General features: G+C 63.2%; 39 protein-coding genes. 14 read left to right on the top strand and 25 right to left on the bottom strand.

What is annotated here, in order from left to right; translation table 11 throughout:
- From VIE67_RS01100 to VIE67_RS01090, 3 genes are all read right to left on the bottom strand, one after another.
- Nucleotides 1-258: ParA family protein (locus tag VIE67_RS01100; RefSeq protein WP_332022421.1), on the bottom strand; the 258-nt coding region annotated here is incomplete at its 3' end.
- Entirely contained in the window at nt 255-965 is a 711-nt protein-coding gene (gene rsmG / locus VIE67_RS01095) for a 16S rRNA (guanine(527)-N(7))-methyltransferase RsmG (RefSeq protein ID WP_332022419.1), read from the bottom strand. The genes VIE67_RS01100 and rsmG, both read right to left, overlap by 4 nt.
- A gap of 88 nt (nt 966-1,053) precedes the next feature.
- Nucleotides 1,054-1,446, bottom strand: coding sequence for an SPFH domain-containing protein (locus VIE67_RS01090; RefSeq protein ID WP_332022417.1), 393 nt, complete (start codon nt 1,444-1,446; stop codon nt 1,054-1,056).
- A 437-nt stretch (nt 1,447-1,883) separates the two neighbouring features.
- Between VIE67_RS01090 and hemB the strand changes: the two genes are divergently transcribed.
- From hemB to VIE67_RS01075, 3 genes are all read left to right on the top strand, one after another.
- A complete protein-coding gene (gene hemB, locus VIE67_RS01085) occupies nt 1,884-2,873 on the top strand; it encodes a porphobilinogen synthase (protein WP_332022415.1) in 990 nt (329 codons plus the stop codon).
- 119 nt (nt 2,874-2,992) lie between these two features.
- The gene (aroE, locus tag VIE67_RS01080) at nt 2,993-3,832 is read left to right on the top strand and encodes a shikimate dehydrogenase (protein ID WP_332022413.1); all 840 of its coding nucleotides are present in this window, start codon (nt 2,993-2,995) and stop codon (nt 3,830-3,832) included.
- Nucleotides 3,833-3,837: 5 nt separating this feature from the next.
- Nucleotides 3,838-4,095, top strand: coding sequence for a YkgJ family cysteine cluster protein (locus VIE67_RS01075; RefSeq protein ID WP_332022411.1), 258 nt, complete (start codon nt 3,838-3,840; stop codon nt 4,093-4,095).
- Here VIE67_RS01075 and VIE67_RS01070 read toward each other — a convergent pair.
- Nucleotides 4,092-4,637, bottom strand: coding sequence for a gamma carbonic anhydrase family protein (locus VIE67_RS01070; protein ID WP_332022409.1), 546 nt, complete (start codon nt 4,635-4,637; stop codon nt 4,092-4,094). The two genes, VIE67_RS01075 and VIE67_RS01070, sit on opposite strands and share 4 nt — an antisense overlap.
- Nucleotides 4,638-4,738: 101 nt before the next feature.
- Here VIE67_RS01070 and VIE67_RS01065 point away from each other — a divergent pair, with 101 nt between their 5' ends.
- Nucleotides 4,739-6,142, top strand: coding sequence for a coniferyl aldehyde dehydrogenase (locus tag VIE67_RS01065; protein WP_332022407.1), 1,404 nt, complete (start codon nt 4,739-4,741; stop codon nt 6,140-6,142).
- Nucleotides 6,143-6,151: 9 nt separating this feature from the next.
- Here VIE67_RS01065 and hrpB read toward each other — a convergent pair whose 3' ends face one another.
- The 4 genes from hrpB to puuE all read right to left on the bottom strand — a co-directional run bounded on the left by hrpB (nt 6,152) and on the right by puuE (nt 13,138).
- Nucleotides 6,152-8,821 carry an ATP-dependent helicase HrpB gene (hrpB, locus tag VIE67_RS01060; RefSeq protein WP_332022405.1) on the bottom strand — a complete coding sequence of 890 codons (2,670 nt, stop codon included), beginning with the start codon at nt 8,819-8,821 and terminating at the stop codon, nt 6,152-6,154.
- A 132-nt stretch (nt 8,822-8,953) separates the two neighbouring features.
- Entirely contained in the window at nt 8,954-10,216 is a 1,263-nt protein-coding gene (locus VIE67_RS01055; protein WP_332022403.1) for a M20/M25/M40 family metallo-hydrolase, read from the bottom strand.
- A gap of 109 nt (nt 10,217-10,325) precedes the next feature.
- The gene (gene uraD, locus VIE67_RS01050) at nt 10,326-12,062 is read right to left on the bottom strand and encodes a 2-oxo-4-hydroxy-4-carboxy-5-ureidoimidazoline decarboxylase (protein ID WP_332022402.1); all 1,737 of its coding nucleotides are present in this window, start codon (nt 12,060-12,062) and stop codon (nt 10,326-10,328) included.
- A 113-nt stretch (nt 12,063-12,175) separates the two neighbouring features.
- On the bottom strand, nt 12,176-13,138 hold the full coding sequence (gene puuE / locus VIE67_RS01045; protein ID WP_332022400.1) for an allantoinase PuuE: 963 nt from the start codon (nt 13,136-13,138) through the stop codon (nt 12,176-12,178).
- Between the two features lie 79 nt (nt 13,139-13,217).
- On the opposite strand from puuE, the gene VIE67_RS01040 reads away from it, so the two are divergent.
- Entirely contained in the window at nt 13,218-14,261 is a 1,044-nt protein-coding gene (locus tag VIE67_RS01040; RefSeq protein ID WP_332022398.1) for an aminopeptidase, read from the top strand.
- Between the two features lie 73 nt (nt 14,262-14,334).
- On the opposite strand, the gene VIE67_RS01035 is transcribed toward VIE67_RS01040, so the two are convergent.
- The 6 genes from VIE67_RS01035 to uraH all read right to left on the bottom strand — a co-directional run bounded on the left by VIE67_RS01035 (nt 14,335) and on the right by uraH (nt 21,199).
- Nucleotides 14,335-15,450 (bottom strand): hypothetical protein, encoded by a 1,116-nt coding sequence (locus VIE67_RS01035; RefSeq protein ID WP_332022396.1) that lies wholly within the window; start codon nt 15,448-15,450, stop codon nt 14,335-14,337.
- A 91-nt stretch (nt 15,451-15,541) separates the two neighbouring features.
- Nucleotides 15,542-16,756 carry a urate hydroxylase PuuD gene (locus VIE67_RS01030; RefSeq protein ID WP_332022394.1) on the bottom strand — a complete coding sequence of 405 codons (1,215 nt, stop codon included), beginning with the start codon at nt 16,754-16,756 and terminating at the stop codon, nt 15,542-15,544.
- Nucleotides 16,757-16,877: 121 nt separating this feature from the next.
- Nucleotides 16,878-19,217 (bottom strand): xanthine dehydrogenase molybdopterin binding subunit, encoded by a 2,340-nt coding sequence (xdhB, locus tag VIE67_RS01025; protein WP_332022392.1) that lies wholly within the window; start codon nt 19,215-19,217, stop codon nt 16,878-16,880.
- Entirely contained in the window at nt 19,214-19,360 is a 147-nt protein-coding gene (locus VIE67_RS01020) for a hypothetical protein (protein WP_332022390.1), read from the bottom strand. The genes xdhB and VIE67_RS01020 overlap by 4 nt, the downstream gene beginning before the upstream one ends.
- Nucleotides 19,357-20,841, bottom strand: coding sequence for a xanthine dehydrogenase small subunit (xdhA, locus tag VIE67_RS01015; protein ID WP_332022388.1), 1,485 nt, complete (start codon nt 20,839-20,841; stop codon nt 19,357-19,359). The genes VIE67_RS01020 and xdhA overlap by 4 nt, the downstream gene beginning before the upstream one ends.
- 4 nt (nt 20,842-20,845) lie before the next feature.
- Nucleotides 20,846-21,199: a hydroxyisourate hydrolase gene (uraH, locus tag VIE67_RS01010; RefSeq protein ID WP_332022387.1), complete on the bottom strand. Its 354-nt coding sequence runs from the start codon at nt 21,197-21,199 to the stop codon at nt 20,846-20,848.
- Between the two features lie 156 nt (nt 21,200-21,355).
- Here uraH and VIE67_RS01005 point away from each other — a divergent pair, with 156 nt between their 5' ends.
- Complete coding sequence (locus VIE67_RS01005; protein ID WP_332022385.1) at nt 21,356-22,369, top strand: adenosine deaminase; 1,014 nt, start codon at nt 21,356-21,358, stop codon at nt 22,367-22,369.
- A gap of 103 nt (nt 22,370-22,472) precedes the next feature.
- Here the strand turns inward: VIE67_RS01005 and VIE67_RS01000 are convergent, their stop codons facing one another.
- Nucleotides 22,473-23,663 (bottom strand): hypothetical protein, encoded by a 1,191-nt coding sequence (locus VIE67_RS01000; protein WP_332022383.1) that lies wholly within the window; start codon nt 23,661-23,663, stop codon nt 22,473-22,475.
- 139 nt (nt 23,664-23,802) lie between these two features.
- Here VIE67_RS01000 and VIE67_RS00995 point away from each other — a divergent pair, with 139 nt between their 5' ends.
- Nucleotides 23,803-24,639, top strand: coding sequence for a TatD family hydrolase (locus VIE67_RS00995; protein ID WP_332022381.1), 837 nt, complete (start codon nt 23,803-23,805; stop codon nt 24,637-24,639).
- A gap of 43 nt (nt 24,640-24,682) precedes the next feature.
- Here the strand turns inward: VIE67_RS00995 and VIE67_RS00990 are convergent, their stop codons facing one another.
- Together VIE67_RS00990 and VIE67_RS00985 are read right to left on the bottom strand one after the other, a co-directional pair.
- Nucleotides 24,683-25,291: a hypothetical protein gene (locus tag VIE67_RS00990; protein WP_332022380.1), complete on the bottom strand. Its 609-nt coding sequence runs from the start codon at nt 25,289-25,291 to the stop codon at nt 24,683-24,685.
- A gap of 316 nt (nt 25,292-25,607) precedes the next feature.
- Nucleotides 25,608-25,940 (bottom strand): hypothetical protein, encoded by a 333-nt coding sequence (locus VIE67_RS00985; protein ID WP_332022378.1) that lies wholly within the window; start codon nt 25,938-25,940, stop codon nt 25,608-25,610.
- A gap of 347 nt (nt 25,941-26,287) precedes the next feature.
- On the opposite strand from VIE67_RS00985, the gene VIE67_RS00980 reads away from it, so the two are divergent.
- Nucleotides 26,288-28,336, top strand: a complete 2,049-nt coding sequence (locus VIE67_RS00980) for a winged helix-turn-helix domain-containing protein (protein ID WP_332022376.1) — start codon at nt 26,288-26,290, stop codon at nt 28,334-28,336.
- A gap of 67 nt (nt 28,337-28,403) precedes the next feature.
- On the opposite strand, the gene VIE67_RS00975 is transcribed toward VIE67_RS00980, so the two are convergent.
- Nucleotides 28,404-28,745 (bottom strand): hypothetical protein, encoded by a 342-nt coding sequence (locus VIE67_RS00975; protein ID WP_332022374.1) that lies wholly within the window; start codon nt 28,743-28,745, stop codon nt 28,404-28,406.
- 91 nt (nt 28,746-28,836) lie between these two features.
- Here VIE67_RS00975 and VIE67_RS00970 point away from each other — a divergent pair, with 91 nt between their 5' ends.
- Nucleotides 28,837-28,974 (top strand): hypothetical protein, encoded by a 138-nt coding sequence (locus VIE67_RS00970; protein WP_332022372.1) that lies wholly within the window; start codon nt 28,837-28,839, stop codon nt 28,972-28,974.
- A 148-nt stretch (nt 28,975-29,122) separates the two neighbouring features.
- Here VIE67_RS00970 and VIE67_RS00965 read toward each other — a convergent pair whose 3' ends face one another.
- Both VIE67_RS00965 and VIE67_RS00960 read right to left on the bottom strand, forming a co-directional pair.
- The gene (locus tag VIE67_RS00965) at nt 29,123-31,606 is read right to left on the bottom strand and encodes an Ig-like domain repeat protein (RefSeq protein WP_332022370.1); all 2,484 of its coding nucleotides are present in this window, start codon (nt 31,604-31,606) and stop codon (nt 29,123-29,125) included.
- Nucleotides 31,607-31,651: 45 nt separating this feature from the next.
- On the bottom strand, nt 31,652-32,770 hold the full coding sequence (locus VIE67_RS00960; protein ID WP_332022368.1) for a hypothetical protein: 1,119 nt from the start codon (nt 32,768-32,770) through the stop codon (nt 31,652-31,654).
- Nucleotides 32,771-33,136: 366 nt separating this feature from the next.
- On the opposite strand from VIE67_RS00960, the gene VIE67_RS00955 reads away from it, so the two are divergent.
- Nucleotides 33,137-35,179, top strand: a complete 2,043-nt coding sequence (locus VIE67_RS00955) for a winged helix-turn-helix domain-containing tetratricopeptide repeat protein (RefSeq protein WP_332022366.1) — start codon at nt 33,137-33,139, stop codon at nt 35,177-35,179.
- A 61-nt stretch (nt 35,180-35,240) separates the two neighbouring features.
- Here the strand turns inward: VIE67_RS00955 and VIE67_RS00950 are convergent, their stop codons facing one another.
- The 5 genes from VIE67_RS00950 to VIE67_RS00930 form a co-directional block, all read right to left on the bottom strand.
- Nucleotides 35,241-35,549 carry a hypothetical protein gene (locus tag VIE67_RS00950; protein WP_332022364.1) on the bottom strand — a complete coding sequence of 103 codons (309 nt, stop codon included), beginning with the start codon at nt 35,547-35,549 and terminating at the stop codon, nt 35,241-35,243.
- A gap of 65 nt (nt 35,550-35,614) precedes the next feature.
- Nucleotides 35,615-35,926 (bottom strand): hypothetical protein, encoded by a 312-nt coding sequence (locus VIE67_RS00945; RefSeq protein ID WP_332022362.1) that lies wholly within the window; start codon nt 35,924-35,926, stop codon nt 35,615-35,617.
- A 123-nt stretch (nt 35,927-36,049) separates the two neighbouring features.
- Complete coding sequence (locus VIE67_RS00940) at nt 36,050-37,426, bottom strand: M28 family peptidase (protein ID WP_332022360.1); 1,377 nt, start codon at nt 37,424-37,426, stop codon at nt 36,050-36,052.
- 28 nt (nt 37,427-37,454) lie between these two features.
- Entirely contained in the window at nt 37,455-38,246 is a 792-nt protein-coding gene (locus VIE67_RS00935; protein ID WP_332022358.1) for an ABC transporter permease, read from the bottom strand.
- The gene (locus tag VIE67_RS00930; protein WP_332022356.1) at nt 38,243-39,199 is read right to left on the bottom strand and encodes an ABC transporter ATP-binding protein; all 957 of its coding nucleotides are present in this window, start codon (nt 39,197-39,199) and stop codon (nt 38,243-38,245) included. The genes VIE67_RS00935 and VIE67_RS00930 overlap by 4 nt, the downstream gene beginning before the upstream one ends.
- A 66-nt stretch (nt 39,200-39,265) precedes the next feature.
- Between VIE67_RS00930 and VIE67_RS00925 the strand changes: the two genes are divergently transcribed.
- From VIE67_RS00925 to VIE67_RS00910, 4 genes are all read left to right on the top strand, one after another.
- Nucleotides 39,266-40,015 carry a ferredoxin--NADP reductase gene (locus VIE67_RS00925; protein ID WP_332022425.1) on the top strand — a complete coding sequence of 250 codons (750 nt, stop codon included), beginning with the start codon at nt 39,266-39,268 and terminating at the stop codon, nt 40,013-40,015.
- Between the two features lie 111 nt (nt 40,016-40,126).
- The gene (locus VIE67_RS00920; RefSeq protein ID WP_332022354.1) at nt 40,127-40,534 is read left to right on the top strand and encodes a hypothetical protein; all 408 of its coding nucleotides are present in this window, start codon (nt 40,127-40,129) and stop codon (nt 40,532-40,534) included.
- Entirely contained in the window at nt 40,531-40,728 is a 198-nt protein-coding gene (locus tag VIE67_RS00915; protein ID WP_332022352.1) for a helix-turn-helix transcriptional regulator, read from the top strand. Before VIE67_RS00920 ends, VIE67_RS00915 begins: the two co-directional genes overlap by 4 nt.
- A 9-nt stretch (nt 40,729-40,737) precedes the next feature.
- Nucleotides 40,738-42,291, top strand: a complete 1,554-nt coding sequence (locus VIE67_RS00910) for an alpha/beta hydrolase (RefSeq protein ID WP_332022423.1) — start codon at nt 40,738-40,740, stop codon at nt 42,289-42,291.
- Nucleotides 42,292-42,328 lie beyond the last annotated feature (37 nt).

Here is a 42,328-nt window from a genome sequence, read left to right as displayed (position 1 = left end):
GCCGGGTAACAGATCGAAACCGGCCTGGGTCGGCACGATCGTGGTTTCGATGGGCGCCTCGTCGAGCAGCACTTCGCAACCGGTGGGACGCGCCGTACGCTTGTCGATACCCGACGCCATCGTCGCGTTGCCCTGCGGATCTAGATCGACGAGCAGCACGCGGCGCCTCGCCTCGGCCAGCGCCGCGGCGAGGTTCACCGCCGTCGTGGTCTTGCCCACGCCGCCCTTCTGGTTGACCACTGCGATGATGCGCGTCATGTCCGCTTTTGGTGAGAAGTGCGGCCATGGATGGCCGCTTCTTGATCTTCGCGATCGGGGATGATCGCACGAATAATTACGACATGCCGCGCCGCACCCAGGCCCGGCACGCTGAGTGGCAACACCTCGGCGACCTCGAATCCCGGCGGCAGCGCGGTGATTTCCTCGAATTTCACCAAGCCCTTCATTGCCAGACACACGCCGTCGCGCGCGAGCAGATGGCCACCGACCGCGAGCAATTCCGCGATCGAGGCGAAAGCGCGTGCGACCACACAATCGAATGTGCCCACGACGTCTTCCGCGCGCGCCTGCACGATGCGCACATTGCGCAGGCGCAGCGCGCGCACGGCCTCGCGCAGGAAGCGCGTCTTCTTGCCGTTGCTGTCGACCAGGGTGACTGCGCGTTCTTCATCGAAGATCGCCAGCGGAATGCCGGGCAGGCCGGCGCCAGTGCCCAGATCGACCAGCGTTGCGCCGCGCACATGCGGCGCAAGCGCAAGCGAGTCGAGCAGATGGCGCGTGACCATGCCCGCAGGCACACGCACGGCGGTGAGGTTGTAGGTTGCGTTCCAGCGCGCGAGCAGCTCGACGTAATCAAGCAGATGCTCGCTTGCCTCGACCGACAGCGCCAGACCGAGCTCGCTCGCACCCGCGCGCAGCTGCGCGTAAAGCGCGGCGCGATCGGTGAGTGGTGTGGCGGAATGCATGCGCTGAGGTCCCGCGGCGCAGGGCGCGCCGCTCAAGGGCCGTCAGTATCTTTGTGCGCGCGGCGAAAATCCAGCGCGCCGGCGGACTTCAGATCAACTGTACGCGCGTGACCAGCAGGCCGCGTTCGCGCAGGCTGCGGTTGAGTTCGGTTTTCAGATGCAGATTGCGCGCGTCGGCGTCCTGCGAGGGCGCACTCGCGATCAGCTCGGGCAGGCGCTCGCACACGCGCGGGCCAACCTCGTCGATGATCGCATCGGCGCGCTGCGCGTCGAGCACCTGGTAGTAAACCTGGCCGTGCAACGTCACATTCTGACCGGGCGCCGCAATGTCACCGACATCCACGACGTTGCCGAGCAAACGGATTCTGTGCGCGACGCGTTCGACCACGGGCAGTACCAGATGCGTGCCGGCGCCGAGCGTGCGCATATGACCGCCGATTCGGCGCAGGGTATAGGCATGGCCTTCCGGAATGCGCTTCACGGAGGCAACGAAAAGAACGGCAGCGGCGCATAGCAGCGCCATCACAAGCATCGGGGTTAGCACTTTTATTCCCTCTTCCAAGAGGTTATGTGAAGCTGATAATTTGGATTCTAGCAAAAAAACGTAGCACAATGAATATGCTTGCATTTTGTGGAGTATGCCCGTCGGCCACGGAATAGGCGCTGAATACTCAAACCGCGCTTTTCTCCCCCACACCCAAAGTAATAAGCAAACAACGCGCCGAATTACCTTAGCGGCTCGATCACGCGCGACGAAGGTCTCGAAATTGATGTCGCCGAGTCGTCATGGTTCGCCCGGACAACAGGCTTTGCCCAGCGTTGGCATCACCGTTTCCGATCGCCAAGGACCCGCGTCGCGGGTTTCGCAATGCGGCCGGCATGGATTATCGTGTGAGCCGACTATCAGGAGTTCGTTGCATGCCCTACCCCGCCACCCGCTTGCGTCGCATGCGCCGCGATGCGTTTTCGCGCGCACTCATGCGCGAGCACACCCTACTGCCCAGCGACCTCATCATGGTCGCGTTCGTGATCGAAGGCGAAGGCCAACGCGAGCCGGTCGCGTCGATGCCCGGCGTCGCGCGCCTGTCGATCGACGAAGTGCTCAAACTCGCGGCCGAGTGCGTGCAGCTGGGGATCCCCGCGCTGGCGCTGTTTCCGTCGCCACCGGCTGCAGTGAAAACGCTGGACGCGAGCGAAGCCTGGAATCCGCAAGGACTTTTCCAGCGCGCGGCGCGTGCGCTGAAGGCGCGCTTTCCCGAACTCGGCTTGATCGGCGATGTTGCGCTCGATCCCTACACCACGCACGGCCAGGATGGTCTGATCGACGAAACCGGTTACGTGATGAACGAACCGACGATCGCCGCCTTGATCAAACAAGCGCTCGCCCAGGCCGAAGCCGGCTTCGACTTCGTCGCCCCATCGGACATGATGGACGGCCGTATCGGCGCGATCCGCAGCGCGCTCGAAAGCGCCGGCCATATGCATACGCGCATCCTCGCCTACTCGGCCAAGTACGCGTCGAGCTTCTACGGCCCGTTCCGCGACGCGGTCGGCTCGGCAGCAAACCTCGGCAAGGGCGACAAGCACACCTACCAGATGGACGTCGGCAACAGCGACGAGGCACTGCGCGAAATCGAACTCGATCTGGCCGAAGGCGCCGACGCGGTCATGGTCAAACCGGGCCTGCCGTATCTGGACGTCGTGCGCCGGGTGAAGGACCGCTTCGGCGCGCCGACCTTCGTCTATCAGGTGTCGGGCGAATACGCGATGCTCAAGGCCGCGGCATTGAACGGCTGGCTGGATGAAAAAGCCGCGGTGCTCGAAGCGTTGACCTGCATCAAGCGCGCCGGCGCGGATGCGATACTGACCTACTTCGCGCTCGATGCGGCGCGTTGGCTCAAGGAATAGGGACGGTTGGCCGCAAAGAGCGCAAAAGACGCGAAGGAAAGCTGAGCAAATTCTTGTTTTGCGTCCTTTGCGCTCTTTGCGGCCAAATACTTTTGCTCGCCTATAACGGTCCTCCCGACATGTCAGACTATGCTGTCTTCGGCCACCCGATCGCGCATTCGCTGTCGCCGCGTATCCACGCATTGTTCGGCCTGCAATCCGGTATACCTTTAAACTATGCGGCAATCGACGCGCCGCCCGGGGCGCTGGCCGCAAGCCTTGCCAAATTCGCCGCCGACGGCGGCCGTGGCGCGAACATCACCCTGCCACTCAAGCAGGACGCATTCGCGCTGAGCGCGGAACTGTCCGACTTCGCGCGCCGCGCCGGCGCGGTCAACACCCTGTCGTGGCGTGACGACGGCAGCTGGCGCGGCGACAACACCGACGGCACCGGCCTCACGCGCGATCTGACCGAACGCCACCAGCTCGATCTGCGCGAACGCCGCAGCCTGCTGCTCGGTGCGGGCGGCGCCGCGCGCGCAGCCGCACATGCGTTGCTCGATGCCGGCATCGGCGAACTGGTCATCGTCAATCGCAGCCCCGAGCGCGCCGACGCATTGATGGACTCGATCGGCAATCCGGCACGCGTGCGCACGCGCTACTGGGCCGATCTGGCGAACTGCGGCAACTTCAGCCTTGTCGTCAACGCCACCTCGGCCGGCATCGCGCGCGAAAAACTCGCGCTGCCGTTCAATATCGTCGCGCCGCGCGCGCTGTGCTACGACCTGTCCTACGGCACCGCCGCGTTCGGTTTTCTCGCCTGGGCACGCGCCGCACGCGCCGGGCGGGCGCTCGACGGCCTCGGCATGCTGATCGAACAGGCCGCGGAGTCGTTTCAGATCTGGCATGGCGTGCGCCCGCAGACCGACCCTGTCTACGCCGAACTACGCAGCGAACTGCCGTTGCTGGCGTCGGACTGACGACGATGGACTGCCGCAGCGGCTGTGGCGCCTGCTGCATCGCGCCGTCGATCTCCTCCGCGATTCCCGGCATGCCGAACGGCAAGCCCGCGGGCATGCGTTGTATACAATTGGACGCGAGCAATCGCTGCCTGCTGTTCGGCAGACCCGAGCGCCCCGCCGTGTGCCGTAATCTTCGACCCGAAGCCGCGATGTGCGGGGCGAATCGCGATGAGGCGATGCGGGTACTCGCCGCCTGGGAAATCGCCAGCTCACCGGGCTAGCTGGTGCGTGCAGCGTCGAGATACTCGTTTTTCAAGCGCACATAATGCTGCGCCGAGTAATACAACTGCTCGATCTGCGCCGTGCTGAGCTTGCGCACGCAGCGCGCCGGATTGCCGAGCCACAACTCGCCTTCGCCGACGATTTTTCCGGGCGTCACCAGCGCACCCGCACCGACCATCGCGTGCCGGCTCACGCGCGCGCCGTCGAGCACGGTTGCGTGCATGCCGATCAGGCAGGCGTCTTCGAGCGTGCACGCATGCAGGATCGCGCCATGGCCGACGGTGACGTCGGCGCCGATCACGAGCGGAAAGCCGCCCGGGGTGTACGGTCCGTCGTGGGTGACATGCAGCACGCTGCCATCCTGGATATTCGTGCGCGCGCCGATACGGATGAAATTCACGTCGCCGCGCGCGACGACGAACGGCCAGAGCGACGCATCCTCGCCGAGTTCGACATCGCCGACCGCAACAGCAGCCGGATCGATGTATACATTTTCACCGAGGCGCGGCATCTGGCCGCGATAGGGGCGAATATTCTGCATGGGTGTCCCGGGTTTCGGCGTCAACGCGCATTATTGCGTTGTGACTGCCTGCGCCACCAGCGCTAGACTGGCGACATACCGCAGCAGTGCCCGAGACAACCATGGATATGCCCGTTACCGCGCAAGATTTGCACGCCACGCTCACTCGCCTGCGCACGGCGCAACAGAGGTCGACGCCCGACTACCGCCAGCGCATGGACGACCTCGCGCGCCTGCGCGCCGCGTTCAAGGCACGCATCGAGGATTTCGCCGCCGCGATGAGCGCCGACTTCGGTCGCCGCTCGCGGCACGAGTCGTTGCTCAGCGACGGCATGACCGTGTTGCACGATATCGACTTCATCCGTGGACGCCTGCGCGGCTGGATGCGCAGCAAGCGCGCGCTGGCCGACTGGCTGTTCTGGCCGGCGCGCACCGAGGTGCGTTATCAGCCGGTCGGCGTGGTCGGCATCATCGCGCCGTGGAACTATCCGGTGAATCTCGCGCTGATACCACTCGCCGCGGCGATTGCCGCGGGCAATCACGTGATGCTCAAACCATCCGAGCACACGCCGCGAACGTCCGATCTGCTCAAGGCCCTGCTCGATGAGGTATTCCCGGCCGAGCGCGTCGCCAGCGTACTCGGCGGTCCCGAAGTCGCGGCCGCGTTCGCCGCGCTGCCGTTCGATCATCTGTTCTTCACCGGCTCGACCGCGGTCGGACGCAAGGTGATGGCCGCAGCGGCGCAGAACCTCACTCCGGTTACGCTCGAACTTGGCGGCAAGTCGCCGGTGATCATTGCGCCCGGCTATCCGATCGCGACTGCGGTCGGCCGTATCGCCGCGGGCAAATTTCTCAACGCGGGCCAAACCTGCATCGCACCCGACTACGTGTTGCTGCCGCAGACGTCGATTGCACCATTCGCAGCGGAAATGAAAAAGTATATTTCACAGCGTTACGTCGATCTCGCCGCGAATGCCGACTATTCGAGCATCGTCAACGAAGGCCAGTACCAGCGCCTCGCCGGCTATGTCGATGAAGCATGTGCAGCCGGCGCCGAAGTAATCGAGCTCGCGGCGGGCGACGCGGCAAAGCGCGTGTTTGCACCGACCCTGGTGATCGGCGCTGACGATAAACTTGCGGTGATGCAGGAAGAAATTTTCGGCCCAATCCTGCCGCTTGTTGCCGTCGAGTCCGTCGATGCGGCGATCGACTACATCAATGCACGGCCACGGCCGCTCGCGCTCTATCATTTCGACAACGACAGCGCGCGCACCGAGCGCGTACTCGAACGCACGATCGCCGGCGGCGCCGCGGTCAACGACACCGTGCTGCAATTCGTGCAAAGCAAGCTGCCGTTCGGCGGCATCGGCCCGTCGGGCATGGGCCACTATCACGGCCACGAGGGATTTCTGACTTTCAGCAAGCAGAAACCGGTGTTGTACCAAGCGCGCTTTTCGAGCATGAAGTTCATGCGCCCGCCGTATCGCAGGATCGCGGATTTTCTGGTGAAGTTCCTGACGCGCTGATCAGCGCAGTCAGCGCGGACGTGGCTTCGCGCGCGCGGTTGGAGCAGCGGTCCACGGATCATCTGGCCAAGGATGTCGAGGGTAGCGCCCCTTCAACTCCTTCTTCACTTCGGGATACGTGCGCTCCCAGAAGCCACGCAGGTCCTGGGTGACCTGGATCGGTCGCTGCGCGGGCGAGAGCAGATGCAGGGTGACGCCGACGCGGCCCTTGGCGATGCGCGGCGTGTCGGCAAGGCCGAACAATTCCTGCAACTTGACCGCAAGCACGGGCGGTTTGCCGAATTCGTAATGCAATGGGCGCTCGTTGCCGCTCGGCACGCGCAGCGATTCGGGTGCGTGTTCGTCGAGCGCGCGACGTTGCGCGTACTCGATCCGGGTCGCGAGCACTTCGCTTAACGATTGCGCGGACAGCGAATCGAGCCGCGTCTTGCCAGCCAGCGCAGGCGCCAGCCAATCGTCAAGGGAAGCTAACAGCGCAGGATCGGACAAGTCAGGTAGTTCCAACTCAGGGCAGGCTTCGCGCAAGAATGCGACACGTGCGCGCAGCGCTTGCGCATGATCGCTCCACGGCAAACTGTCGAGGCCCGCCTCGCGCACGGCGGCGAGCAAGGCGGGCAACGCGTCTTCAGGTTTCGCCGGCGCAGTGCGGCGTTCAAGCACGAGCGCGGTGAAACGCCGCTCCTCAAACGCCTCGACCGCGCGCGTGTCGCGATTCCAGCGCACGACACGTTCGCGCACGCAGCGCGCGGCGAAATCGCGTTCGAGCAGATCGGCGTCGAACGGCGCCGCGGCGAGAATCAGGCTGTCGCGTTCCTCGAAACGCAGATCGAGCGCGATCAACCAGGGCTCGCCGTATAAAAGTGTATTTTGATGCAAGGTAGCACCGCGCCCATTGCTCAGGCTGTAGCGGCGCGGATTATTCGCATCCTGCTTGGCGACGCGATCAGGAAAGGCGTGCACGAGCAGATCGCCGATCGCGGTCAAGCCCTCCCCTTCAAGGAGAGCGCTTGTGTGGGGATGGTGGCGACCGTGGGGTGTCTCGTGCACACCAAAACGCCGCCGCCAGCCCGCCGTGGCCTGGTCGATCGTCGAAAGTCCCGCGGGATCGGCACTGTTTTCGCGCGCGCCGCGCGCACCATCGCGTCGATACGCAAGCAAAGCGGCATGACGCTGGCGGAAGTCGTCGCTGCGTCCAGCTTCACCACGCAGCGGACTGCGCGCCTCGATCAACGCGATCAGATCGCAGGCAAGCGAGCGCTGCGTTTTGTCTGCGCGCAATGCCGCGGCGGCGAGACGCGGATGCGCGCCCGTCGCGAGCAGTGCGCGACCCAATTCCGTCGGTCGGCCCTGATCGTCGAGCGCACCAAGCAGGATCAGCAGTTCGCGCGCGCTTGCGAGCGCACCCGCAGGCGGCGCATCGAGCCAACGCAAGTTCCCGGCGCCCCAAACGGCGAGTTCCAGCGCGAGCGCGCTCAATTCGACTTGCGCAATTTCTGCGCGGCGCGAAGGTTCGAGGCGTTGGCTTTGCGGCCACAGCCGGTAGGCGACGCCTGCGGCGACGCGCCCCGCGCGGCCCGCGCGCTGATCGGCCGAGGCCTGCGAGATATTGACCGTTTCGAGCCGGGTAAATCCGGAGTTCGGATCGAAACGCGGTTCGCGCGCAAGGCCGGTATCGATGACCGCGCGAATACCCGGCAAGGTTACGCTCGATTCGGCGACATTGGTCGCGAGCACAATGCGTCGCATGCCTGCGCGCGCTGGCGCGAGCGCGGCGTGCTGCTCGGCAAGAGAAAGCTCGCCGTGCAAAGAAACGAGTTCGATGTCCGCTCTTCCTTCTCCCATCGGGAGAAGGTGGCCCGAAGGGCCGGACGCCCCGAAGGAAGTGCCCTCGGGGCATGAGGGTTCGGTGTGGTGCGGGCCGCGCATGTCCTCCGGACCCTCACCCCTGCCCCTCTCCCGGTGGGAGAGGGGTTCAAGAGTGCTGCGCGCGCGCTCGATCTCGCGCCGCCCCGGCAGAAACACCAGCATATCGCCTTCGGTTTCGCCCAATGCCTTTTCCACGACGCGGCGCAGATGAAACGGCCAGTCTTCTTTCGCCTTCACCGGCGGATATTCAATGCGTACCGGAAAACTGCGCCCGGCGCTGGTCAAACGCGGCGCATCGAACCAGCGCGCGACGCGTTCGCCATCGAGCGTCGCCGACATGATCAGCAGACGCAGATCGGGACGCAGCGAGGCCTGCACATCGAGCGCCAGCGCGGCACCGAGATCACCGGCAAGGTGACGTTCGTGGAATTCGTCGAACAGGATCGCGCCGACCCCGGCAAGTTCGGAGTCGCTCTGGATCAGGCGAGTGAGAATGCCTTCGGTGACGACCTCTACGCGCGTGCGCGCCGACACTTTCGCCTCGAAACGGATGCGATAGCCGACCGTGTCACCGACTTTTTCGCCCAACTGCGCCGACATGAACTCCGCCGCGGCGCGCGCAGCGATACGGCGCGGTTCGAGCACCAGAATCTTGCGGCCTTCGAGCCATGGCGCATCGAGCAACGCCAATGGAACCTGGGTAGTCTTGCCTGCTCCGGGCGGCGCTTCGAGGACGAGGCGCGGATGCTCAGCCAGCTGGGCAAGCACCTTGGGCAAGATTTCCACAATCGGGAAAACTAAGTTTTGTGCCATTAGCTATTGCTTGTCATTCCGGCGAAGGCCGGAATCCAGCGACTTTTGCTCTTCTATTGCGACGATCACAAGCAGAGGCTCTGGATTCCGGCCTTCGCCGGAATGACGGGACTCAGGCTTGACGTACCGCTGTCAACCCGCACCCAACAAATCCGCCATCGCCGCAGCCACCGTCTTGGTCGCACGACGCAAATCTTCCAGACGCAAGTTTTCGTCGGCTCCATGCCCATTGGCCTCAGCCAGTGTGCGCGGACCGGCGCCATAGAGCACGGTCGGGATGCCCGCTGCGGTGTAGTGGCGCGCATCGGTATACAAAGGCACGCCATGCTCGATGATGTCGACGCCAAAAAACTGCTTGCCGCGCTTTTGCAGCGCCTCGGTCAATCGTTCCGCGCCGGGCAGTTTTACCAGCGGCAGCGACAGCATGATGCGGCGGATCTCGATCGTGATTCCCGGAATTTTCGCCGCTGCGGCTTCGATCAGTGCGCGCAATTCGGCTTCGGCGGTAGCCGGCGACTCTTCAGGGATCATGCGCCGGTCGACGCGGAAGCTCACGCGATCCGGCACGACATTGGTATTGATACCGCCTTCGATCAGGCCGACATTGAGAGTCGGATGGGTGATGCCCGGCGTCTTCGACAGGCGCGACTTGAGCGCCTCGCGCGAGACGTAGATCGCGGTCAGGATCTGCGTCGCAGCGGCGAGCGCATCGACGCCACGCTCGGGCATCGCAGCATGGCCCTGCTTGCCGTGCACGATCACTTCCAGATGCAGGCAGCCGTTGTGCGCGGTGGTCACCGCGTAGGAAAAGCCCGCGCTCAGAGCGTAGTCGGCTTTGGTCAATCCCTGCCTGACGATCCAGCCCGGACCGATTTCGCCGCCAGCTTCCTCGTCGTAGGTCAAATGCAGTTCAATCGCACCATTGAGCTTTACTCCGGATGCGACGAGTTCGCGCAGGGCCAGAAGTGAAAAAGTATACGTGGCGAAATCCGACTTGCTCACCGCGACGCCGCGACCGAACATCGCCGGCCCGTGTTCACTAACGGTTGCCACTTCGGCGCCATAAGGATCATGTGTCCAGCCAGCGCCCGGTGGCACGACGTCGCCGTGTGCATTGAGCGCGATGGTCGGGCCGCCGCTGCCGAAACTCTGGCGCACGATCAGGTTGGTCGCGGAGATCATGCCGTTGGCGCGCACCAGTTCCCCGGCTATCGGATGCGCTTCGACGTCGAGACCGAGCGCTTCGATCAATTGCTGCGCGCGCCGTGCGTGCGCGATGCAATCGCCGGGCGGATTGTCGCTGGGCACCTTGACAAGTTCAGCGAGAAAACCGCACTCCTCGGCGAAACGGCGATCGACGAAGACGCTGATGAATTCTGAGTTTGTCTGGGTCATTGGGAAGTTGTCTTGGAGCCAGAAAAAGATGGTTTGGCCGCAAAGAGCGCAAAGTACGCAAAGGAGAAAAGATATTTCTCTAATTTTGCGTCTTTTGCGCCCTTTGCGGCTAACTGCTCTTGAAGTGCAATAGAAAATCGGCGAAGACGCGCGCAGCGATATCCGCATCGGCGGTGGTCATCGTTTCAGCGGGATTGTGACTGATGCCGCCGTTGCCGCAGCGCACGAACAGCATGCCGATCGGCGTGACCGTGGCCATCTTCATCGCGTCGTGCCCGGCGCCGCTCGGCAGATGCAGCGGCGAAGCGTCACCACCCACGCGCGTGATCGCATCGGCGAATTGCTGCTGCAACGCCGGCGCACACGGCGCGCCAGCAGCCTGCAGCACGCGCTGCACGTCGATCTTCGCCTTGCGCCGCGAGGCGATTTGCTCGATCTCTGTCATTACCCTAGTCACCGCCGCATCGCGCACGCGATCATCACCTGCGCGGATATCGATCGACAATTCACAGCGCCCGGGAATCACATTGATCGCGCCGTGCGGCACGTCGAGTTTGCCGACCGTGCCAACCAGACCAGGTGCGGTCGAGCAATGCTTCTCCACCGCGAGTACGATTTCCGCGGCGGCGGCGGCCGCGTCGCGGCGCAGTCCCATCGGCACCGTACCGGAGTGTCCGGCGAGACCCACAATCGTCACCACACTGCGCACGCTGCCGGCGATGGCCGTGACGATGCCGAGCGCGCGGCCTGCGTCGAGTAGCACCGGTCCCTGTTCGATATGCACTTCGACATAGCCGGCGAGTTTCTTCGGGTCGCGCGCGATTTCGCCGATGCGCGCGGGATCATGCCCGGCGACGCGCATCGCGTCGCGCATGCTGATGCCGTCGCCGTCGAGATTGTCGAGCACAGAAAAGTCGAAACTGCCCGCAATCGCGCTGCTGCCGAGAAACGTCGATTTGAAGCGCACGCCTTCTTCCTCGGCGAACGCGACGATCTCCAAATCGCAGTGCAACGTCGCCCCCGTCTGGCGCAAGTGCTGCGCGACTGCGATCGGCAAGAGGATGCCGAGGCGGCCATCGTACTTGCCGCCGTCGATCACGGTGTCGTAGTGCGAGCCCGTGATCAGGGTCTTCGCGTGCGCGTCGCCGCAGCGCCAGCGGCCAATGACATTTCCGATCGCGTCGATCTCGACGTCGAGGCTGGCAGCAAGCATGAAGTCGCGGATCTGCTGCGCGGTCGCAATATGCGCAGGCCGCAGGTAGGTGCACGTCAGCGCATCGCGCTCGTCGCTATGTTTGGCAAGACCCTCGTGCATTGCCATGATCTGGGCGCCGAGCGGCACGTCGACGGTCTCGTTGATGCGGAAGAATGCGATGCGACCGATCTGCGCGAGCGCGACACGGCGTTCGTCGTCGACCGTGTTGTTCACGCGCGCCGCGAACGCGCCGATGATGCCTGCGCGATCGTAGCCGCGCACCGCGAGGATGAAAGGAAAGCCGAACTTCTCGTTGTAGCGGCGGTTGAGCTCCTGTAGCTGCGCAAACTCCTCCGGCGTGCACGCGTCGAGGCCCGCGCCGTGCTGTTCGCGCGTCGAGTCGGCGGTCAGTTCCTTGCGCACGGCCGCGCGTCCGGCGAGCTCGGGATGCGCGCGGATCAACCCCATCTGTTCGGCGGCAGTCGCGTGCTCGACGACATCCGTCATCGCCGCGAGCAGCGCGAGGCGCGAGTCGAACGGACGCCGCGGCGCGGCGCGCTCGGCGACCCATGGCGAGTGCTCGAAAATACCGCCCAGCGCCACGACGAATTGCACCGCGGGCATCGCATTCAATTGTTGCAATGAAATCATCATTCCCGTCCGAAAGTCATTGGCCGCAAAGAGCGCAAAAGACGCAAAGTAAAGTGGGATTGGCACTTGCCATTTTGCGTACTTTGCGCTCTTTGCGGCCAACCGTTCTCCGCTTAGTCGACGAACGGATGCGTCGCGATCCAATGCCGCGCGATATCGACACGCCGGCAAATCCATACCTTGTCGTGCGATTGCACGTAATCGAGGAAACGATCGAGCGCAGCCATGCGTCCGGGCCGACCGACGATGCGCGCGTGCAGGCCGATCGACAGCATCTTCGGCGCATCGAGTCCGTTCGGATCGCCTTCGCGATAGAGCACATCAAACGCGTCTTTCAAATAGTCGAAGAACTGCGTGCTGGAGTTGAAGCCCTGCGCGGCTGCGAAGCGCATATCGTTGCTGTCGAGCGTGTACGGCACGATCAGGCGCGCCACCGTCTGTGTGGCGCCATCGCGCTGAATTTCAACGGACGTCCAATATGGTAGGTCATCGGCATACGAATCTGCGTCGTAGAGATAACCGCCCTGCTCGGCGACGAGACGGCGCGTATTCGGGCTGTCGCGGCCCGTGTACCAACCGAGCGGTGCCTGTCCGCAGAGTTCGGTCAGGATTCGTGTCGCCTCGGCGATGTGCGCACGTTCGGTCGCGACGCCGACGTCCTGATAGCTGATCCAGCGCAGGCCGTGACTGGCGATTTCGTGACCGAGATCCTTGTACGCAGCGAGCGCTTCGGGATGGCGCTGCAAGGCCATCGCCACCGCAAAGATCGTCAGCGGCAGCTTGCGCGTCTCGAATGCACGCAGCACGCGCCACAGACCTGCACGCGAGCCGTATTCGTACAGCGACTCCATGCTCATATGGCGCGCCTTGAAGGCTTGCGCGCCGATGATCTCGGACAGAAACGTTTCCGAGGCCGCGTCGCCATGCAGCACGCAATTCTCCGCGCCTTCCTCGTGATTGAGCACGAACTGCAACGCGATGCGCGCGCCATTCGGCCAGCGCGGATGCGGCGCGGCGCGGCCGTAGCCGACAAGGTCGCGGGGATAGACGGACTGCCCGGTTGGCGTGGAAGGCATCGTGGACTTTTCTTGTTCTGATCTCCCACAATCATACGTCACAATGCCGGCATGTCTTCCACTCGCCCGTCTTCCACTCGTGCCCGCCCCCTGGTACCGCTCAACGCTGCTCACCGTGCTGAGCATCCTCATCTCTGCCTGCGCCGACGTGCGCTACCTGGCCCACGTGACGCATGGCCAAGCCCAGCTTGTCCGCGAACGCCGTCCGCTCGACCAGATCATTGCCGCGCCGGACACCGACACCCAACTCGCCGCGCGCCTCGCTCTTGCGCGCGATGCGAGACGCTTCGCCTCGCAGCATCTCGATCTGCCCGACAACCGCAGCTACACGAGCTATGTCGATCTGCATCGACCCTACGTGGTGTGGAACGTGTTCGCTGCGCCGCGCTATTCGGTCGAACCCGTGCTGCACTGTTTTCCGATTGCCGGCTGCGTGCCGTATCGCGGCTATTTTGACGAGACCAGGGCGAAGGCCGAAGCCGCCCGCCTGCAAGCCAGGGGAGATGATGTCTTTGTCGGCGGCGTCGCCGCGTACTCGACTCTGGGCTGGTTCGCCGACCCGATCTTGTCGAGCATGCTGCGCTGGGACGACGACGAACTCGCCGGCACGATCTTCCACGAACTCGCGCACCAGCTGATCTACGTCAAGGACGACACGGCGTTCAACGAATCCTTCGCCAGCTTCGTGCAACAGCAGGGCCTGCGTGAATGGCGCGCATCGCGCGGATTGTCATCTGCCGACGAGCAACGTCAGCGCAGCGACGACGAGTTCGTCAAACTCGTGCTCGATCTGCGCGAACGCCTGCGCCAGCTTTATGCAAGTGGCGGCGACAAGGCAGCGATGGAAGCCGGCAAGCAAGGTGAGTTCGAGGACTTCCGCGCGCGCTACCGGCAGTGGCGCGATGCGCGCTCACCCAACGACCACGCGCATGACGACTTCGTCGCCGCGTCGCTCAACAACGCTTGGCTGCTGCCATTCGGACTTTACGATCGGTGGGTTCCAGCGTTTGCCGCATTGTTCGCGCAGAGCGATTCGCAGTGGCCAGCGTTCTATGCGCGCGTGCGCGCGTTAGCGAAGCTCACCCCAGCACGGCGCGGTGCTGAGATGAAGGCTTTGAAGTAGCGAGCGCATCGATGTTGATGTTTTGCCGTTTGAGCGCCGGCCCTAGTCGACCCGAAACGCGAGTGCGAGTTCCTCAGCCATAGGCTGCCTTCAACCAAGCATCGTGGTCTTTCGGTTTGTTCTTTTCGACGTTCTCGAGAAATGCGTGAAACTCGTCAAAGTTTGCGACAGAAAATGCTCGGAACCCATATTGGTTAGGCAAACCGCATTCCTTGTCAGTGATCCAGCGGTGCATTGCTCGGTCCATAAACACAGCATCGGTGTAGGGAGCAAACACGGATATCATTTCCATGTCTTGTCCAAACCCAAACATTGCTTCCTCGGCCCTTTCGGCTGTTGGAAGCTCGCCGCGGCGAACGGCCTTCCGAAGACTCGCAAAGATGCGACATGAGGCGTCGACGTAAGGAATGGCGCTGAACGAATCCGAGCGTAGAAAATCCCGGACCTTCGCTAAGCGATCATCAAAAGACAGCCGCATGTCTTGCTCTACCATCAGGTGATTGAATACTTGCGCATTCCAAGAGCCGAGGAATCCCTGAATAGTCGCCATGTTGGGCGACACCATGTACTCGATGTAATCGGTCTCGATCGTCTTGACGTATCCGGAGCATTCATCCTGCACATCTTTGGCAAACGACTGTGGATGAGCGCGCCACGCATCAAAGAGGCCAGCTATTCCTTTCGCGACTGTGGTCTTCCCTCGTCTAACCGCTTCTGCATCATCGATCCGCGAGCGAATATCTATCCACACATGGTTGTCCCACCCATGAATATCGGAGTGAAAAACATCTTCCTTTTCGACAAAGTTTTTGGACGGATCACGATCCACGAACGACCAAAATCCCCTCGATATCTGTGCCGACTTAATTGACGCGCTGTGGGAAAACCTGTGGCCGCTAGCTGTCTTCTTTACGAAATCCCACAGCTCTTGTTGCTTGCTGTCAGGCCACTGGTGGGTTTCCGTTTCGTGCAAGTCGGACCAAGGACAAACAAGTAACTGTTGGGCCGCAAGGCTTCGGATCCGGTCGATGGCATCGACAAACCTCTGCTGATTCTCCCTGAACGCCGCTGATAAGAAGAATTGGTCGAGGTAGAGAATGGTCTTTTTCAGCTCGGGCAGTGGAATTGTTTCTGTCGTTCCGCACTTCGAGCAACCCCGAATCAACTGATCGTTGCTGATGAAAAGCACACCGAAGTGTCCTATGACAGAGCACTTTGGACACGGGCAATCGAGCTTTCGCGAATGGATCATTTTTCAAAACAGGTGTCAGAACAGACTTTCAATGCGGCGCGCCGTCAGTGAGCCACGTAAGCACCTGCGCACGCTCGGCATCGGTCATCTGCGTGAGATTGCCGATCGGCATCACCTTGGTGCTGAGCTGGATCTGCATCTGCGCGGTGCGCGCGAGGATCGCCTCGGGTGTGTCGAGCAGCACGCCGTTTGGCGCAGCGGGGAAGCCGTTGAAGGTTGGCTTCGCGGCATGACAGGGAACGCAGCGCTGATTGACGATCGCCCGCACTTCGGCGAAACGTTGCGCCGCCGGGACTGCCGTGGTCTTCGCGGTTTCGCCAAGCGGCGGCGCTAGCGCGATGATCACGCCGGCGAGTGCGACCAAACCCAATGCGAGCGGCAGCAGCGGCGTCTTGCCGCCGCGCTCGTGCGCCTTGTGGCGCGCGACGAACCAGGCGCGGATCGCCGCGCCGGCAAACGCCATCGCGATCAGCACGAGCCAGTTGTACTTCGCGCCGTAGGTCAGTGCGTAGTGGTTGCTGATCATCACGAACAGCACCGGCAAGGTGAAATACGTGTTGTGCACCGAGCGTTGCTTGCCACGCTGGCCGTAGATCGGATCGAGCGGCCGGTCGTCGCGCTTGGCACTCACCATCTCGCGCTGGCCCGGAATGATCACGAACAACACATTCGCGACCATGATCGTGCCGATCACCGCGCCGAACAAAATGTACGCACCGCGCCCCGAGTAAAGATGGCACAGCGCGTACGCGGCGGCGCCGAGCAGGACGAAGATCACCGCGCCCAGCGCACGATCATCGCGGCCGAGAGGCGAGCGGCACAGCAGGTCGTAGATCAGCCAGCCGACCGCAAGAAACGCGAGCGCGATGCCGATCGCCATCGGCTTGGACAACGGCATCACCTGCGCATCGATCAGATAGACCTCGGCCTGGCCGAAGTACAGCAGGCAGAGCAGGAAAAATCCCGACAGCCAGGTCGTGTACGCCTCCCAATAGAACCAGTGCAGCGATTCGGGTAGCGTCGCCGGCGCGGTTTTATACTTTTGCGCATTGTAGAAACCGCCGCCATGCACGGCCCAGACTTCGCCACCGACACCCGCGTCGATCAACTCCTGACGCTTGGGCGGCAGCAGATGATTGTCGAGCCAGACGAAGTAGAACGAGGCGCCGATCCAGGCGATGCCGGTGATCAGGTGTAGCCAGCGGCCGAGCAGGCTTAGCCACTCGAAGAGATATGCGCTCATGAGGTTGTTGAACTGGAGCTGCAAAAGAAATTTTCGCCGCAAAGGACGCAAAAATCGCACGAGAAGCAAACATAAATCGGACGCATCTTTCTTTGTGTCTTTTGCGTCCTTCGCGGCGAAATCATGCCTCTGGTCTCTTGCATCGCACCCGCTCAATCGCGCATAGGACCGCTTCCGGCGTCGCCGGCGCCGGCAAATCCGGCAGCACGCCCAGCGGCCCGCACGCAGCGACTGCATCGCGGATCGCGTGCAGGGTCGACATCGCGAGCATCAGCGGTGGTTCGCCGACCGCTTTGGAGCGATGGATCGTGTCCTCGGGATTGGGCTGCTGTTCGAGGATGCGGATATCGGTGTGCAGCGGCCAATCGCGCACGCTCGGAATCTTGTAGGTCGACGGCGCATGCGTTTTCAACTCGCCGCGCTCGTTCCACCACAACTCTTCGGTGGTCAACCAGCCCACGCCTTGCAGAAAACCACCCTCGATCTGACCACGGTCGATCGCCGGATTCAGCGAGGTCCCGACATCGTGCAGGATATCGAGCCGGGTCAGTTGCGTCTCTCCACTGAGCGTATCGATCGCGACTTCTGACACCGCAACGCCGTAGGCGAAATAGAAAAACGGCCGGCCGTTGAGCTTGCTGCGATCCCAGTGGATTTTCGGCGTCGCATAGTAGCCCGCCGCCGACAGCGAAATGCGCGCCTGATATGCCGATTGCACGAGCGTGGCGAACGCAATGCGCTGCGCGCCGACCTCGACCTCGCCGCCGACGAAACGCACTTGATCGGTCTTGACATTGTATACTTTGCATGCGTGCTCGACGAGCCGCGCGCACAGGATCTGGCATGCTGCCTGCGCGGCCTTGCCGTTCAGATCGGCGCCGCTCGATGCCGCCGTCGCCGAGGTGTTCGGCACCTTGCTGGTATCGGTTGCCGACGTGCGCACGCGCTCAAGCGGCAAGCCGAATTCGGCGACGACGACTTGCGCCACCTTGGTGTACAGACCCTGGCCCATCTCGGTGCCGCCGTGATTGAGCAGCACGCTGCCGTCGGTATAAATATGTACCAGCGCGCCGGCCTGGTTGTACACGGTTGCGTTGAACGAGATACCGAACTTGACCGGGGTGAATGCGATACCACGCTTGATGGTCGTATTCGCCGCATTCCACGCCGCAATCTGCTTGCGCCGCTTGCGATAGTCGCTGCTCGCTTCAAGCCGATCGGTCAGCAGGTCGAGAATATTGTCGTCGACGATCTGGCCGTAATGGGTGACATCGCGCGGTGCGGCGCCGTAGTAATTGCGCCGGCGCACATCGAGTGGATCCAGATGCAGGCTACGTGCGATCTCGTCAATGATCTGTTCGATTACCAGCATGCCCTGCGGCCCGCCGAAACCGCGGAACGCAGTGTTCGACACGGTGTGCGTCTTGCAGCGATGCGAGACGAGCTCGATGTGTTCGATGAAATAGGCGTTATCGACGTGGCAGATCGCGCGATCGTTGACCGGTCCGGACAGGTCCGCCGAATAGCCGCAGCGCGAGGCGAGCATCAGCGCCAGCGCGATGATGCGCCCATCGGCATCGAAACCGACGTCGTAATCGGCGACGAAATCGTGGCGCTTGCCGGTGATAAGCATGTCGGCGTCGCGATCCAGACGCAGCTTTACCGGTCGCTGCGTCTTGCGCGCCAGCACGGCTGCGGCCGCGGCGATCAGCGCCGGCTGGCTTTCCTTGCCGCCGAAGCCACCGCCCATGCGCCGGCACTGCACGACGATCGCATGCGCGGCCACGCCTAGCGCGTGCGCGACGATGTTCTGCACCTCGGTCGGATGCTGGGTGGATGACAGTACATGCATCGCGCCGTCGTCCTGCGGCAGCGCGATCGCGATCTGGCCTTCGAGATAGAAATGATCCTGGCCACCGACTTCCATCGTGCCTTGCAGGCGATGCGGCGCCTGCGGCAACTGCGTGCGTGCTTCGCCACGCACGACGAGCTGGCTTGGGATCACGAAACTGTGCGCCGTGAGCGCACTGCGAATGTCGAGGATCGGTGGCAGTTCCTCGTATTCGACGCGCGCCTTCGCCGCCGCGCGTCGTGCCGCGTTGTAGCTCGTCGCTGCGACCGCGAACAGGGTTTGGCCCGCGTACTGCACGAGTCCGTCGGCAAAAATCGGGTCATCGTGCACGATACCGCCGTAGTTGTTCTCGCCGGGCACATCGCCCGCACGTACGACCGCGACCACACCGGGCGCGGCCAGCACGGCAGACAAGTCCATCGACTTGATCCGGCCGTGGGCGATGCGGCTGATGCCGAACGCCGCGTGCAAGGTGTTCGGCGGCAACGCCACATCGTCGGCGTACTCCGCACGCCCGCTCACGTGCAGATGCGCGCTTTCGTGGCGAATCGGTTCGCCGACGACGGCAGCGCCGGCCGGCAGTTCGGTGTTGGCGGAAAGATCGTTCATGTTTTCGCCACCGGCAAAAAACAAGACAGAATTTCCACCGCGAAAGACGCAAAGAGCGCAAAGTAAGAAAATTCATCTCCAAGGCTTTTCTTTGCGTCTTTTGCGTCTTTCGCGGCGAATGCTTTGGCTAGTCTTGCTTTCATGCCGACACCTCGGCGGCATGCGTGCGCAGCGCAGACTGGTGTGCGGACTGTTCGAGGAAAAACCGACGCAGCAGATTCTGCGCACCGGTCAGGCGATACGCGGCGCTCGCGCGCATATCGGTCAGCGGCTTGAAGTCCTCGGCGAGTTCTGCGCAGGCGCGTTCAACCGTCGCGGACTCCCAGGCGTGGCCCCGCAACACGGCTTCGGTGCGCGGCGCGCGCGCGGGAATCGCCGCCATGCCGCCGTAGGCGATGCACACTTCAGCGACGCGATCACCGTCGAGTTCGAGCACGAAGGCGGCGCAAACCGCAGAAATATCCTGATCGATGCGCTTGGAGAGTTTGTAACTCGCGATGCCCTGCTGCGTGCGCGGTGCGGGTATCGTCACGGCGACAACGAATTCGCCGCGTGCCAGATCCTTTTTCATGTAGCCCTGATAGAACGCTTCGAGCGGCAATGTGCGCGTGCGCGCGCCGTGGCGCAATTCGATCTGCGCGCCGAGCGCGATCAGCGCCGGCATCGCGTCGCCGATCGGCGAGCCGTTGGCGATATTGCCGACCAGGGTGCCCGAATTGCGCACCGGCGGCGAAGCAAAACGTTGTGCAAGCTCGGCGAGCGCCGGATATTTCGCGACGATCGCCTGCCAGCCATCGGTAAGTGAAACGCCGGCGCCGATGCGCAATGCACCTTTGTCGACGTCAATGCGCTGCAGCTCGGCGACTTCGCCGATATAGACGATCGGCGGCAGCTCGCGCAGATGCTTGGTCACCCACAAACCGACATCGGTGCCGCCGGCGAGCAGCAGCGAATCGGGCGCGGCATCGAGCGTCGCGGCGAGTTCGTCGACGCTGTGCGGTGCGCGGAATCCCGGCAACGCAAGCGACGCATCGCGACGCAGGTTGCGCAAGGCATCCACATGCGGCTTCGACTGCGCCTCGCTGCGCGACCAGCGCGCGGGCGAGGCGTAGCCGTCCATGGTGCAGCCCGCATCGATGATCGGCCGATAGCCGGTGCAGCGGCACAGATTGCCGGCAAGCGCTTCGACCACCGCATCGCGGCCCGGTTTTTCGTTGTGCTGGTACAGGGCTTCGTTTTGATACAAAGCAAATAGGCTCATCACAAAACCCGGCGTGCAGAACCCGCACTGCGAGGCGTGCTGATCGACCATCGCCTGCTGCACCGGATGCAGGCGTTCGCCGTCGGCAAGACTCTCGACCGTGACCAGTTCCTTGCCGTCGAGCGTGGGCAGGAAGCGGATACAGGAATTGATCGCGCGGTAGCGCACGCCATCGCCGTCGAGCTCGCCGAGCACCACGGTGCAGGCGCCGCAATCGCCTTCCGCGCAACCTTCCTTGGTGCCGGTGCGGTGCGCGTGCTCGCGCAAGTACTCAAGCACGGTTGTGGTCGGCGACAGGCCGGAGACTCCGACGACTTCGCCGTCGAGCACAAAGCGGATCGCCTGGTCGGCGGTGGCGTTCATCGATTCAACTGCCACGGTAGGTGGAATAACTCCACGGCGACACCAGCAGCGGCACGTGGTAGTGCTGATCCGCATGCGCGATGCCGAAACGGATCACCACCTCGTCGAGAAACGCAGGTTCGGGCAGGCTCAAGCCCGCCGCGCGGAAATATTCGCCGACATAGAACGTCAACGTGTAGCGTCCAACGCGTAGCGCCTCGCCTTCGAGCAGCGGCGAAGGCGCGCGGCCGTCGGCATTGGTGCGAAAACTCGCGAGCGGTTGCGCGGATGCGGCGTCGAGCGCATGCAATTCCACGCGCAATCCGCGCGCCGGTGTTCCCGTCGCGGTGTCGAGCACGTGTGTGGTGAGTTTGCCCATACCCTCATTCCGACGACCCAGCCGTCGCTTCCTGCCGGCGGCCCATCCGCCGGTAGCTTTCATTTCTGCTGCAAGCTGCCATTGTGTACAAAACATTATCGTTCAGTGCAAGCACTTCATGTTGAGCGCGGTCGCGGCATCGTCTACATTCGGCGCATGAACTCCATCGAAAACTTCATCCGCGGCATCCCCAAAGCCGAGCTGCATCTGCATATCGAAGGCACGCTCGAACCCGAATTGATGTTCGCGCTCGCGCACAAACACGGCGTCAAGCTCGCGCACGCCTCGGTCGAGGAGCTGCGTGCGGCGTACCAGTTCGACGACCTGCAGTCGTTCCTCGACCTGTACTATGCCGGCGCCGCGGTGCTGCGCGACGAGGACGATTTCCATGCACTCACGCTGGCCTACCTGCGCCGTGCACATGCCGATGGCGTCGTGCATGTGGAAATCTTTTTCGATCCGCAGACGCACACCGAGCGCGGTATTGCATTCGAGACCGCCCTCAACGGCATCCGTCGCGCGCTGGCCGACGGCGAACGCGAGTTCGGCATCACGCATCGATTGATCCTGTGCTTCCTGCGCCATCTGAGCGCCGATGACGCAATGCGCACCCTGGAACAGGCGCTGCCGTACAAGGACATGATCGCCGCCGTGGGCCTGGATTCCTCCGAGCGCGGCCATCCGCCGTCGAAATTCACTGCGGTGTTCGAGCGCGCACGCCGCGAAGGTTTTCTCAGCGTCGCGCATGCGGGCGAGGAAGGGCCGCCCGCGTATATATATGAAGCGCTCGATCTGCTCAGGGTGTCGCGCATCGATCACGGCGTGCGTTGCGAGGAAGACCCGGTGCTGGTCGAACGCCTCGCGCGCGAAGGCATGCCGTTGACCGTATGCCCGTTGTCCAACGTGAAGTTGCGCGTCTACCAGCGCATCGAGGATCACAACCTCAAGCGCCTGCTCGATCGCGGCCTGCGCGTGACCGTGAACTCGGACGACCCGGCCTATTTCGGTGGTTATGTCGCCGACAACTATCTGGCGCTGCAGCGCGGGCTGAACCTGTCGCGCGACGACATCGCCCAACTCGCGCGAAATTCGATCGATGCCTCGTTCATCAGCGCGGACGCCAAGCGTAAGTGGCTTGGCGAAATAAACTGCTTTGTTTCCGCGTATTGAATCGATGGGCTGAGCTGGCCGGGATAGTCTTGATCCTCGAAAAACGAAAACACCGGCGCCGTCATGCAGCGGCGCCGGTATGCTTGGCGAACAGCGCTTTGGACTACTGGCAAACCAGCCCGTTGATATTCGCCAGGCGCGTCCATTGCCGCGTGTTGGTACCGGCAGGGCCATTGATGCCGACACCGGTTGCGCCGTTGTAGCTGAAGTTCAGCGTGTTGCAATTAGCGAAGCTGAAACTCATCGTGCCCCAGGGGTTCGGCGTGATGGGCGGGGTGAAGTTGCCGGCAAAACCGCCGCCCGTGAAGTATCGAACCGGTGCATTGATGACCTGATAGCCGTTGGTGACTCCGACGGTCTTCCCCTGAATCGGTATCGTCGTTTGCGCTGCCAGCCAAAACGGCAAGCCGAGATTGTCGAATGTGTACCACGTCGCGGCAAAGACGCGGTTGGCCTGGTCGCCGATGTCGTAGACCTCGATCAGCATGCCCTCGCCGCCGTGCGCGTTGTCGTACCAGGGACCGCTCACGTAGCCGCTGATTTCCAGGGGATTGGAAGCGGAAGGATAATTATTGAAGTTCGCCGGATTGTAGGCCGGGATATTAAGCGCGCCGATAATTTCGTGGCCGCCGCTGTCTTTGGTCAGCGTATCGATGCTGAGCGTGAACGCCTGGTTGAAGTTGGGTGCGTTGGCATTGGTGTCGCCGTAGAAATAGTCGAGTACGTAAACGCTCGAGAAGCTCAACTGACCGGCCGGCGGCGTATCCGAATACACGGTGTTCGGATCCTGCGGCAGGCGCGGCGGGTATTGCACGCTGCTCGCGTTGGTCAGCACGATGCTCGGGAAAAACATGTAGCTGTTCGATAGCGCCGGCCGGTCGATTTCGAGCAAGGTTGCCGATACGCCGCCGCTGCACGGCACGCGCCATACAATGAACGTATCGGTTTCGGAAATGGGATGGCCGCCGTTGTCGTAGCCCGCCAGAGTCAACGTCGTCTGCCGCGCATTCGGGTCGCTGTTCGCCTGACCGTATGGCAGGCCATCGGCGAGACAACTCGGCGGATAGGCGCGATATGGGTTCACGTAGCCGCCGCTCAGCACGCTGGATGCAGCGACCGCACTGCCGGTCGCCGCAGCGGCGACGTGCAACCGTGCAGCGCTGGCTTGTGCCTGATGTGCGGCGACCGCCGCCTGCACCGCCGCCGTATTGAGTGTGGGTGCTTTGGCATTGTCGGCGGCGCCGGCACTAAAGACCGTAGCGAAGGCGAAGGCGCCGATACTGGCGCGTAGCATGATAACAAGCGTGGATTTCGGCATGAGAGAATTCCTCGACTCAAAGCGGTGGTACGACGACTGTGCACTACGCGCAACTTACCCAGCGTGAACAGGATGTCAATGCCAGCCGCACGTCCACCAGTACCAGGGCAAACGTATGACCCTCCAGCTTGTTGACATCGGCGCCAATCTTACCCACGAATCGTTCATGCACGATCTCGATGGTGTGCTCGCACGCGCGCAGGCGCACGGCGTTGCCCAACTCGTGGTCACGGGCGCCAGCGCGCAAGGTTCACGCGATGCGCTCGCGCTCGCACAGGCACATGCGGGCGTGATGTACGCAACCGCCGGCGTGCATCCGCATCACGCCAGCGATTTCGACGCCGAAACCGAAGCCCTGCTGCGTGAGTTGCATGCCAGGCCCGAAGTCGTTGCGGTCGGCGAAACCGGTCTCGACTACAACCGCAACTTCTCGCCGCGCGCAGCCCAGTTGTTCGCGTTCGAGCGGCAGCTGCAACTGGCGATCGACTGCGGCAAGCCGCTGTTCCTGCATCAGCGCGACGCGCATGCGGATTTGATCGCCTGCATGGACGGCATGCTCAATCAGAGCGGGCGCGGCCGCGTTGGTCGCGCTGTGGTGCATTGCTTCACCGGCGACAAAGCCGAACTGTTCGGCTACCTCGACCGCGATTTTTATATCGGCGTCACCGGCTGGATCTGCGACGAACGCCGCGGCCTGCATCTGCGTGAACTGGTAAAAAGTATACCGGCCGACCGCCTGATGCTGGAAACCGATGCGCCCTACCTGCTGCCGCGCGATGTGAAACCGATGCCTGCACATCGACGCAACGAGCCGATGTATCTGGCGCATATCTGCGCCGAAGTCGCGCGCGACCGCGGCGAGGACATGGCCGTTACCGCGGCGAATGCGACGGCAGCGGCGCGGGCATTTTTCGACTTGCCGAGGTATCCGGCAGCGATCCACAAGGAGTGAATCGCGGCGGCAACAGCGCCGCCGCGATTACGCTCAGAAAAACTCACGCGTTCGGTGAGACCAACGGGCAGATCAGCACACTTCCGGTGACGATTTCGTACGGGTTGTCCGCACCGGGATTGATCTGCTCAAACATGCCGGCGGCCTCGCCGGCATCCAGATCGGTCGCACTCTTGATCGGTGTGAAATTTAGGCTCTCTATAACGTTGAATTTGTACACGACCAAAATAATCTTCCACGGCCCCTTGAACTCGCCAGCCGTGCCGTTTTTCCCCAGCCCGGGTGCGCCGGGCAGTATGTGATCGTGATAGACAAACGGTGGCGGAAGGCCCGGGTGATAGCAGGGATCGCACTGGGGTTTATAGCCGGATGGCAAGACGCGCTCACCCTGGCCCAAGGTGCCATCACCAATCGGGTAGACGACCAGATACAACTCCTGCGCGTGCGCGAGCAGATTCGGATTCGGGTTGGTGATCATGTGCGGCCCGATCATGTAGTAGGTCTGTCCGTCGACATACGTCGGGTCGATAGAGGGCTTGGCGGCGCTCGCGATACCTGCGCTGCCAAGATAGGAAATCACGAGCACGAACATTAGTGCGGCGCGGGATAGCAGGCGCCGGCCAGTGGACTTGTCGAACAAGATGTCAAACATGGCGTGATCCTCAAGTGGATAGGTTCGGCAGCAGACTGCCGTACGCAGCTCCCGGATACGGACGAACGCCATGCTTGAGAGCGACGGCACGGAATTCGTATTGCGTGTCGTAGTTCAACTTCTGCTGTTGGCGATTACACGAAGTTGGATTTCCGATAGCGGTTTCCGTGGAACGCGCTTCGCTGCTGGCGGAATCTACCGCCGGTACACCGGCGCAACGAACCGATGTATCTAGCGCACATCTGCGCCAAGTCGCGCGCGACCGCCGCGGTAGGGCCATCCTTGGCCTTGTTGCTCCAACCCGTTGTGATTTGCCTCATTGGCGCGCGGGCGTATCGACCATGGCCAGCGCCGGCGTGCTAGCCGACGTATCGCGCACGAAGGTGACGCTCGGCGCGCCGCGCATGCACTCGCGGTGGGCGTAGTGCAGGATCATTTCGCGGCCCGCATTGATGCTGTTGGCGTTATTGGTTTCGAGCACTTCGCCGACGGCGGCGTGGCTGGGCAATTGTTCGTTGCTGCAATTGACGACGAGCGCGGCGTTGTTGCGCACGGCAACGACGGGCAGCGAAGTTTCGCCGGCTTGAACGATGGCGCTGGTGCTGATCGCGGCGAAGCTGACGACGATGGCAAGTAGTTTGGCGTTCATGGCAGTTCCTTGGGTTGGATGGGGTAGGTGGTGGTCTTTGTCGCACTACGACATTTGGGCACTGACTCAATTCGTTCTCTGCTGGATGACGGAAGCCGCAGGTGAATTGAGGGGTAGAATCGTCACAACGGTTGTCTCGGGTTGGTGATGCCGGGGCGGTCTTGCTCCGGTGGTTGCAATGTCGCGCAGGCTCGGCGGCAATGCTTGAGGACGTCGCGTTGAAGTCGTGTTGAATGCGTTGGAGCAGCGCGAGCGAAAGCTTGGGAAAAGCTTAGGGGCTCTCGCTGGAAATCCAACATATTGATTTTGTTATACTTGTTTCACTGGCTCGGCGAGAGGGATAACGCTTGACGGACGAGGAAAACAACGCCGCACAGAGCTGGATCGTGTTCGATCAGGTCGAAATCGACCTGTCCGGACGACGCCTGTTCGTGGCCGGGGCCGACATGCCGCTGGAACCCAAGGCGTTTGCCGTACTTGCCTTGCTCGCGCGCCACCCCGGCCGCGCGTTTGGCCGCGACGAGATCCTCGATGCGGTGTGGGGCCATCGCCATGTGACGCCGGGCGTGCTCAATCGCGTGATCACCCTGCTGCGTCAAGCGCTTGGCGAAAGCGCGCAGCGGCATCAATATCTGCACACCTTGCATGGCGTCGGCTATCGCTTCGATGCGCAGGTGCGCTTTGCCGCGGAGCGTGCACACGCCGATACGCGCACGCCCATCGCGCTCGAAACCGCCGATACCGATCCGACACCCGGCGGCGAGCCGATCACGGAAACACCGGCCGCGCTGGTGCAGGCCGAATCGACGTCCGAATTCAACGCGTCGGATGCAGCGCGCGCCAACGTTGAAGCAGTTCCTGCACCGGCCATTGCTTTGCCCCAACCGGCAGCCGCAAGCCGTAAATCCACGCCATGGAAATGGATCGTAATTCTCGTCGCGATACTCGCAGCGGCATGGTTCTGGTCGACGCACAACTCAACGCCACAACCACTGACCGCGGTGGCGCAGCCGACGCTTGTAGTGCTGCCGCTGCATCCGGTCGGCAACGCCGCGAACGAGACCGCGCTCGCCGAGGGCTTGAGCGAGGAGTTGATCACGCGCTTGTCGCGCGTCGATGGTTTGCACCTGATCTCAAACACCTCGGCAACGCTTGCGCAGTCCGGCAAATTCGATCTGCCACAGCTCGCCAACAAGCTGAAAGTGACGCATGCGCTCGAAGGCAGTCTGCGTGAGGACGGCGATCAATTGCGCATCGACCTGCGCTTGATCGAAGTACCCGGCGGCAACACGTTGTGGGCGCAAAATTACGACCGGTCCATCGCCAATGTATTCGCGCTTGAAAGCGATATCGCCCAGGCAGTCGCAGGCGCGCTGACCCTGCGCCTGGGACTGGCAGCGAATGCAAGCCCGGGCGATACCGATCCGGAATTGTTCCGCGAGTACCTCGAAGCGCGGAGCGTGCAGCGCCTACAGGATCGGGAAAAAAGCATCGCGATGCTGCGCACGATCATCGCCAAGGCGCCGGATTATGCGCGGGGCCACGCTTCGCTTGCGCGGACACTCGCCAGCAACATACGCACGACTCTTGCATCACCCGGCGAGATCGAAGAAGCCCGGCGCGAGGCCGCACGCGCGCTGGAACTCGATCCCAGCCTCGCCGAGACACAAACCGCATTGGCGATCCTGGCTTGCCGGGCCGCGGACTGGGCGCGCTGCGTCGAATTGTTCAAGCACTCGCTGGCGCTTGATCCGGCCGACTCCGATTGCCGCACCCTGTATGCATATTGGCTGGCCGCGTTGGGGTATCTCAAAGAAGCGCTCGGCGAGGCCGAAATCGGATCGGCATCCGACCCGCTGAGCGTCAACAGCAGCTTCGTGCATGGCCGCGTACTGGACACGCTCGGACGGCATGATGAAGCGAAACGGTTTTTCGACCTTGCGCCATCGACAGGGTGGAGTAGCTACGCGAAATGGTTTAACGCATTTTGGCGCCATGACGTCACCGCCGCCCGCGAGCTGGCGAACCTGATGCCGGAAAGCGACGGATTCCGGGAATCGTATCTCGCCGCAACCGAGACGCTGATCGACCCGTCGCGCTGGACCCAGGCGATGCCGTTGATCGACGCATCGGAGCGCAACACCGGGCGCACGAATATCACCCGGCTGATAGCTCCCAATCCCGATTACGCCACGCTGATCCCCGCGCTCGAAAAAATGCTGCGCGATGGCTTTCCGAGCTACTACCTGCTGTTATGGATGCCCGAATATCCGACGCTGCGCCGCGATCTGGCTTTCCAGGATTTCCTGCATCGCACACGCATCATCGATTACTGGCGTGTTCACGGCTGGCCGGCGCAGTGCAAACCCGAGGGTGATGGCGCGCGCTGCGAATAGACACGGACCGTTTCGACAGCGGTAGGGCCTTCCCTGGCCTTGTCGCTCCAAACCGTTGTGATTTGCCTCATTGACGCGCGGGCGTATCGACCATCGCCAGCGCCGGCGTGCTCGCCGACGTATCGCGCACGAAGGCGACGCTCGGTGCGCCGCGCATGCACTCGCGATGCGCGTAGTGCACGATGACTTCACGGCCCGCATTGATGCTGTTGGCGTTATTGGTTTCGAGCACTTCGCCGACGGCGGCGTGGCTAGGCAATTGTTCGTTGCGGCAGTCGACGATGAGCGCGGCGTGGTCGCGCACCGCAACGGTCGGCAGCGACGTTGTGCCGGATTGACCGGCGGCGTTGGCGTTGATTGCAACAAAAGCGATGATGGTGGCGCTGATCCTGATGGCCTTGGCGTTCATGGCGTTCCCTCCTGGCTGGTTGAAGTTTGAAACCGGTCCTTCGTTACACATGCTTCCTGCTTGATTAGTAATTCAGGATTGCGCGCGAGAAATGACACGGCTCGTCGTCGCCGGCCGGATCGAGGGCGATGCGCACTACATCAAGCGCACACACATCCTTGACTACTGGCGCGCGCACGATTTCCCGCCGCTGTGCAAGCCCGAGGGCGATGGCGCACGCTGCGAATGATTCCCGGCGCATCGAAACGCGCCGGGTGAATCGATGGCGACGGGGCGGGGCGATTCTTCGCGCTGGAGTAAAACCCGCCGCCGGCTCGGCCAACTCGATCACGGCGTCGCGCGCGCGTGGACATTCCGAGGCACATCCTGCGCTGGCCTCAGGGGACGCGCAGGCGCCCCTTGTTCCTGCGCGCCGCGGCGCCGAGTCCCGCAAACAGCAGAGCGAGCAACCACAGTGCTGCCTTATCGAGCGCCGGCGCGGCCACCGGAGCTTGCGCGGCGGAGGCAATGACCACACTGACGGTCGCCATCGCCGACGCGAACGTACCGTCGCCCGCGTACGTCGCGATCACATTGTGCGTGCCTGCCGCGAGCGTGGAGACGCTCAACGCGGCGATGCCATTGCCGTCCAGATTGACCGAACCGATTACCGTGCCGCCGTCCTTGAATATCACGCTGCCCGTAGGCGCAACCGCTGCCGCCGGAGCCGATGCTGGCGACGACGCACGGCGTTCAATTGTTTCGACGGCCGTCGGGTTCGTCGCCGCTCCGTTCACCGTCGCCGTCAGCAGTACGCTCTGGCCCTGGCTGATCGTTGCCGGCGACGCCGTCAGCGTCATCGTCACTGGAGTGAGCGGCGCGGCGTTGACGGTGAGCGTCGTCGTCACCGGCGAACCAGGCGTGGCATAACTTGCCGTGTCGCTCGGTACGAAAGTGGCCGACAACACCTGATTCGCGCCGACGTTGAGTACCGTGCCCGCGGCGGGCGTGTAGGTGAAGGTGCCCGCGACCGGATTGCCGTTCGAGGTCGCCGTCGCGTTCAACTGCGCCGCGCCCAGCGCGGTGCCGTAGGCAATCGGCGCAGGCGCGGGCCATGCCAGCAACACCGGCACCGGATTCGTCACCGTTTTAGCGAAGGTGGCCGTCACCGTGCAGCTGGCGTTTACAGCACCGGTAATGTAGCTGTTGACGCCACTGGTCGTGGACGTGCCGCCGCAGCCACTGATCGTTTGCGTGACATAGCCCGCGTTCGGCGTGGCAGTGCAGGTGCTGGTCGCGCCGGCGTTCACCGGGCTCGCGCAGACGAGGCTGCCGGTGCCGATCGGCGCGGCCACAGCGGAGACGGTGTAGGTCGTCGGTACCGCCGCAGCGAAGGTTGCGGTGACCGTGCAATCGGCGTTCACCGCGGCAGTCGTGTAGGTGTTGGCGCCAGTCCCCGTGGGCGTGCCGCCGCAGCCACTGATTGTTTGCGTGCCATAGCCCGCGTTCGGCGTGGCAGTGCAGGTGCTGATCGCGCCGGCGTTCACCGGGCTGGCGCAGACGAGGCTGCCGGTACCGGCAGGACCGGCTACGGCGGTGACGGTGTAGGTCGTCGGTACGACGGCCGCAAATATCGCCGTCACCGTGCAATCGGCGTTGACTGGACCGGTGGTGTAGCCGTTGACGCCCGTGGCCGTGGCCGTGCCGCCGCAGCCACTGATGCTTTGCGTGACCTGGCCGGCGACCGGCGTGGCAGTGCAGGCACTGATCGCGCCGGCGTTTACCGGGCTGGCGCAGACGAGGCTACCGGCGCCGGCCGGGGTGGCTTGGGTGGTGACCGTGTAGCTGACCGCAGCAGTACACCGCGTGGACCACGGGGTGTCTTGGGTCGCGGTATTCCAGGCCTGATCGTTCGTGCTCGGAGGGTTGGCCGCAGGATCGAGGTAATTAGGGCACAGCGCGCTTCCCCGCATAGCCAGGCGGCTCGGGTTCGGCACGAGTGGTGCCGGGCCGGTCAGTTGGTTAACGGGGACATAAAAACTCTCCAGCTTGTTCAAATCCGAGAGCGAAGGTATCGCGCCGGTCAGCTGGTTGGAGCCGACATCGAAGGTAACCAGATTGGTCAAGCCCGAGAGGGGCGGTATCGGGCCGGTCAGCTGGTTGGCGCCGACTTCGAAAGTGGCGAGACTGCTCAAGTCCGAGAGCGAAGGTATCGGACCGCTCAGCTGATTTTCGAAGGCCTCGAAATCAAACAGATTGCTCAAGCCCGCAAGCGAAGGTATCGGACCGCTCAGCTGGTTGAAGCTGACCTGGAAGATGATGAGACTGCTCAAGTCCTTGAGCGACGGTATCGGGCCGGTCAGCTGGTTGTAATTGGCCTCGAAAAAGATCAGAGCGCTCAAGCCGGAGAGCGACGGTATCTGGCCGCTCAGCTGATTGTTGGTGACAATGAAAGCGCCCAGTTTGCTCAAGCCAGAGAGCGATGGTATCGGGCCGGTCAGCTGGTTGTTTTCGGCATAGAATCCACTCAGATTGCTCAAGCCCGAGAGCGAAGGTATCGGGCCGGTCAGCTGGTTGTTCCAGACCTCGAAACCGGCCAGTTCAGTCAAGGCGGATAGCGGGGGCAGAGTGCCCGATAGGTGCTTCTCGTAGAGAATGATCATTCTCACGTGGCTTTGCGTGCCATCGCAGCTGATGCCCTCCCAATTGCACTCGGTGCCAGGCGCGCCGTTCCAGTTGATGCTGCTGGTCCAGCCGGTGCCATTGGTCTGGGCGTACAGGTCGAGCAATGCCTGCCGCTCGGCAGTCGGGATCGCGGCCTGGGCGACGCCAGCCAAGATCAGGATCGCAAGGGCGAACAGACTTCTGACACTACCTTGCATCGGGTTTCACCTAGCGAGCAAATTCGGGTGCGATGAATCGCATAATTACATTGCGCGCGAGCGTCGCCATGCGAAAGCCCCCAGCAGCGCGGCAAGCAGGAGCAGCATCGGCCACGCGAGGCTTGGTGCGGGTTGCGCGGCCGCAGCGATCGCTGCGCGTGTGGCGACGAATACGTCCCCCGGATCGTTGATGTCGAGCTTGCGTCCGAAGTACAGCCGCGTGCCGTCCGCCGACAGCGAGGAGCGCGTTTCCGAGGCGGTGGTGTTGATGTTGAGATTGTTGATGCGCACCGGTGCCGACCACTGCGAATGCGTATTCAGGCGGTTCGCGACGTAGATGTCCTGGTCGAACGCGGTTCCGCCGGCGCGGTTCGAGCTGAATACGATCTCGAGGCCATCGGAGCGCACGCTCGGCATGCGGTCGTCGGCGGCGGTGGACAATTCGGCTAGGCGCACGCCCGGCCCGAAGCTGCCATCATTTGCCCGCTGGCTTGTGTAGATGTCCTGGCCCTGGCTGTCGGGATAGCCGTTGCTCGAGAAGAACAGGAAGGTGCCCTCGGCCGTCGTCACCAGCGAGGGGCTGAATTCTGCGCCCGCGGTGTTCGGGCCGTTCGGATAGCAGCCGAGGTTGGCCGGCGTCGCCCAGACATTGGCCGCGCCTTCAGTGCTCAGGAAGATGTCGCCGGCCGACGGGCCGCCTGTCGGCGGCGGCGGCGGCGTGTCGCCCGCATAGCAGTCGAAATAGGTCGCCGTTGTGTGCGCGTTGTCGACCTGCACCGAGCTTACGAACAGCAGCTGGTTGCCGGGCAGCGGCGTCGGGCAGTAATCGAACTCGCCCGAGTTCACCGGGGCAGCCAGGTTTTCGGCCCCGCCCCAAGCCGACTGCAGCGTGGCGCGGAACGCGCGCCAGATGTCCTGCTTGCCCAGGCCCCCGGCGCGGCTCGAAGCGAAGTACAGGGCCAAGCCGTCCGGGGATTCGATCGGACAGCCTTCGGCGGCGGCCGTATTGATCGCGACGACGGACTGCGGATCGCCCCAGGGTCCGAAATTCTGTGCGCTCGCCGTGCCAGCGCCGGCGGCGAGCAGGGCGGCAATGAGCGGGGTGATGCGGGCACAATTCATGGCATTTCCTTGTCTGGGTGGTCGGGAATCCATCGTCTTCATCCGCGCAGCCGCCGGTTGTTGCGCAAGCTGCGTCGGGCAACGCGCCGTGGGCCGCAGAAGGCCAACGACGCGACGCGGCACAAGCGTCGGCAGATATCTCCGCCGACCGCAGCTTGACGGCGTGCGACAAAACAGCGAAATGGGACGTACACTTGAGTTGAGTGGGGGCGGTTCTCCGCGGGAGATCGGCGGGCCGCCGATGCAGAGAGATTCCGGTCTTCTCCGCGTCCATGCTTGAGGCGGACTTGCGGGACAATGTGAGAAAGCGTTTGGAAATATGTGAGGCGTGCGGGTAGGCACGCACACGGGGTCGTCAACGGATTGATTCGCGGACTTTGCGAATACGGGGCAGGAATCGGGGTTGAAATGGCTGGCATGACGGAAACCGACGCAGACGCGAAGTGGCTGGCCTTCGACGCGGTCGAGATCGACACGGCGGGCCGGCGCCTATGGGTGAACCGCGTCGAGGTATCGCTGGAACCGAAGGCATTCGACGCGCTGGTGCTGCTCGTTGAACGCGCCGGCCGCGTATGCACACGCGATGAACTGCTCGATGCGGTCTGGAGCCATCGGCATATCACCCCGAGCGTGCTCAGCCGTGTCATCACCATGCTTCGGCATGCGCTGGGCGAGCAAGGCGACGAGCCGCGTTATCTGCATACGGTGCACGGCATCGGCTATCGCTTCGATGCCGACGTGCGCGCAGTGCCGCGCGCGCGCGCGCGGGAAGACCGCGGCGCCGTTGCGGCCGAGGTATCCGTACCCGACGCGAGCCGGAGCGTCGACGAGGCTCCGCTCGCGGTGGCCATACCGGCAGACGCGAAGGACGCCGATGCGGCGCCTCCCGCGCCGGCGCGCACGCGCAAGCCGTCAGTTGCGGCGCTCCTGCTGCTGTTCGCCCTGCTCGCCTTCGCCGGCTGGAAGCTGTGGCCATGGACGCAATCCGCGGCGACGACGGATGCCGCAGCCGCGACGGAACAGCGCAGCATCGCCGTGCTGCCGCTGGTCAATACCGACGGCAGCGCCCCGCAATTCCTGTCCGACGGCTTGTCGGAAGACCTGATCATCATGCTGTCGCAATTCGAAGGCTTGAAGGTGATCAGCCGCAGTTCGTCGTTCCACTTCCGCGACAGCAAGGAAGATAGCAAGGCCATCGGCGCGAAGCTCGGCGTCGGCCACCTGATCGAGGGCAGCGTGCAGCGCATCGGCGATGACGTGCGCATCGGCATCCAGCTGGTCCGCACCGCCGACGGCAGTACGCTATGGACGCAGCGCTTCGACCGGACGTACAAGGATCTGTTTGCCCTGCAAGATGAGATCGCACTGGCCGTCACCGGCGCGCTGCAGATCAAGCTGCTGCACAGCATGCCCAGCGCGATCGAAACCGGGCGCCCGGCCAGCGGCAATCTCGAGGCCTACAACGCTTATCTGCGCGGCACGTATTACATGGGCGGCCAGGACATGCGCCGCGCCATCGAGCAGTTCGCCGAAGCGACGCGATTGGATCCGAACTATGCACAAGCGTGGTCGTGGCTCGGATTCTGGCGCACCCAGTTCGCGCGCTACAGCCTCAACGGTGACGAGGCGCGTGCGGCCTACAAGCAGGCTCGCCAAGAGATCGAGACCGCATTGAAATTGACGCCGAACTACGGTCACGCGCATGCCCACTACGCGAACTGGCTGAGCACGGCCGAGTACGACTGGAACGGCGCGCTCGCCGAATTCCGCACCGCGCTGTCACTCGTGCCGGACAACGATCCCACGCACGGCGCGATCAGCCGCCTGCAAACCACGCTCGGCAAGATCGAAGACGCGACCAGGGAGCGCCGCAAATACATCGACGGCGATCCGCTCGCCGGTTTCGCCCGCGTCTTTCTGGCCGAACTGCAAGCCGACATGGGCCGGCTGGACGAAGCCGAGGCCAGCCTGCGTGAAGCGGTCGAGATCGCGCCGAACGACGCCGACTGGTACGCCAGCGAACGCTCGTATCTCGCGATCTTGCGCGGCGACGCGGCAACGGCGCTGGCCGAAGCCACGCGCATGAGACCGGACGACCGGCGCGATCGCGCGCTGGCGCTGGCCGCGCAGATCGGCAACGACCGCGCGGCCGCCGACGCGGCACTGCAACACCTGATCGACGTCGAAGGCCAGGCCAAGAGCAACACCTATGCCATCGCCCGTGTCCATGCACTGCGCGGCAACGCCGACAAGACGTTCGAATGGCTGCAACGCGACTGGGATGGCCGCGGCACAGCCGTTTACTCGGCACTCGCCGACCCGCTGCTGCTGCGCTTCCGCGACGATCCGCGCTTCGCCGAGTACTGCAGGAAAGCCGGCTTGCCGCCGCCGTCCGAAAGCGAAGCGCTCGGCATCGACCAAATCCGCGCGGCCAACGCCACGAACCACTGAGGCTCGAATCGATGCGTCGAGGACGCTGCCGTCAGCACGGCGAATCCGATGGTGACGCAGGTCAACGCACGGGCAGGCCGCGTGCGATATCGAGTGCGTCGCGCTGCACGAGCGTATCCGCCGGCTCCGGGCCGGCGATCACCCTGACGACCAGCGCGCCGCGCCGGCACGCCTGATTCGCCAGATGCAGCACGCAGTCGCGCGCGTTGTAGGTCGATTGCAGCGTCGTCGTGCCGAGCAATGCGGCCACGTCCTGCAGCGGTGGCGCGCGCTCGACCGGACAGGCAAGCACGATTCCGCCGCTGGCGGCATGCGCCGCCGCGGCAACAGCGACGATCGCGAAAGTGGCGATGTGGTGGCGAATACGCATGACGGCTCTCCGATGGTTTTTCGGGCATCGCCGCGGCCGCTCACGCAGGCCGCGGCGTCTGCGGGTCATTCCGTGAGGCTCGCCGCGCTCTTCACTTCGCGTTGCTGCGCGACCGCGTTGGTCGGCTCGACGCCGGACACGATGTTGACGTACCCCGCACCGCGCTTGCACGCCTGCTTGGCGAGTTCGATCACGCGGCCGCGCGCGTTGTTGGTGGACTGGAAATTCGTCGTGCCGACGACGTTGGCAACGTCCTGCATGCTCGGCATGCGCGAGACCGGGCAGTTCAGCACGATCTTGCTGACCGGATCGCGGGCATGCGCCGAGAAGGCGGCGCTGGCGAAGATGATCGTGGCGATCAAGCGGGTCGTGTTCATGGCGATTTCTCGAAGGTTGGAGTGGCGCGCCGCGAGTGCTGCGCGTTCACTTGTATACTTCTGGAATCGGCGAAACGGAGTACAACCCGGCGATCGCCCACCGGTTGCAATTGGCGCCGAAGATTACGGCTGCGCCTTGTCGGCGCCTGCGCCGGCGAAGCTGCCCGCGGGACCCGCGAACACGACCGGACTCGCGAATCCGTCGGCCGACACGGCGCTGACGCCGAAGAACGAATCGTCGACGACCGTGTCCTTGAGCGTCGCCCTGCTCGCGTCGCCGACCCAGCGGCTGTGCTGCCATCGCGCCGCGGTCGTGTCGCGCCACCAGACGCGATAGCCGGCGGCGCCCGCGACCGGCTGCCAGTGGATCGTCGTGTCCGACCCGACGGCGCCCTCAATGTCGACGCCGCTCGGCGGCGCGGGCGCCGCGGCGAGCGACGCGAGCGTCAGCGCATTGAGCCGCGCGACTTGCGCGAGATAGGCGAAATCGACGCCATCGATCGTGTCGCCGTAACGCACGCCGTTCTCGCTGCGCAGGTCCTGATGCTGGCGCGTGTAGTTCTCGTGCGCCTCGGTCACGCGCACCGCGGGAAATCCGGCTTCGAGAAACGGCACCTGATCGCCGCCGCGACCGTAGCGGTCGGTGCGATAGACCATTTGCACATGGAAGTTCGTCAGATACTTTTCGGCCAGATCGGCGAGCATGCGCGCCACATTGCGGGACGGCGAATCGACCTCGCCGCCGTGATAGCGTCGATACTTGGCCTGGTCGAGCGTCTCGCTGCTCTTCGTGCCTTCCGAGAACACGCGCACCGTGGTGTTATCGACCACACCGTCCTGACCGTGCGTGTTGCCGACGATGTCGTTGTTGAGATCGGTCTCGACCTGCCAGCCCTGCTGTTTGGCGTAATCGGCGAGCACCTTGCCGCCGTACAGGCCCTGCTCCTCGCCCGAAAGTACGCCGTAGACGATCGTCGCTGAGAACTTGTGTTTCGACAGCACGCGCGCAGCTTCGATCACGGTCGCCGAGCCGGAACCGTCGTCGTTCGCGCCGGGCGCATCGCTCTTGGCATTCATCACGTCGGTCACGCGCGAATCCAGATGCCCGGAGATGACGACGACGCGATTCGGATCGGAGGTGCCGCGCTGGATCGCAACGACATCCATCACTTCGGTCGGCTGCGGAATGCGTGTGCCAGTGACGGTTTGCGCCGGCGTGACGATTTCCAGGCAGCCGCCGCAATCCTTGCCGATCGCGGCGAAGCGTGCCTGCACCCAGCGCCGCGCCGCGCCAATACCGCGTTTGTCGGATTTGGTATCGGACAATGTATGCCGCGTACCGAAACCGACGAGCTTGGCGATCGTCGCATGCAATTCGTCGGCGCTGACCTGCTCGGGAATTTCGCGCAGGCCCGCGGGCTCGTTCGGCGGCGGCATATCGGCGGCAGTTGCGCTACCAATCGTCAGTGCCAGTGCTGCCAGTGAAATCGTCATGCGCATGGACAAAATCCTCGGAGTGCTGAAGTCTCTACGAACGCAAACCCACGCCGCGATGAAGCAGATTCAGGCATAACGAACCGAGCACGATGGCGAACCCGAACATGATCGCGTAGGCCCAGACCAGATCGATATCCGACACGCCAAGCAGTCCGTAGCGGAACGTGCCGACCATGTACAGGATCGGGTTGAGGTGCGAAATTTCCTTCCACGGCGATGGCAGTTGGGCGACGTTGTAGAACACGCCGCCAAGATAGGTCAGCGGCGTGAGTACAAAAGTCGGAACGATCACGATGTCGTCGAACTTGCGCGCATAGATCGCGTTGACGAAACCGAGCAAGGCGAAGATCACCGCAGCGAGCAGAAACGTGCTCAGGGTGACGAGCGGATGGTACAAGTGGATTTTGGTAAAAAACAAGGAAATCGCCAGCACGATAATGCCGACCATGAAGCCGCGCAGCACCGCGCCGGAAACGTAGCCGCCGAGGATCGCCCAACTCGGCATCGGCGAGACCAGCATCTCCTCGACGAAGCGCTGGAACTTGGCGCCGAAGAAGGAACTCGTGATGTTGCCGTAGGCGTTCTGGATCACGCTCATCATGATCAGGCCCGGCGCGATGTATTCGACATAGGAAATGGGTGTGCCGTCCGGCCCTTGCGCGATCTGCCCGATGCGGCTGCCGATCAGCTTGCCGAAAATGATGAAATACAGGGTCATTGTGATCGCCGGCGGCAGCAGGGTCTGCACCCAGATGCGCAGGATGCGCACGACTTCGCGGCGTGCGACCGTGCCCAGCGCGATGAGATTGGCCTGGGCACTCATGCCGCGGCCTTGCCGTTGTCCAGCGTGCGGTCGACCAGGCGCACGAACAATTCCTCGAGCCGGTTGGCCTTGTTGCGCATCGAGGTCACCATGATCCCGCGTGCCGACAGCGTGGCGAACAGTGAGTTGAGGTCGTGTGCGCGAGACATCTCGGCCTCGAGCGTGTGGTCGTCGATGCGCGTGAGCTTTACGTCGGGCAGTTGCGGCAGCTCGCCGCAGACGCCGCGCAGATCGAGCACGAAAGTTTCCACGTCGAGCTTGCTGAGCAAATTTTTCATCGATGTGTTCTCGATGATCTGGCCACGATCGATGATCGTGATATTGCGGCACAACTGCTCGGCTTCCTCCAGATAATGCGTGGTCAGGATCACCGTGGTGCCGGCCGCGTTGATGCCCTCAATGAACTTCCACATCGAACGGCGGATTTCGATATCGACGCCCGCAGTCGGTTCGTCGAGGATCAGCAGGCGCGGCTCGTTCATCATCGCGCGCGCGATCATCAGACGCCGCTTCATGCCGCCGGAGAGCGTGCGCGTGATCGCGCGACCCTTGTCCCACAGGCCGAGCTGCTTGAGGTATTTTTCCGCGCGGACTAGCGCGATCTTGCGCTCGATGCCGTAGAAGCCGGCCTGATTGACGCAGATGTCGACCGGCGTTTCAAACAGGTTGAAATTGATCTCCTGCGGAACCAGGCCGATCATGCGCATCGCATCGCTGCGACGCGTGCGGATCGGGATGCCGAACACGCGCACGTCGCCGCTCGTCGCGTTGACCAGCGAGCTGATCACGCCGATCAGGGTCGATTTCCCGGCGCCGTTCGGACCGAGCAAGGCGTAGAAATCGCCGGCCTGCACGGTCAGCGAAATACCCTTGAGCGCCTCGACGCCGGTGGGATAGATCTTGCGTAAATCCTGGACTTCAAGCGCGGGGACGATCGGGGGAACAGTGCTCATGGCTGCGCAAACGGGGCTGAACGCGTAGTATAGCGACCCTTTGAGTTGAGCGGACTTCAAGCAATCGTGGCCGAACACTTTCCCCTGCGCCTGACCGATAGCCGCATGCTGGCCCCCAGCGTGCGCCATATGGCCTTCGAGCGCGCCGACGGCACGCCGTTCAACTTCATCCCTGGCCAGTTCGTGCAGGTGCATTTCAACTATGCGGACGGCAAGCCGACCAAGCGCAGCTACTCGGTCGCGACGGTCGGCGCGGGCGATGGCACGCCCGTGCAGCAGATCGAAATGGCCGTGTCGTATGTCGAGGGCGGCGCGGCGACGGATCTGCTCGGGCATTTGCAGCAAGGCCAGAACATCGACGGCAGCGGCCCTTATGGCCGTTTCTGCCTGATGGAGGGCGACAGCAACCGGCGCTATATCCTGGTTGCCACCGGCACCGGCGTGACGCCGTATCGCGCGATGCTGCCGCAGATCAAGCGCTTAATCCACACGCGAGATGTGCAAGTCGCCCTGGTCTACGGCGCGCGCAATCCGGGCGAATTGTTGTATGGCGACGAATTCGAGGCGTTCGCGCAGCAAAATCCACAATTCCACTTTTACGCCTGCTTCTCGCGCGAGGCGCGCGTGCACCCGCGCGCGCACGACCGCCGCGGGCACGTACAGGTCGCGCTCGACGAATTGCGGCCCAACGCCGAGACCGATATCGCCTACCTGTGCGGCAATCCGAACATGGTCGATCAGGCCTTCGCCCTGCTCAAGGACGCCGGCCTGTCGATTCCGCATATCCGCCGCGAGAAGTACGTTTCCTCGCGCTGAACCTCGCCGTCGCGCAGCGCACCATGTGTAAAGGACACTTGACACACGCCGTGCGTGTGATTACAGTCGCACCTGTCAAGCATGCTTTACACATGCAGCGGAGCTGGCTAGATGTCGCGCTACACCGAAAAACGCTATCGAACCCACGTACTCGTGGCGATGGCCGTCTACATGCTCCTGATGTTCCTGGCGTGGCCCTACGTCCGCCACGTATCGAGTCTGCCGTGGAAGATCGCGCTGACACTGGTGGTCGTGCTGCCGGTGGTCATCGTTATCTGGCTGATGGCCAAACGCGTCATGCACAGCGACGAGCTCGAACAGCGCCTGCATCTGACCGCGCTGAGCGTGGCCACAGGCGTGGTCTGCGCCGCCAGTCTGATCGGTGGTTTCCTGTGCGCAGCCGGTGTGCTGGCGCTCGACGGCGACGTGCTGATCTGGGTCGCGCCGGTGCTGTCCCTGCTTTATGGCGCGACGCACTTGTGGCTCGGGCGCCGCTATGGCGGAACGGGCTGCCTGTGAAAAATCGTGTGCGCGAACTACGCGAAGGCCCCGGCTGGTCGCAAGGCGATCTGGCCGAAAAGCTCGACGTATCGCGTCAGACCGTCAATGCGATCGAGACCGGCAAGTACGATCCGAGCCTGCCGCTCGCCTTTCGCATCGCCAAACTGTTTCGTCAATCGATCGAATCGATTTTCGCGCCCGGGAAGGAGTGAACCGTGACGATGAAAAAACTACTGCGTGCCGCGTTGCTATTGGTCGCGGCGATCCTGTTCTGGTATCAGTTTTTCAAGCCGGGCCACAGCGAGAACGTGGCGGCGCATCCGGCGACCGCGGCGGCGATTCCCGCCAACGCGCGCGAATTCACGCTCGGCACGCTTGCCTTCAAGGCCTGCGAGTTGAGCCAGAAGCATTCGGGCGCGACGACCGCGGCATTCTGCGCACCGTTCTCGGTGCCGGAAAATCGCGACAAGGCCGACAGCCGCAAGATCGACCTCAAGATCGCCCTGATCAAGAGCGAGGCCGAGCGTGCGGATACCGACATCGTCGTCTTCCTCGCCGGCGGGCCGGGTCAAGCCGCGGTCGAAACCTATCCGCAGATCGCTGCCGCACTCGCGCCACTGCGCAAGCATCACCATATCCTTCTGCTCGATCAGCGCGGCACCGGTCAGTCGCATCCGCTCGATTGCAAGGCGGACAAGACCGATGCGGCCGATGGCGACGAGATGGCCGACGGTTTCGACGCAGGCAAGGTCCGCGACGTCGTGGCCAAGTGTCTGGCGGAAGTCGAGCAACGCGCCGATCCGCGCCAATACACGACGACGATCGCCGCGCAGGACCTCGAAGACGTGCGCCAGGCGCTGGGTGCACCGCAGTTCGATCTGGTCGGTGTGTCCTACGGCACACGCATGGCGCAGCAATATCTGATGCGTCACCCGGATGGCGTGCGCAGCGTCGTGCTCGACAGCGTCGCACCGAACGAGCTGGTCTTGGGTCAGGAATTCGCGCAGAACCTGGAAGCGGCTCTCAAATCCCAATTTGCCTTGTGCATGCACAACGCTGCCTGCGCCAAGGCATTCGGCGATCCGTACGCCAGTCTGCTCAAGCTGCGCGATGCATTGCGCGGCAAACCCCAGGACTATTCGTTTCGCGATCCGGTGACGTTCGCCTCGACGACGATACATTTCACCGCGAGCCGCCTCGCCGGCCTCGTGCGCATGTTCGCCTACTCGCCGGAAAGCGCCGCGCTGCTGCCGCTGTCGATCGCCGAAGGCCTCAAGGGCAACTACACGCCGCTGGCCGGACAAACCCAGCTGCTGCAGGAAGACATGTCGACCACGATGAACGGCGGCATGCAGGCCTCGGTGATCTGCAGTGAAGACGCCGACCTTTTGCACGACGATCCCGACGAGGCGCAATCCCTGCTCGGCACGAGCCTGGTCGATGCGCTGCGCGCGGTATGCGCGGTCTGGCCGCATGGCACACGACCTGCGGACTTTCATGCGCCGATCAAGTCCGACAAACCTGTGTTCGTGCTCGAAGGCGAACTCGATCCGGTCACCCCGCCACGTTACGGCGAGCAGGTGATGAAGGGTTTGAGCAACGCGAAACTGCTGGTCGCCAGGGGTCAGGGCCATAACGTGATCGGTCGCGGCTGCATTCCGAAACTCGTCGGCGAGTTCGTCGACACCCTGCACGCAAAAACACTGGACGTGAGCTGCGCCGACGCGCTCGGCCCACTGCCAGCCTTGATCGACTTCGGCGGAGCCGCACCATGATCGACATCCAGGACCTGCACAAGGCGTTCGGCAGCGG

It is taken from the genome of Rudaea sp. (genome assembly GCF_036560865.1).
GTDB lineage: Bacteria > Pseudomonadota > Gammaproteobacteria > Xanthomonadales > Rhodanobacteraceae > Rudaea.
This window is presented reverse-complemented; position numbering and strand designations above follow the sequence as displayed.

Excerpts from the sequence above, each read along its gene's own strand:
- rsmG (WP_332022419.1), bottom strand. The coding sequence starts at position 965 with ATGCATTCCGCCACACCACTCACCGATCGCGCCGCGCTTTACGCGCAG.
- hemB (WP_332022415.1), top strand. The coding sequence starts at position 1,884 with ATGCCCTACCCCGCCACCCGCTTGCGTCGCATGCGCCGCGATGCGTTT.
- aroE (WP_332022413.1), top strand. The coding sequence starts at position 2,993 with ATGTCAGACTATGCTGTCTTCGGCCACCCGATCGCGCATTCGCTGTCG.
- VIE67_RS01075 (WP_332022411.1), top strand. The coding sequence starts at position 3,838 with ATGGACTGCCGCAGCGGCTGTGGCGCCTGCTGCATCGCGCCGTCGATC.
- VIE67_RS01070 (WP_332022409.1), bottom strand. The coding sequence starts at position 4,637 with ATGCAGAATATTCGCCCCTATCGCGGCCAGATGCCGCGCCTCGGTGAA.
- VIE67_RS01065 (WP_332022407.1), top strand. The coding sequence starts at position 4,739 with ATGGATATGCCCGTTACCGCGCAAGATTTGCACGCCACGCTCACTCGC.
- hrpB (WP_332022405.1), bottom strand. The coding sequence starts at position 8,821 with ATGGCACAAAACTTAGTTTTCCCGATTGTGGAAATCTTGCCCAAGGTG.
- VIE67_RS01055 (WP_332022403.1), bottom strand. The coding sequence starts at position 10,216 with ATGACCCAGACAAACTCAGAATTCATCAGCGTCTTCGTCGATCGCCGT.
- uraD (WP_332022402.1), bottom strand. The coding sequence starts at position 12,062 with ATGATTTCATTGCAACAATTGAATGCGATGCCCGCGGTGCAATTCGTC.
- puuE (WP_332022400.1), bottom strand. The coding sequence starts at position 13,138 with ATGCCTTCCACGCCAACCGGGCAGTCCGTCTATCCCCGCGACCTTGTC.
- VIE67_RS01030 (WP_332022394.1), bottom strand. The coding sequence starts at position 16,756 with ATGAGCGCATATCTCTTCGAGTGGCTAAGCCTGCTCGGCCGCTGGCTA.
- xdhB (WP_332022392.1), bottom strand. The coding sequence starts at position 19,217 with ATGAACGATCTTTCCGCCAACACCGAACTGCCGGCCGGCGCTGCCGTC.
- VIE67_RS01020 (WP_332022390.1), bottom strand. The coding sequence starts at position 19,360 with ATGAAAGCAAGACTAGCCAAAGCATTCGCCGCGAAAGACGCAAAAGAC.
- xdhA (WP_332022388.1), bottom strand. The coding sequence starts at position 20,841 with ATGAACGCCACCGCCGACCAGGCGATCCGCTTTGTGCTCGACGGCGAA.
- uraH (WP_332022387.1), bottom strand. The coding sequence starts at position 21,199 with ATGGGCAAACTCACCACACACGTGCTCGACACCGCGACGGGAACACCG.
- VIE67_RS01005 (WP_332022385.1), top strand. The coding sequence starts at position 21,356 with ATGAACTCCATCGAAAACTTCATCCGCGGCATCCCCAAAGCCGAGCTG.
- VIE67_RS01000 (WP_332022383.1), bottom strand. The coding sequence starts at position 23,663 with ATGCTACGCGCCAGTATCGGCGCCTTCGCCTTCGCTACGGTCTTTAGT.
- VIE67_RS00995 (WP_332022381.1), top strand. The coding sequence starts at position 23,803 with ATGACCCTCCAGCTTGTTGACATCGGCGCCAATCTTACCCACGAATCG.
- VIE67_RS00990 (WP_332022380.1), bottom strand. The coding sequence starts at position 25,291 with ATGTTTGACATCTTGTTCGACAAGTCCACTGGCCGGCGCCTGCTATCC.
- VIE67_RS00985 (WP_332022378.1), bottom strand. The coding sequence starts at position 25,940 with ATGAACGCCAAACTACTTGCCATCGTCGTCAGCTTCGCCGCGATCAGC.
- VIE67_RS00975 (WP_332022374.1), bottom strand. The coding sequence starts at position 28,745 with ATGAACGCCAAGGCCATCAGGATCAGCGCCACCATCATCGCTTTTGTT.
- VIE67_RS00970 (WP_332022372.1), top strand. The coding sequence starts at position 28,837 with ATGACACGGCTCGTCGTCGCCGGCCGGATCGAGGGCGATGCGCACTAC.
- VIE67_RS00965 (WP_332022370.1), bottom strand. The coding sequence starts at position 31,606 with ATGCAAGGTAGTGTCAGAAGTCTGTTCGCCCTTGCGATCCTGATCTTG.
- VIE67_RS00960 (WP_332022368.1), bottom strand. The coding sequence starts at position 32,770 with ATGAAGACGATGGATTCCCGACCACCCAGACAAGGAAATGCCATGAAT.
- VIE67_RS00955 (WP_332022366.1), top strand. The coding sequence starts at position 33,137 with ATGGCTGGCATGACGGAAACCGACGCAGACGCGAAGTGGCTGGCCTTC.
- VIE67_RS00950 (WP_332022364.1), bottom strand. The coding sequence starts at position 35,549 with ATGCGTATTCGCCACCACATCGCCACTTTCGCGATCGTCGCTGTTGCC.
- VIE67_RS00945 (WP_332022362.1), bottom strand. The coding sequence starts at position 35,926 with ATGAACACGACCCGCTTGATCGCCACGATCATCTTCGCCAGCGCCGCC.
- VIE67_RS00940 (WP_332022360.1), bottom strand. The coding sequence starts at position 37,426 with ATGCGCATGACGATTTCACTGGCAGCACTGGCACTGACGATTGGTAGC.
- VIE67_RS00935 (WP_332022358.1), bottom strand. The coding sequence starts at position 38,246 with ATGAGTGCCCAGGCCAATCTCATCGCGCTGGGCACGGTCGCACGCCGC.
- VIE67_RS00930 (WP_332022356.1), bottom strand. The coding sequence starts at position 39,199 with ATGAGCACTGTTCCCCCGATCGTCCCCGCGCTTGAAGTCCAGGATTTA.
- VIE67_RS00920 (WP_332022354.1), top strand. The coding sequence starts at position 40,127 with ATGTCGCGCTACACCGAAAAACGCTATCGAACCCACGTACTCGTGGCG.
- VIE67_RS00910 (WP_332022423.1), top strand. The coding sequence starts at position 40,738 with ATGAAAAAACTACTGCGTGCCGCGTTGCTATTGGTCGCGGCGATCCTG.